General features: G+C 39.5%; 43 protein-coding genes, 1 tRNA gene and 3 pseudogenes (1 of these 47 running past the window's edge). 15 read left to right on the top strand and 32 right to left on the bottom strand.

Annotated elements, in window-relative coordinates; all coding sequences use genetic code 11:
• The 4 genes from istA to EJN84_RS10190 all read left to right on the top strand — a co-directional run.
• Window positions 1–160, top strand: partial view of an IS21 family transposase gene (gene istA, locus EJN84_RS10205; RefSeq protein ID WP_165004254.1) — the 3' end only. 1,421 nt of this gene lie to the left of the window's left edge; the window shows 160 of its 1,581 coding nt (coding positions 1,422–1,581); its start codon lies beyond the left edge, outside the window; its stop codon occupies window positions 158–160.
• Window positions 123–878, top strand: coding sequence for an IS21-like element helper ATPase IstB (gene istB, locus EJN84_RS10200; protein ID WP_129595330.1), 756 nt, complete (start codon window positions 123–125; stop codon window positions 876–878). The genes istA and istB overlap by 38 nt, the downstream gene beginning before the upstream one ends.
• A gap of 140 nt (window positions 879–1,018) precedes the next feature.
• Window positions 1,019–1,471, top strand: a complete 453-nt coding sequence (rlmH, locus tag EJN84_RS10195; RefSeq protein ID WP_129595329.1) for a 23S rRNA (pseudouridine(1915)-N(3))-methyltransferase RlmH — start codon at window positions 1,019–1,021, stop codon at window positions 1,469–1,471.
• A 677-nt stretch (window positions 1,472–2,148) separates the two neighbouring features.
• Window positions 2,149–3,450: an alpha/beta hydrolase family protein gene (locus tag EJN84_RS10190; RefSeq protein ID WP_165004251.1), complete on the top strand. Its 1,302-nt coding sequence runs from the start codon at window positions 2,149–2,151 to the stop codon at window positions 3,448–3,450.
• 231 nt (window positions 3,451–3,681) lie between these two features.
• On the opposite strand, the gene EJN84_RS10185 is transcribed toward EJN84_RS10190, so the two are convergent.
• Window positions 3,682–4,353: a DNA alkylation repair protein gene (locus tag EJN84_RS10185; RefSeq protein WP_129595327.1), complete on the bottom strand. Its 672-nt coding sequence runs from the start codon at window positions 4,351–4,353 to the stop codon at window positions 3,682–3,684.
• 104 nt (window positions 4,354–4,457) lie between these two features.
• On the opposite strand from EJN84_RS10185, the gene pepE reads away from it, so the two are divergent.
• The 3 genes from pepE to EJN84_RS12265 all read left to right on the top strand — a co-directional run bounded on the left by pepE (window position 4,458) and on the right by EJN84_RS12265 (window position 7,973).
• Window positions 4,458–5,174, top strand: coding sequence for a dipeptidase PepE (gene pepE, locus EJN84_RS10180; RefSeq protein ID WP_129595326.1), 717 nt, complete (start codon window positions 4,458–4,460; stop codon window positions 5,172–5,174).
• Window positions 5,175–5,190: 16 nt separating this feature from the next.
• Window positions 5,191–6,414 (top strand): Na+/H+ antiporter NhaA, encoded by a 1,224-nt coding sequence (gene nhaA / locus EJN84_RS10175; RefSeq protein WP_129595325.1) that lies wholly within the window; start codon window positions 5,191–5,193, stop codon window positions 6,412–6,414.
• Window positions 6,415–7,769: 1,355 nt separating this feature from the next.
• Window positions 7,770–7,973 carry a hypothetical protein gene (locus tag EJN84_RS12265; protein ID WP_129756384.1) on the top strand — a complete coding sequence of 68 codons (204 nt, stop codon included), beginning with the start codon at window positions 7,770–7,772 and terminating at the stop codon, window positions 7,971–7,973.
• A 265-nt stretch (window positions 7,974–8,238) separates the two neighbouring features.
• On the opposite strand, the gene EJN84_RS10165 is transcribed toward EJN84_RS12265, so the two are convergent.
• The 13 genes from EJN84_RS10165 to EJN84_RS10105 form a co-directional block, all read right to left on the bottom strand.
• Window positions 8,239–8,493, bottom strand: a complete 255-nt coding sequence (locus EJN84_RS10165) for a hypothetical protein (protein WP_129595323.1) — start codon at window positions 8,491–8,493, stop codon at window positions 8,239–8,241.
• 168 nt (window positions 8,494–8,661) lie between these two features.
• Window positions 8,662–9,366, bottom strand: coding sequence for a DUF4595 domain-containing protein (locus EJN84_RS10160; RefSeq protein WP_129595322.1), 705 nt, complete (start codon window positions 9,364–9,366; stop codon window positions 8,662–8,664).
• 56 nt (window positions 9,367–9,422) lie between these two features.
• A complete protein-coding gene (locus EJN84_RS10155; protein WP_129595321.1) occupies window positions 9,423–10,652 on the bottom strand; it encodes a J domain-containing protein in 1,230 nt (409 codons plus the stop codon).
• Window positions 10,653–10,661: 9 nt separating this feature from the next.
• Window positions 10,662–11,024, bottom strand: coding sequence for a DUF805 domain-containing protein (locus EJN84_RS10150; RefSeq protein ID WP_129595320.1), 363 nt, complete (start codon window positions 11,022–11,024; stop codon window positions 10,662–10,664).
• Between the two features lie 318 nt (window positions 11,025–11,342).
• Window positions 11,343–11,576 carry a hypothetical protein gene (locus EJN84_RS10145; protein WP_129595319.1) on the bottom strand — a complete coding sequence of 78 codons (234 nt, stop codon included), beginning with the start codon at window positions 11,574–11,576 and terminating at the stop codon, window positions 11,343–11,345.
• Window positions 11,577–11,993: 417 nt separating this feature from the next.
• Entirely contained in the window at window positions 11,994–12,428 is a 435-nt protein-coding gene (locus EJN84_RS10140; RefSeq protein ID WP_129595318.1) for a hypothetical protein, read from the bottom strand.
• A 15-nt stretch (window positions 12,429–12,443) separates the two neighbouring features.
• Window positions 12,444–12,923, bottom strand: a complete 480-nt coding sequence (locus EJN84_RS10135; protein WP_129595317.1) for a hypothetical protein — start codon at window positions 12,921–12,923, stop codon at window positions 12,444–12,446.
• Between the two features lie 364 nt (window positions 12,924–13,287).
• Complete coding sequence (locus EJN84_RS10130; protein ID WP_129595316.1) at window positions 13,288–15,132, bottom strand: hypothetical protein; 1,845 nt, start codon at window positions 15,130–15,132, stop codon at window positions 13,288–13,290.
• A gap of 493 nt (window positions 15,133–15,625) precedes the next feature.
• Window positions 15,626–15,805 (bottom strand): hypothetical protein, encoded by a 180-nt coding sequence (locus tag EJN84_RS10125; RefSeq protein WP_129595315.1) that lies wholly within the window; start codon window positions 15,803–15,805, stop codon window positions 15,626–15,628.
• A gap of 643 nt (window positions 15,806–16,448) precedes the next feature.
• A complete protein-coding gene (locus EJN84_RS10120; protein ID WP_129595314.1) occupies window positions 16,449–18,395 on the bottom strand; it encodes a hypothetical protein in 1,947 nt (648 codons plus the stop codon).
• Between the two features lie 126 nt (window positions 18,396–18,521).
• Window positions 18,522–19,721, bottom strand: a complete 1,200-nt coding sequence (locus tag EJN84_RS10115) for a site-specific integrase (protein ID WP_129595313.1) — start codon at window positions 19,719–19,721, stop codon at window positions 18,522–18,524.
• A gap of 135 nt (window positions 19,722–19,856) precedes the next feature.
• A tRNA-Lys gene (locus tag EJN84_RS10110) sits at window positions 19,857–19,929 on the bottom strand.
• A gap of 141 nt (window positions 19,930–20,070) precedes the next feature.
• Window positions 20,071–20,337 carry an HU family DNA-binding protein gene (locus tag EJN84_RS10105; RefSeq protein WP_101486758.1) on the bottom strand — a complete coding sequence of 89 codons (267 nt, stop codon included), beginning with the start codon at window positions 20,335–20,337 and terminating at the stop codon, window positions 20,071–20,073.
• 205 nt (window positions 20,338–20,542) lie between these two features.
• Between EJN84_RS10105 and EJN84_RS10100 the strand changes: the two genes are divergently transcribed.
• From EJN84_RS10100 to EJN84_RS10065, 8 genes are all read left to right on the top strand, one after another.
• On the top strand, window positions 20,543–21,304 hold the full coding sequence (locus EJN84_RS10100; RefSeq protein WP_101486759.1) for a rhomboid family intramembrane serine protease: 762 nt from the start codon (window positions 20,543–20,545) through the stop codon (window positions 21,302–21,304).
• On the top strand, window positions 21,288–22,175 hold the full coding sequence (locus EJN84_RS10095) for a rhomboid family intramembrane serine protease (protein WP_129595312.1): 888 nt from the start codon (window positions 21,288–21,290) through the stop codon (window positions 22,173–22,175). The genes EJN84_RS10100 and EJN84_RS10095 overlap by 17 nt, the downstream gene beginning before the upstream one ends.
• Window positions 22,159–23,283 carry an endonuclease/exonuclease/phosphatase family protein gene (locus EJN84_RS10090; protein ID WP_129595311.1) on the top strand — a complete coding sequence of 375 codons (1,125 nt, stop codon included), beginning with the start codon at window positions 22,159–22,161 and terminating at the stop codon, window positions 23,281–23,283. The genes EJN84_RS10095 and EJN84_RS10090 overlap by 17 nt, the downstream gene beginning before the upstream one ends.
• 39 nt (window positions 23,284–23,322) lie before the next feature.
• Window positions 23,323–23,679, top strand: coding sequence for a 6-carboxytetrahydropterin synthase QueD (gene queD / locus EJN84_RS10085; RefSeq protein WP_129595310.1), 357 nt, complete (start codon window positions 23,323–23,325; stop codon window positions 23,677–23,679).
• On the top strand, window positions 23,669–24,250 hold the full coding sequence (locus EJN84_RS10080; protein WP_129595309.1) for a 7-carboxy-7-deazaguanine synthase QueE: 582 nt from the start codon (window positions 23,669–23,671) through the stop codon (window positions 24,248–24,250). The genes queD and EJN84_RS10080 overlap by 11 nt, the downstream gene beginning before the upstream one ends.
• Entirely contained in the window at window positions 24,250–25,164 is a 915-nt protein-coding gene (locus EJN84_RS10075; protein ID WP_129595308.1) for a ribonuclease Z, read from the top strand. The genes EJN84_RS10080 and EJN84_RS10075 overlap by 1 nt, the downstream gene beginning before the upstream one ends.
• 95 nt (window positions 25,165–25,259) lie before the next feature.
• Window positions 25,260–25,571: a T9SS type A sorting domain-containing protein gene (locus EJN84_RS10070; protein ID WP_129595307.1), complete on the top strand. Its 312-nt coding sequence runs from the start codon at window positions 25,260–25,262 to the stop codon at window positions 25,569–25,571.
• 170 nt (window positions 25,572–25,741) lie between these two features.
• Window positions 25,742–26,746 carry an aspartate-semialdehyde dehydrogenase gene (locus EJN84_RS10065; protein WP_129595306.1) on the top strand — a complete coding sequence of 335 codons (1,005 nt, stop codon included), beginning with the start codon at window positions 25,742–25,744 and terminating at the stop codon, window positions 26,744–26,746.
• 46 nt (window positions 26,747–26,792) lie between these two features.
• On the opposite strand, the gene EJN84_RS10060 is transcribed toward EJN84_RS10065, so the two are convergent.
• From EJN84_RS10060 to EJN84_RS09985, 18 genes and pseudogenes are all read right to left on the bottom strand, one after another.
• Entirely contained in the window at window positions 26,793–28,892 is a 2,100-nt protein-coding gene (locus tag EJN84_RS10060; RefSeq protein WP_129595305.1) for a beta-galactosidase, read from the bottom strand.
• Between the two features lie 69 nt (window positions 28,893–28,961).
• Window positions 28,962–31,748 carry an alpha-L-rhamnosidase gene (locus tag EJN84_RS10055; protein ID WP_129595304.1) on the bottom strand — a complete coding sequence of 929 codons (2,787 nt, stop codon included), beginning with the start codon at window positions 31,746–31,748 and terminating at the stop codon, window positions 28,962–28,964.
• 15 nt (window positions 31,749–31,763) lie between these two features.
• Window positions 31,764–34,655, bottom strand: coding sequence for an exo-beta-1,4-galactosidase (locus tag EJN84_RS10050; RefSeq protein ID WP_129595303.1), 2,892 nt, complete (start codon window positions 34,653–34,655; stop codon window positions 31,764–31,766).
• A gap of 14 nt (window positions 34,656–34,669) precedes the next feature.
• The gene (locus EJN84_RS10045; RefSeq protein WP_129595302.1) at window positions 34,670–36,064 is read right to left on the bottom strand and encodes a sulfatase-like hydrolase/transferase; all 1,395 of its coding nucleotides are present in this window, start codon (window positions 36,062–36,064) and stop codon (window positions 34,670–34,672) included.
• A 17-nt stretch (window positions 36,065–36,081) separates the two neighbouring features.
• Window positions 36,082–36,999, bottom strand: a pseudogene (locus tag EJN84_RS10040) (glycoside hydrolase family 43 protein); the annotation flags it as partial.
• A gap of 14 nt (window positions 37,000–37,013) precedes the next feature.
• Window positions 37,014–38,504 (bottom strand): rhamnogalacturonidase, encoded by a 1,491-nt coding sequence (locus EJN84_RS10035; RefSeq protein WP_129595300.1) that lies wholly within the window; start codon window positions 38,502–38,504, stop codon window positions 37,014–37,016.
• Window positions 38,501–40,636 carry a DUF4450 domain-containing protein gene (locus EJN84_RS10030; RefSeq protein WP_129595299.1) on the bottom strand — a complete coding sequence of 712 codons (2,136 nt, stop codon included), beginning with the start codon at window positions 40,634–40,636 and terminating at the stop codon, window positions 38,501–38,503. The genes EJN84_RS10035 and EJN84_RS10030 overlap by 4 nt, the downstream gene beginning before the upstream one ends.
• Window positions 40,636–41,871 carry a glycoside hydrolase family 88/105 protein gene (locus EJN84_RS10025; protein ID WP_129595298.1) on the bottom strand — a complete coding sequence of 412 codons (1,236 nt, stop codon included), beginning with the start codon at window positions 41,869–41,871 and terminating at the stop codon, window positions 40,636–40,638. The genes EJN84_RS10030 and EJN84_RS10025 overlap by 1 nt, the downstream gene beginning before the upstream one ends.
• Window positions 41,872–41,890: 19 nt before the next feature.
• Entirely contained in the window at window positions 41,891–43,174 is a 1,284-nt protein-coding gene (locus tag EJN84_RS10020; protein WP_238943998.1) for a rhamnogalacturonan acetylesterase, read from the bottom strand.
• Between the two features lie 28 nt (window positions 43,175–43,202).
• Window positions 43,203–43,517, bottom strand: coding sequence for an L-rhamnose mutarotase (gene rhaM / locus EJN84_RS10015; RefSeq protein ID WP_129595297.1), 315 nt, complete (start codon window positions 43,515–43,517; stop codon window positions 43,203–43,205).
• Between the two features lie 34 nt (window positions 43,518–43,551).
• Window positions 43,552–44,229: a rhamnogalacturonan acetylesterase gene (locus EJN84_RS12395; protein ID WP_262707358.1), complete on the bottom strand. Its 678-nt coding sequence runs from the start codon at window positions 44,227–44,229 to the stop codon at window positions 43,552–43,554.
• A 66-nt stretch (window positions 44,230–44,295) separates the two neighbouring features.
• Window positions 44,296–45,693 (bottom strand): annotated as a pseudogene (locus EJN84_RS10010) (glycoside hydrolase family 88/105 protein); the annotation flags it as partial.
• A gap of 2 nt (window positions 45,694–45,695) precedes the next feature.
• A complete protein-coding gene (locus tag EJN84_RS10005) occupies window positions 45,696–47,723 on the bottom strand; it encodes a rhamnogalacturonan lyase (RefSeq protein WP_262707357.1) in 2,028 nt (675 codons plus the stop codon).
• Window positions 47,706–48,359 (bottom strand): annotated as a pseudogene (locus EJN84_RS12390) (GDSL-type esterase/lipase family protein); the annotation flags it as partial. The pseudogene EJN84_RS12390 and the gene EJN84_RS10005, both read right to left, overlap by 18 nt.
• 214 nt (window positions 48,360–48,573) lie before the next feature.
• Complete coding sequence (locus EJN84_RS10000) at window positions 48,574–50,595, bottom strand: RagB/SusD family nutrient uptake outer membrane protein (protein ID WP_129595294.1); 2,022 nt, start codon at window positions 50,593–50,595, stop codon at window positions 48,574–48,576.
• Between the two features lie 15 nt (window positions 50,596–50,610).
• Complete coding sequence (locus tag EJN84_RS09995) at window positions 50,611–53,727, bottom strand: SusC/RagA family TonB-linked outer membrane protein (RefSeq protein ID WP_129595293.1); 3,117 nt, start codon at window positions 53,725–53,727, stop codon at window positions 50,611–50,613.
• A 142-nt stretch (window positions 53,728–53,869) separates the two neighbouring features.
• Entirely contained in the window at window positions 53,870–55,720 is a 1,851-nt protein-coding gene (locus EJN84_RS09990; RefSeq protein WP_129595292.1) for a rhamnogalacturonan lyase family protein, read from the bottom strand.
• 39 nt (window positions 55,721–55,759) lie between these two features.
• Window positions 55,760–57,286, bottom strand: a complete 1,527-nt coding sequence (locus tag EJN84_RS09985; RefSeq protein ID WP_129595291.1) for a sulfatase — start codon at window positions 57,284–57,286, stop codon at window positions 55,760–55,762.
• Window positions 57,287–57,671 lie beyond the last annotated feature (385 nt).

The raw sequence follows: 57,671 nt of genomic DNA, 5'->3' as shown, positions 1-57,671 counted from the left end.
TCGAGCCCTCGTGGGGAACACCCCTACGGTAACCCCGAGCAGGGAATCAGAAGATAAAATCAGTATGAAAGCCAAAGAACAACTTGCCGACATCACACGGTTAATGCATCAAACCAATTACAATGGACACCATCAACCAACAAATCACCACATACAGTAAGGAGCTTCGCTTGCCTGCTTTCCGGCGAGACTACAAAGAACTGGCCATAGAAGCGGCCAGGGAGAGACTTAACTATGAAGACTATCTGGTAAAGCTTATGGAGCGGGAATATGAATTACGGCTGGAAAATCGGAAAAAGGCACAGATAAGAAATGCCCAATTCCCTTCCAAGATGTATCTTTCCGACCTGGAGCGCAGCCAGTTACCGCCGGCCGCCCAAGAGAAACTGCCGATACTGGAGAGATTGGATTTTATAGCCTCCGCCCAAAACGTAATCCTTGCCGGCAATCCCGGTACGGGTAAAACCCATATCGCAATAGGACTGGGACTGAAAGCCTGCATACAGGGATATAAAGTACTCTTCACCACCGTTCACCGATTATTGACCCAACTGCGTGAATCACACGCCGGGCGAACCTTAAGACAGGTAGAAGCACAATTTGAAAAATATGACCTGGTCATTTGCGATGAATTCGGTTATGTTTCCTTCGATAAACAGGGAGCGGAGCTGCTCTTTAATCACCTCTCTTTGAGGACGGGCAGAAAATCGACCATCATTACCACAAATCTGGGCTTCGACCGCTGGGAAGAAATCTTCGGTGATCCCGTACTGACGGCCGCCCTTGTTGACAGATTAACCCACAAGGCTTATCTGATAGATATGAACGGGGAATCGTACAGAATGAAACAAACCAGAGAAATGATGGGCGGAAAATGAAAACAGTAGTGAAAATAAGAGCGCCCGTTTCCTACTTTTTGGAGGTACCTCCAAAAAGTAGGAAACTAACTTGGAATTTATTTTAAAATGGTATACTTTTGGATTGAAATACCGGTACATTTTTAGAGTGAAATAAACAAATGGGGAAAATGGACGACAAAACTTTATCACAACTTCTTGACAAGTATGAAAAAAGGATTGTGCACTATATACCCTTCGAAAAGGAAATAATCGAAGACGTCAAAAATGTGAAAAATTTGTCGGAGAACGAGCAGAAAGTTTTGGAGGGAAACAAAATACTGAAATCGATACAACCGGGAGATTACGTGATACTTCTCGATGAGAAAGGCAAGGAATTAACCTCACGAGATTTTGCTCAATTTATCGGGAAAAAAATACAAACAATCGCTAAGCGTATAGTTTTTGTGATAGGTGGTCCTTACGGATTTTCGGACGAAGTCTATGTTCGAGCCGACGAAAAACTATCGCTCTCGAAAATGACTTTTACGCATGAAATGGTCAGACTCATCTTCACCGAACAACTTTATCGGGCAATGACGATTTTGAGTGGAGAACCTTATCATCATGAATAATTGGGGCGAATCTATCCACAAAATATGTGTGTTGAGCTGAGTGAAACGCTTTGTGCGGCAAAAAACTGTTTCACTATCCGAGAAAAACAGGCTTCATAACTAAATCGTCAAAAGGAAAATAAACAAAAAGCCATACTACGAAGTTTGTTCAGTGTTCGATACAAGTTCGATGACCATTCGATCGGTTTCGAATCGTAGTTTCGCGAATGCTCCTTCGAACGGAGTTGATTCGAACCAAGTACGACGCAAATACGACGCAAATACGACGCAAACATGCAAAAAACACTTGCAAAGGTTTTGAAAACAATTCCCGAAAATGGATGCAACTCAAAACATTTGAAAATCAAACAGATAGCCAATTCACGAATCTGAAAGCACAAGAATAGAAGTCAAAAAAAACGAACGTATCGGGAAAGGGTAAAAAATACAAAAGTCGGATGCACTTCAATACAAAGTTTTTTCGCACTTTTGCAATGTAGAATTTGTAGTAAACTAAGCGGCGTCGCAAATGATCCGGAAAGAAAACTTACAGAAAAAAAAATTAATCTATTCGCAATTCTATGAGAAAGTTTTTCACGTTGACAATCGCAATATTTTTCGCAAACATACTATTTGCCCAAAATATTATTGGCTCTTGGAGCGGCGTTTTGAACGTATCCAACACAAAACTACAAGTTGTGTTCAATATCACGCAACAAGATTCGAGTTACACATCCACAATGGATAGTCCCGATCAGGGGGCTTTCGGATTACCCACAACGAGAACTACCTTTGCAGATAATAAACTCGAAATCGTTGCCACGGGATTGGGAATTTACTATCAAGGCATTTTGGCGGGCGATTCCATTGTCGGAAGTTTCAATCAGGGCGGAATTTCATTCCCGTTGATTTTGAAAAAAGCTGAAAAAGTACAATTCAATCGTCCGCAAACACCAGTCGAACCTTATCCTTACACGAACGAGGAGGTGATAATAGCTCTGAAAAAAGACAATATAACGCTTAGTGGAACATTATCGAAACCCTATGGCGACAGACACCACCCTGCCATCATTCTCATTTCGGGAAGCGGTCCGAACGATCGCGACGAAACTATCTTCGGACACAAGCCATTCTTGGTATTATCCGATTTTCTCACCCGAAACGGTTTTGCCGTAATTAGATACGACAAACGAGGAGTTGGAAAATCCACCGGCGAGTACAACAAAGCAACGATAAGAGATTTTGCAAATGATGCCGCCGCGGTGGTCGATTTTGCAAAATCGAGAAAAGATATCGACCCCGCAAATATCCACGTTATAGGACACAGTGAAGGAGGAGTGATAGCGGCTATGCTTGCTTCTCAAAATCCGAATATTCGCTCGGTTGTGTCGATGGCAGGACCCGGCGTTAAGGGATTGGAAATCGTTCAGGACCAAAACAGGGTGAGCATGCAGGCTCAGAAGATAGAACCCGAGACCATCGACAAATTATTGGAGCTCAACCGTGAAATTTTGCAGGGAATAATGGAATGGCACGGAACGGAGAACGAACGCACGACCCTAAGAAATCAACTCGGGGTATTGTGGGAACAGCTCCCAATTCTTGTGAAGATGAAAATGAAAAAAGATGTCTTCGTCCGCAACAACTATAATGCTCTTGTAATGCCGGGTTACCGAAGTTTCCTTTCTATCGATCCTGCCGAATATTGGGAAAAAACAAAATGCCCTGTTTTTGCCATAAATGGTGAAATGGACACACAGGTACTTGCCGAAAAAAACTTAAACGCTATCCGAAACGCATTGACGAATGGCAACAACAAAAGTTTCGAAACAAAATCGTATCCGAAACTCAATCATCTGTTTCAGGAATGCACAACGGGATATGTGGATGAATATGCAAAAATTGAACAAACCATATCACCCGAAGTTTGGGAAGATATTCTTGCTTGGTTGCAAAAACAACAAGGCGAGAGCAGTAGCAGAGACCTCAGGACAAAATAAAAAAATTACTCAACCAACAATACTTTCCTATCAAAACAAGCATAAAACGATGAAAGGACGAAAAATTATTCTTTTAATTCTTTGGATACTACTTGGTATAATAGCTATAGCCACACTATTCCTCTACTTCACGTTACCTCACTGGAAAGGAATATACGTCGCAATTATGGGAGGATTTTTGATACTTAATTTGCTTGTGATTATTTTTTTTGTCAATCGAAATTTTAAAAATTAGTTGTTGTCGAACTCAAATTTCAATAAGCTATACACCTCTTGCAGTGCAGGAATTCCCGAATCGGCCATAATTTTTACTTTTTCCAGAATCTCTCTCGACAGTTCACTCGACAACCTTCCGGCATATTTAAGCGCATTTACAGCACTTTGACGCAAAAAAAAATCAGAAGAAGAGAGATCATTGACAGCATTTCGAACCAAGGTGGTGCAATCAATGTCCGGAATTTGCACCGAATGAATAATCATTAATCGGGCAAAAAGCCAATAGGCTGTTGTGCGTATGCTTTCGTTATCCGACGAAACCCAATGATTCACCAAATCATGAGCGTAAGGAAGATTTTGAAATAAATTCATGCACACCTGTTGTCTGATTTCCTGATTAGGAATTTCACGGCACCATTTCCGGGCATTTTCTTCCGAAAAATCGTCGATTGGATACAGCAATGTAGCCAATATCTTCAATTCGCGAACATCTTCCTTCCAAAGCATTTCCGATAATATTGGATCGCAATCGTAATTGTTTGCTATCTGCCTCAGAGTCGGCAAATTCACCCCAAAGTTCAACCGATATTTCAATCCCTTTTCACGCATACTGGTCGAAACGACGCCGTCCATCGACTTGCGCAATTTCGCCCGAATCTCTTTCAGCTTAATCTCTTTCTCCATCATATTGATTTTATTGAGAAGTCATAAAAGCAATTAAATCGACAAAAGTAAGTATTTTTGAGGAAATTTGATTATTTTTGCACTCATTTCAAAAGAATGAAGCGATCATGAGAATTTTACTGATAAGCAATTCAACGAATCCGGGTGAAGGATATCTGGAACATGCAAAACCACATATCAAAAATTTTCTGGGAGATAAGCCCAAGAATGCCATTTTTATCCCCTATGCAGCCGTCACCTTTTCATACGACGAATACGAGAAAAAAGTAAATGACAAATTTGAAGAAATCGGTCATCACGTAACATCCATTCACAAGTTCAACAACACCGCAGAAGCTATAGAAAATGCCGACGCCATTGTGGTGGGAGGAGGGAACACATGGCAACTTGTGAAAACACTTCAGGACAAAAAGTTGATGAAAGTAATTCGTCGAAAAGTGCGACACGGAATTCCCTACATCGGCTGGAGTGCCGGATCGAATGTAGCTTGCCCGACGCTCAGGACAACGAATGATATGCCCATAGTAGAACCCAAAAAGTTTAAAACGCTCAATCTCGTCCCGTTTCAGATCAACCCCCACTACCTGGACGAACATCCGACCAATTACGCCGGAGAAACTCGCGAAGTGCGTATCAACGAATTTATAACGGTAAACCCTGATATTTATGTCGTTGGGTTGCGCGAAGGTACGATGCTTTGGCTGGAGGATGACGATTTGTCGCTTGTCGGAAATCGGCCTGCGAGAATATTTAAATATAAAGAAGATCCGATAGAACTTTCGGGCGAAGACGATTTCAATTTCTTGCTTAAAGCTGAATCTTAATAAAAAAAGAAGGCTGATGACGACCCAAACCATTCATCATCAAACGAACAAAAAGAAGTTTTCGTTTAAAAAATTTTTTCACGAAAGCTACTCTGTCGGGATTATCTTACTTTTTTGCACGCTTTTATCTCTCATTCTCACCAACATATCGGGTGTGGGGGAATTTTACAATTCGCTATGGGAATTCGAAATTCCCTTAGCTCACGAGCTTCATCTACCACACACGCTACTCCATTTCATCAACGATGCATTGATGGCCATCTTCTTTTTTCAGGTAGGAATGGAGATAAAACGAGAAGTGGTAGCAGGCGAACTATCTTCGCCAAGGCGAATGCTTCTCCCGGTTGTTGCAGCAATGAGCGGTGTTTTGTTTCCGGCACTCATTTTTTTAATCGTGAATGCCCAATCTCCGTATCAGGCAGGGTGGGCAATCCCGACAGCCACCGACATTGCTTTTTCGTTAGGAATACTCAGTTTACTGGGTAAATCGGTGCCACATTCTCTGAAGATTTTCCTAACCGCGCTCGCCATTATCGACGATCTTTGTGCAATCTTAATCATAGCTTTTTTTTATGCGTCCAACCTCAATCTTATTTGGTTGACGGGAGTTATTGTTTCCGTGCTCGCTATTTTCTTTCTTATACGCTACTACAAATCAAAACTTGGGAAGAGGCTTATATTAATACTCTCAATCGTCACATGGTATTGTATGTACCGCTCGGGAATACATTCGACATTTGCGGGCGTTGTGATTGCCATGCTACTGCCCATCGACACCATTCGAGTTTACGAAAGGAAACTGCATCTGCCGGTTAACTTTGTGATTTTGCCTCTTTTTGCTTTAGCCAATACAAGTATCTTTATTACCACGTCCGCATTAGCCGGTTTGACCTCTACCCTATCTCTGGGGGTCTTTCTTGGTCTATTTGTAGGGAAACCACTTGGAATTTCTCTCGCTATATTCGGATTGACAAAAAGTCGGATATTACCCACCATGAGCTCATCGAGATGGCTACAATTCATGGGTGTGAGTATTTTGGCCGGGATAGGATTTACAATGTCCATTTTTGTTTCTACATTAGCCTTTGACGATAAGGCAATACAAGATACATCGAAACTTTCGGTACTGATTGCTTCATTTCTGTCGATGATAGTCGGATATTTTTGGTTGAGAATGGCATTTCGTGGTGGGGAAAAGCAGTTGGTGAACGATAGCATTTCTCGATCAGAAACGGTTTGAGAAAGCTCTCGAAGTTTGTAATGCTTTTTTGATAAAATTTAATTCGGGAATTCATCGGAACCGGAAAGTACCGGCTTTTACTAAACGACTATAAACTCTTTAATTACAGAACATTAAGTCCAATCAAGACAAAACGTATTGAGATAAAAGACAAAATATATTCTAAAAGTATGTTTTATAATATGTTTTTTTATTTGTTTTTTTGCGGTGAGCCGTTTATCTTTGCAGCGATAACCTAAAACAATCTTTTTTACCTTAATACCTGTACCCGATTAACCGAAGACAAAAGAGGCCATCTCGAGCGAGGTGGTCTTTTTTCTTTTTTTGTTTTCCAAACTTTTGATACAAAAAAAGCGCCGCCTAAGGCAACGCTTGTGACCCCGGAGGGGCTCGAACCCTCGACCCATTGATTAAGAGTCAATTGCTCTCAAGGCATCAAAAAACTGCGTTTTTTAATGCTACCAACTGAGCTACTGCACTTTATAGATATTTGTTTCGACTGTTTTTTTGAACCGTTATTTTCGGTTTGCTTATTGGTTTACCTTTGTTGGATAAATCGAGATTTTGTTAATAATTAAGTTGTTTATAATTGGAACATTAAAGGGTTGCTCTCCTCTTTGTTCTTATTCGTAAAGTTACAGAAAAAGATTGAAAATGCAAATGATTATTGAATTTATATTTTAGTAAGTTACTGTGAACTACTAATATATTTTTTCAGAAAACTTATTTCGTTATTCAGGTGATATTTCTCCTAAAAAATGATTTTTTTCTCTTTAATAGGAGAGGAACAGTGGAAATAGGTTGATTGTCTGCTATATAAAAATATTTTTTTAAACAGGTATGATCCGCGTTGAAATTAGTAGGATAAAATATGTGAGAGGAGAATTTTAAAATATTATGCCTATATATAGACCATTTTCAATTTTTTTCCCCATTCTTGAAATAAGCGGTTTACATAACGATAGACGATACATGGGTGTTTTTCAATTTTATGCTTTTAAATGGAAGGGGTGAGGAATAAATGCAAAACTTAGCGTATAGCACAATGGTGGCTTGTTGTTTTGTCAAGGTTTTTTGCGAAAATACTACCTGAAAGTGTGGAGATTTTTGCAAAAACCGTAAGGCTTGACCTTTACAAAACAGGAAAAGCCACATTATTTTTGCGGTGTTTTCATTTATAACTATTATAAGGAGAATTGGTAATGCAGCCTTGAGCCGACCGAAGGCGAGTGAAAAAGCAGCGGAACGAAGTGGAGTGCTTTTTTTAGCGAAGCCGAAGGGAGAGGCGCGAGCCGTAAGCGAGTGGAGCGAGGGCGCAGGCAGCAGGAAGCCCGCAACGAAGTGAGGGCAGCGGAATGCTGCCGCGTGCGGCAGGGCTGGCGCAGTTTTTTGCAAACGGAGCTTGTGCAGGGAAAGGCAAGTGCCTGAATGAGCGATTACGTGAAGTGGAGTGTAGAGAATTGCCGTTTGAGGAGGAATTGATGATGATATTGTGGAAATGCGATGAGATGGAATTACGTGCAACAAAGATGGCAAAGGATTGCTCAACGGCAAAATGAACGAAACGGAACGTAACGAAAGAGCGAAAGAAGGCTCTTGCTCGGGAATAAAAAATGGGTGCTGTGTGAAACGAATGAGCATAACCGAAGAATGAGGCGAAGCGAATGAGGAACACACGGCACAAACGATAGAAAGGGTGGGCACAAGCGACGAAAAAGAGGCAAAAACTGTGACAGCCCGATTAGCCCGAGCGACCAGCAGGCGAGCAGAAACAATGAGTGGCGGCTGCCCCCTGATAGAAAATGATTTGACCTATTTGGGGTTTTAGGGGGCAGGAGTAGCCACGGGTGAGGATTGAGCGAGCGTGTGTAGCAAAACAAGCATGCACGCGACCATGAGCACCAAACGTAGCGAAGCGGAGTGAGACGGAGCGCAATGGGCAAGTGTGCATGCGTTAGCCGGCAAGGGCAGCGAAAAAAATACTACCTGAAGCGAAGCGAGGTGTGGAGATTTTTTTAAGCTGCTTGTTATACCCTTGCGGCTATGTTTTTGCGAACAAAGCAAGCGATTGACGAACACCTTATTACCAATTCATTTAAATTGCTGTTTCACCTCGTTATTCGGTGAATGGGGAAAAAATTCAAATAAATCCTCGTTATATAGACCATTTTTGAAAATTTTCCCTACTCTGAAAATAGAGAGTTAAGACACTTCTAAACTTGAATTTCGTCACAATATCTTCTCCTTCTAATCATAGGCAAATCTGTAAAAGACGGTTTTGCCGTTATTTGGATAGATCATTGCTATTTCTATTACAAATCCTTCATTGTCTGTTTTATATTGATAAGAAATTTTCTGTTCTCCTTGTCCAATACTTGCAGGTAGATGTTTGGTAGCTTTGCCTAACCGTGCGTAATATGGATAAACAAGCGTGCAATTTATATCGTCGATTTTTAAGAATAATCCAAATTTATTTTTGTTTTCGAGCGTTGTGTAGGTAACATCAATCTGTTGGCCTTCATAATTCATTTGCACCATGTCGTCATTTTTCCACGTAAACAACATCTTTCCGTTCTCGTTTTCGATGGAAGATAATTGTCCTTTTTCGTTATAAAACATATTACCGAAAAATGTAACAGGAAAACCGCCATCCTCTGCAACCTTAATGTAACCTTGCTCGTTTAATGAACAAGAAACAAACTGGTCGCCTTTGCTGATACGGAACGTATTTGTATCGTACTCAAAATGGGTTGTCCCAAATATTTCGGAATTATCGGGAATGGCTGTTGTGATTCTATTTTGAGAATCGTATTTTAGTGTGTAATGATATGTGTATTCTGCACTTTGGACGGTTATTGTTGTTACTCTTTTTGAGGAAATATTACTTGCTTGCGCTAATATTGTACATAGTGATAGCAACAATATGAACGATAGAATTTTTTTGAATTTCATTATTTATCTTTTTGAGATTTCATTTAATTATGAAAGTTTAGTAAGCTGAGTTCGAGTTATAAATGCAAATTTTTTATATCATCTAAATCTTTTGATACATAAATAACAATAGAACCACAGCCTGTTGCTCCCATTGAATAACAGCAGTTTAAATATGATCCTTTGACTTTATATATACCTGAAAAATCCGAATTATTATCATTATTTTGGGAAGAGAGTTCCTGTAAATACAACTTTTGATTTAAATATTGAAGAATCTCGTTTGGATCTTTGTATATAAGGAATGTCTCGATTTGTAAAACAAAAGCTCCTACTCTTGCTCCATGTAAACTAATACCCCATTCCCCGTCATCTCCAATTTCGTTTTTAAAAATGGGTTTTCCATCAATCGTCAATATAGAAGTAAATCTAATTTTAAATGGAAGTATATCTCCGTCAATTAAATTACTGTCATAACGTCGTATTTTATCGTTACTATTATAAATACTCCAAGGAACAGCTCCATCATCATTATTCGTGATAAAAGTATTAATTATTTGTGCAATATCTGAACTTGACTGAATTGAAGAATTATCTTCGGAATCAGCATAATATTCAGCAGCCCTTATAGAATCCAGACATTCAGCAGCCCTTATAGAATCCAGAATAGCGTTCTCCCTGTATTGATTAATCTCGGCTATTGAATCTGCTATATATTTATCAATAAAATCCTGATGACTATTATTATTATTATTATTATTATATATCCATAATATAAAAATTAGTAATGGTATAAAAAACAATAGTAAATATATCGGTGTAGTGCTTTTTATAACATTAATTGTAATTTCTTTCTTTATGGTATTTTTATGATTTGAAAAAAGAAAAACGTAATTAGTACTTTCCGTTGGAGTAAATATTGCAGAACCATTTGCAGGGTAGGCTCCATGTCCAACAATAATCAATTCTGAAATATTTTCAGTTTCCCATGCAAATTCAACTGTTTCACCAAATTTTACAGCATTTTTATTTACAACAAGTTTAACTGACGGCTCATTGTAAAAATCATTTTTATTTTCCTCATTATCTCTTTCCTGAAAATATTGCTCATCATATTCTTTCCTTTTGTCATCATCAGATAAAACTTCGTAAGCTTCTTGAACCTCTAAAAAACGAGCATTGAAAAAAGAATCATTCCCATTTTTGTCAGGATGGAATTTTGATGCAAACAATTTGTATGCTTTTCTTACTTCTTCTTTAGTTGCATCTGGAGATAAGTCGAGAATTTGATAGTAATTTTTAAACATATCTAATATCTATTCTTTGGGATTTAATCCATAAATATTTGTATTTGGCTCACTGTCGGTGCAAAATAATATAATTAACCATATTGCACCAACTAATGGAATTAAGCTGACAAGAATCATCCAGCCACTTTTGCCAACATCATGTAGTCTTCTTACGCTTACTGATAATGATGGAATGAAAACAAATAGTGAATAAAGGACAGAAAAAATTCCATAATTCAGGTCTTCGAATGTTAAACCTGATACATTATCAACAAAAATAGCACAAAGGGTAAAAACAAAATTCATTAATGCAAACATCCAATACTCTCTTCTACGCGCACGTCCTTTAAAATTTGCGTAGTTCTGTAAAACTTTAATATACCAATTCATTTTAATAAAATTTTATTTTCCCTCTCCGTCCCCCAAGTTCGGTATTAGACAATAAAAAAGCGTCGGAACTGTTAGACTTTACCGGCGGTCAAAATCTAAAACGCTTTTCGTTTAATAACTAATAAATTGCACTGCTGCACAATGTTTTACTAATGTTTTTATTATTTTATTATACAGAACTTTTTGTTTTTTATAAGAAATTTTCTGCACTCCCTGTCCTCTTGATGTGCGAAAGTGATCTATAGTTTTACCTAAAAATGAATAATACGGAAAACGGGCGTGCAATTTTTTTCATCAATTTTTAAGAATAAACCGAATTTATTTTTTATTAAAAAGGCCTACAATAAATGCAATGACAAAGACAATTCCTCCAATAATCAGCAGCCATTTGAGAATAGTAAAAAGAATGGTCGTTATGCCATACCCTACATATAGCCCGCCTTCAATCAAATCAGAACAGCCGCTTAATACGAACATAAGCACCAAAGCGCCTAATATTAGCTTTGGTTTTAGCTTTTGAAAAACTACATAGTGATTGAATATTTTTTTCATAAATTCATGATTTAATATATTATACATTTGTATTCAAAATAATACCAATCATCATTTGCAGAAATAATGATTCCAAGAATTGCGATGTTATCAGATGTTTTAATCAACCTTCCGTAATGGTGTTTTGTTATGAAAGTACATCCCGAAGATATGTCTTGAACTTCGTACATTTTGTTCTCAGATGAACCTTTATTGTCTGTCCACTTGAAGACTTTTCGGTTCAAATCCAAAATAAAAGAATCTTCATTGAACGGAATCTCTTTTGGAGTATATCTGAACACAAATCCATTCTTCAGATGATAACATTCAGTCATCTTGCTATAAGTGGCTTTTAATTTATATATTTTTGGAGTTGCATTTATGGATGAAATGTTTAGCAAGAATATGAATAATAGAACGAATCGATATTTTTTTGCGTCATAAATAATTTATTTTTCGAGTATCTTTCATCGAATTTATAAAGTCTGTAAATAGCTTTTTTTCAAGTGAAGCTATCATTCCGAGTCTCTTGTTGTATATGTCATAGAATTCGATATATTTATTTTTGTCTTCAATCTGTATATGGCAAATAGCATTTCTAAGATGTACTAAAATACTTGCAATGTGGTTGTTCTTATTGTTTGTAAAATAAATGTGATTGACACTTAGGTTTTGTTTTTCTTGTTCGATTGTTGCAGAGTTCATTTTAGTAATAACAATGTTGTGAGTAGAGCAGAATTTTTTGAATTTTCTATCTTGAACATTGAATCCCCTTGGTTTTTGCTGCTTAATCTCTTTCTCAACGTAATAAACCAAATTGTAAAAAGTTAGTATTTCGTCATCTTTAAATGGTATAATGTTTTTCGTAATCATAGTCTCTATTTAAAATTATTCTAAATCCCAATATAACATATTAGCTTCATCAATTAAACGCACACTCGTAATTTCGTATTCTGAATATTTTTTAAACAAAATTTCCATAGAAAACACCTTATCTCCTAATTCTTCTGAATTTGTCATAGTATTGGATTCAGCATCATATTCAAAGTTGTTCGTTACTTTTTTTACTGGTGTATTGGTTTCTGCACCACCTTGGAAAAGTCTTATATGTGGAGACGAAATAGCTTTGTAGTTTAATTTACTTAGTTTATTTTCTATTTTACTTTTTACTTCAGCTTCGTCTTTCTCATATTGTAAATTTTCTGCGGCTATCTGTTCTTCTGTTTTAATTGGTCTCTCGGGAATTGCTTCTTCGCTATTTCTCGAATTGCTCTTGGATTCATTGCAAGACTCAAACATTACGCTTGATACAACCAACACAATGCAAACACTTTTCAAAATACTGTTATTAAATTTAGTAAATCCCATAATAAAACCTCCCTCCTCCCCGTTCCCCAAGTTCGGCATTAAAATTTAAAAATAAAAAAGCGTGGGAACTGTTAGACTTTACCGACTGTCAGGCTCTACCAAAGCCCAAAGTATCGTATAAAGCAACAGCCCCACGCCGTATTGACGTGGAGCGTTTGTTGCTATTACCCCGATACTTTTGTAAAATTTGGTAGATTTTGACAGTCTGGGCAATATCTAAAACGCTTTTATATTAATTGATAAAAGTATTTGAAATACAACGCTTTGTATATTTCTTTGCAAATGTACTTAATTTTTTTATTATAGAAATCAAAATTGGAAATATTTTTGTGCCTGATTTACTCTTTTTTTACCTTAATTTATCTTAATATGTCATTTTGCTTTTTATTATAGTGATGCAATCAGTTGATTTACCTTTTTCTTTAATTGTATGGCGTTTTATTTCAAACCATTGTGACAGATCTGTGGCTTTGGCTGCTTTTATTTTATTGTATTCCTCGTAAAGGGCAAGGTCTGAATATATTTTTTGCAGCTTTTTTTTACATTCACTTACACGCATTGTGCTGCCTTCCTTAATGCCAATATCATTCAGACATTCAATAATTTTAGCATCATTTGATTTATTTCCTTGATATTTAAGTATCGTTCTTTTTATATTTGTAACATTGTATTTTAATCCTTCGACTTTGTCGGCTCCTAACGTGTCGTAGGCAATTTTTACCAAAGGTTTTTCTTTTTCAATCAGCGAGATTCGTTCATCTATGTTTCCAAAATGAAACATGGGAATATCTTTTTTGAGTCTGACATATTCGTCGAATAAGTCTTTGAATGAAATTTTTGCTTTCTTGTTTGTCATGAGTTTGTCTGTGTAAACCATAACATCTTCGGATAAAACATTAAATCCATATTTGCCATACTCATTTTTAAGTGTTATTCTTGAAGCATAAAGGCTGTGTGTAATTTTGAAGTTTACAATGTCTAACTTAACCAAGTTTTCATCAAAAAACAGTTTATCTTCTTTTTTATAAATATATTGTTCGTTCAATCCTGCTTTGTTGCCTTTTTCAATAATTGATATGTTTTTTTTACGACTTTCTTCGCTCATGTTATTCACTTCATCGATCCACTTTTTTGTTGTTTCGATTTCTTTTTGTGAGAATGCTTTGAACTCTTCGTAAGAAGTAAAATTGTTGTATCGGGTTTCTGAAAAAATATGGGTTATTTCTGTTTTATAGTGTGAATCGCGAATGCGTCCGCATATTTGAATGATTAATGTTGAAATATCCAGTAGCGTATGTGATTTGTTTTTATCGCTGACAATGTAAGTTCTTCCGTTTTCATCGTAGATATCGCAACCCTCAAAGCATGTGGAAGTATAAAAATTGATTTGTTTTACAGGGTCTGTTGTCGTAGCAATCTGATATTCGATCCCTAACTTATTTTGATTGCTTTTGCGGCCTCTACCGGGTGAAGTGTTGTTGGAACAGATAACACGGACCTGATCGGGTTTTAAATTTGATTTTGAAATTGCTTCGGCAATAAAATCAACGCTGTTCACAAAGAAATGCAGGTTACCGAACATTTTGCCTGTAAGTGCATCGGTTATCAGTCTGCAAACCTCATTTATTGGTCTGGCAGTAATAACCGGTTTGATATTTACTTTTACCGTATTGGGCCATGACACTTCAACAATAGGCAGATCTTTGAGTTCGTTCAGAATAAATTCATCTTCGATGGGTGTAGCAGTCATATAAGTTACTTTTTCGAATTTGCGACTATGAAACAATACTTTTTTCACGGCTTCATTCCTAAAGGCATAACTGTTGAATAAAATATGCCACTCATCGACCAACAAATAAAACCGGCTGTATGGTTCGTACCCGTTTTGTTCAAGTAGATAGATCAGGTGTTCCAATTTGTCATAAGTTACTGCGATTTTTTTCTTCGGGTGGTTTTGCATGTAATCTAAAATTTCTTGATCTGTAACTCCCTGATATATGCCCAATAAATCGGGGTGCTGCTCTGTTTTGTTTTTTATCGTATTGACATAGGGCATAGCAATAATTGTGTCTATCTCGTTTAGTATGGCAATGGTGGTTCCACCACAGCCTGTTTTGCCTTTATCGAACAGGCAATTAGTCGGGAGTTCGGTCATAAAATCGCTCAGGTATTCGTCTGAGTCTTTTGGTTCAATAATTTTTTTACTCATAAAATAAATTTTATGGTTTATAAATGATTTATCTGAATCGTGTGAGGAACGGATTTTTTTTCTTTTTTCTCTCTTTATGTTTTCGGTGTTTCCGAATATAAAAATCCGTCTGATTATCTGGGGAGTTGCGACGCAAATCTATGAAATGAAGTTAGCGGGAGAACTTGATATGCAAATTATGCGTTTGAAAATCGGAAAATCCGGCAGAAAGGTCAAAATAAAAACAGGTTGATGCCTGTTCTTATGCCATATTGTCCAAGATTTAATTTCAGACAGTTCTGAATGTAATTGTCATTGATTTTACCAAAAAAAAATATGCTGCTTTTTTTCTTTAAGTCACCAAGTTATTTTACTTGCGAAAGTTGAATTTGTTATTTGTACAATAGAAAATTTGTGGCATGAATAAATTATTCTGGTTCAAACTCAGATAATAATTCAATGGCGTCAATGTATTGAAATTTTGAGTATTAAAATTATTGACATCTGCTTTTTGTCAGCAAAGGTTTTGAAGGAGATTTTTAGGTCGTGCAAGTTTCGCAATTTCAGAAACATTTGAATGCTTTTTCATTTCTACGCTTGAATCAGCGTTTTTGATTCGTGAAACAAATTTAGTCAGGATTTTTGAAACATTTTGAAGGTTATCGATAGTCGATTTCTGTATATTTTCAGCCATTTTGTCATCGTTTTTACATTTATAATGGGATCATCTAATGTGTTGGTAATCTATTTATTATTACAAAGGTACAAAATCTTATGGAGGTAAATTGCTGATCAACAAAATTATTTGGTACGCGGGATTAGAGATAATGCGAGGCTGAAATATGGGGAATGAAAAAGGCAAAGGACATAAAAGAAAGGCTCTATGGACAGTAGAGCTTTACGGATCGGAAAAAGCGGAGCTATGGGAGGTAATAAAGGCTACCGGTTATTCTAAGATTTTGTTTTAATCGTGGACGAAAAAGAAAAAACTATAAGAATCATTTTCCTTTTTCATTTACACAATCTTTTGAATAGTGTCAAATTTTCCATTTCCCCCGAGTTAGGTATTAAATTAATCAGTTATATTGCTGTCATTGTTTTACAAATATATCTGTACTTTTTGTTTTTTATTTTTCCGTGAAAATCATTGACACATTGGTGATGCAATAGCGTTTACAGAATTGTTTTTATTTTTTTACCGCTGTACATAAATTTGACGAAATTATATACTCCCTGTTACTATTTTCTCGTATCATAAAAGGAAATATAAATAATGCATAAAACCTTGTTTTTCAGTTTGTTAATACAAACTGTGTGTGGGAGTGGAGTTCTCTTAATCACTCGTGCTCTTTATCGGGTTGGAAATCAAATAATTGTATCAAACCTGTATGATTACCCCCTGATTTATGCTGCTTTAATTTGTAGTACCGTTCTATTATAGGTATTTTTATTTTATCTCCATGCATTATATTGGTAGTAATGCCATTTTTTGTAAAAATTTCTCTGAACCCTTCCGTAAGCTTATCGATATGATGCTCTTGATTTTCACCAAATCGAGCAAGAATTTCATCACAAACAGTTTTTGAGAACATTTTTTCTTCATTTAGCTTTTCTTCGTGTTCCTTTAGTAGTTTGTCTATCGCACCTTTTTGATATTCGCAATCTTCCATTGGCTTTTTCCCGAGTATATGGTAAGCACTAATATTGTACTCAACCTCTTCCAACCTCTTTCGATCTTCTTCTCTGTAAAAATAAGCTATTGCGGACTCTTTTTGACTATCAGGCAAATCACTCGTATGTATTAACTCTAATTGCTCAACTAAAAACTTTCGTCTTTCTACCGTATTTTTGATTTTTGAAAAATCCGTTATTTTTGGACTACTAATAACAAATAACGCATTTTCATGATTTATAATAAAATGACTTGTCCTTTGATAGGCTTCATGTAAATTATTGGGTGCTGCATAGTATGCCTTCACTCGGTTTTCATCATAGAAATTATCTATCTTGAAATAGTTTAATTTACCGTCTTTATCTAAGAATTTGTTATAAACTGCTTTTGATTGTGCTTCGGTTTCAGCCAAATATCGTCCCGATTTTTTTTGTTCAATTCCCTCCCTTTGTATAATGCTATCTGTATGCATTAATCTTAATTGCTGATCTTCAAATCCTAATTCGGCTTTATCTATATATTCTCGTATTTCTGATTCATCTAAAATCGGATCTTTAATTCCATAAGTTGAAATGTGAGTGAGAGAGTTGAATTTTTTACCGTCTTCATAAGAATTACGGAATCGTCCGTATATTTGAATGCTATTAGTAAAAGGATCAATTTTTGTATGTTCAGCTTCATCCAAATCGGTTAATATCAAAATATCGGGTTTTGCAGGTGACAAAATATCAACTGCGGAAAAAAAACGAGAAGTGAAAAAATTGTATCTTGCTAAAGGTAAATCTAAATCGGGATAGATATTTTTCATCGGGTCTTGCTTACCTTTAGATTTAAAAACGCTCTTTGGAGAACAGAACACTTTGTAATCTTCTATTCCGTTACTTTCTAATTGTTTGATTAATTTATGAATTCCCGATGTTGAATTAAAGAATACACAAACACATGGACTACCTTTAAACTTTTCAAAGAAATCTGCAACCGAACTATAAAAATCATTAGTTGTGATAAGTGTTATCTTTTTTTTGTAATCAAAGGATGGTTGTATTTCAAGCAGATAGAAATTTTGCTCCTCAAATTTTGGATGTCTTGCTTGTAATGGTGTTGCTGATAAAAAAGCCTTGCTATTATATAAAAAAAAGTCTTCCATCGGCGATGAAATTTGTTCCCGATAATCTATGTCTTGGATAACTTTCTCGCATTCATCAAATAAACAAAAATAGTTCTCAAATAAATTGATATTATTCTTATTGGCTACTTTACGAACCTTTGAGTAACTTTCGGGTGTACAAAGTACTTTTTTATATTTTACATCTTTATTGAGCAGATATTTTTTAATTTTATTATCCGTAACACCCTCATAAACACCTAATAATTTATCATTTTTATCTGTTTTACCCTTGATAACAGGTACATTCGGCTCAATTATTACAGAGTTTCTTTTTGCTTTAATTTCACTATAAGTAGCTCCTAAACCCGGGAGAGTTTTATGAAAAATGCAATTTGCGGGTATTGCATCTAATTCAAAACCCTCTCTTTCAAATACATCAATCAGATACTCGTTTTCATTGATTGCGATGTATTTAGCTTCACTTAAATTAAAGATGTTACTCATATTTCTATTTTCTCTTTTAGTATGAATAAGGGGAAAATTTTCAAAAATAAAAGTCTTTATATGCCCATTTTCAAAAATTCTCCCTATTCTTGCAAAAGTATAAATTATTGAGAGATACAACCAATTTTATAATAAATAATTTATAGTTTCACTTAGTTTATCATTCTCAAAACTATCCAAATAATATTGAGTAACTCTTTCGGAGCTATGACCTAAAGATTCACTAATCACAGATGTTTTAACTCCACTGCGTTTTAAAACGGTAGCAAAGGAGTGTCGGGCTACATAGGTAGTCAGCGTAATAGGAAGTTTTAACGATTCTCCTATGTTTTTTAAATCCTTATTCGTTTTCCCGATTATTTTGTGTACTCTGTTTGCTTTTTGCTGTTCGGTTTTATGAAATGGGGACAATATGGGAAAAAGATAGGGCGTTTCGGGATTATGGTATTTCTCTATCAATTTATATGCAGTAGGATGCAAGGGTAGTTTTATGAGTTTACCTGTCTTTTTACGTGTGTAAACAAGTTGATTATTAATAATATTGTCTTTTGTAAGTGAAGCAATATCGACAAAGTTTATTCCGCCTGTGAGATAGGAAAATATGAAAATGTCGAGGGATAATTGTTCTCTTTCGGTGCTTGCTTGATAGCTGATAATTCGTTTGATGTCGGATTTTGTTAAGGCTCTTTTTGCTGTATCCTTATGCAATTTGGAAACCTTAAAAGTGCGGAAAGGATATAATTGCGGATTTACACATTTCTCTTCGATGGCTATATTATAAACAGTTCGCAAAGTTCGGTAAATAATTCCAATTGAATTATCGGATAGATTTTTATTCTTTAAACTATTCTCAAACTTTTTTAGCCAAATAACATCAATATCGGAAAAGTAAAAATTGAGATGACCATTGAATGCCTTCAATGATTTGTAAGTGTATCTGTATAGATGCAATGAACCTAAGTTTTGAGTTTTTTCCAGAATGTTTATCTGCTCTTTAAAAATGGTATCAACTGTTTTTAATTCAAATGGTTTTTCGACTTTGTTAATCAGCGAATCAGAGGTGTACTCTTTTTGCGTTGCGTTTAATTCTAAAATGGTTTGGTTGAATACTTTGAGTTTTTCGATGATGAGATTTTCAATCTGTTCCCTATCAGGACAATTGCGTTTCGGCTTGTTCTCCTTAAAATCCCAGTAAATAGGATTTATTGAAATTCCGAGACTTTTGTAAGTTTTTTTTCCGTTTTTAGATACTCTAATCATTAAGGGATTTTCTCCGCTGGCTAATGTTTTAGACTTGTAACATAGTACTTTAACTGTTGCATTCATGCTGTTTTTTGGTTTAACTCTCGGTTTACCTTTTCATCGAAAACCAACTGAAAAACAGAAAAAAACGGCTGAAATTTATGTATCTTATTACAAAAAATAAACGCCTAAATATCTATATTTAAGCGCTTTATCAGGTGACCCCGGAGGGGCTCGAACCCTCGACCCATTGATTAAGAGTCAATTGCTCTACCAACTGAGCTACGGAGTCTTTTTGGTGATGCAAAGTTACAATTTTATTTTAGCAGGAGAAAAAAATCTAACTGAATTTGCACATCGAAAAACAATTCCATAAAAAAGGAATGAAATTCGATAATTTCATTCCCTTTTTCGTTGTCGTCGCAAGAGGATATTACAAACTGGCCAAGGTCGATCCCGGTTTGAATTTAGCTGTTTTTTTAGCCGGGATATTAATGGCTTTTTTCGTGCGAGGGTTAATACCTTTTCTTGCACTTCTTTCAGAAACAGAAAAAGTTCCGAATCCTACCAATACAACTTTTCCACCTTTTTTAACTTCACTTGAAATGGCATCCAAGGTGGCATCCAATGCCTTTTTCGAGTCCACTTTGCTTAGCCCCGACTGTTGGGCGATAGCATCAATTAATTCTGATTTGTTCATAAGAAAACGTAAATAAAAAAATTAAACATAGTAAAACGAAGGCATAGCCTATTTTTTCGCCAAATATATATCATAAATCTATAACTATCAAGAAATTTTACAAAAAGTATTGATTTTTCTTAAATAAAAGTCGTTTAAAGGGCAAAAAAACCACAATTCGAGGGAATATGCGTATTTTTGTGCCCGTAGAATAACAGAAAAAAGAATGAACGATTCACGATCAAGCTTTGCGGGTATGATCCCGATGGTTACGAAAAATATTATCATCATCAATGTATTGGTATGGCTGGCCCAAGTAATCCTTATTCGTAGAGGAATAGACCTCTCAGATTATTTTGGACTTTATTATTTCGAATCCGAAGGATTCAGATTCTGGCAACCTATAACATACATGTTTCTTCACGACCCCAATTCGTTTATGCATGTTTTTTCGAACATGTTCGCCGTATTTATGTTCGGACGCACATTGGAACAAATATGGGGCTCGAAACGATTTTTGGGTTTTTACTTCATTACCGGGCTTGGAGCCGCCATCACGCAAATGCTGGTAGTTTATCTTCGAGTGCAGGCGGTGAAACAGGGAATGGCGGACGAAGCTATTTCGCAGGTCTATACTCATGGGTATCAACTGCTACACGAGAACATGAACTTTACGAATATGGCTCAGGGCAGTCTTAACTTATTGATGAATACTGTTACAATTGGCGCATCAGGAGCCGTATTCGGTATTTTGCTTGCATTCGGCATGTTGTTCCCCAACGCAGAGTTGTTCATCATTCCTTTCCCATTTCCGATCAAGGCAAAATGGTTTGTAATGGGTTATGGCGCTATCGAACTCTTTTTCGGGATTTCAAACTTTTCGGGCGACAACGTAGCCCACTTTGCGCATTTGGGAGGGATGATTTTTGGTATTTTTGCAATACTCTATTGGAAGAAAAAAGATCGGGGATATGGCAGATATTATTGATCGCATCAAATACCAATACAAAACCGGAGATATCCTGATTAGGTTGATATTTATAAACGTAGGAATATTTCTGATAATTAAAATATTAGGAATATTTTTTACGCTATTCAAAATAGAAACCTTCAATCTGTTGCAGTTTATAGCGGTGCCGTCGCAGCCGGAAATACTTCTTCGGCGTTTTTGGACGCCGTTCACTTACATGTTTGTTCACGAAGGATTTTGGCACATTCTTTTCAACATGCTGTGGCTCTACTGGTTTGGTAAGATCTTTCTCGAATACTTCAGCGGCCGGCATTTAGGGAGCGTTTATTTATTAGGAGGCTTGTCGGGAGCACTCTTATACATTTTAGCTTTCAACCTCATCCCTTATTATTTGGATTTGGGAAACAGCTGGATGATAGGAGCTTCGGCAGCAGTGATGGCAATCGTGATGGCCGCTGCTTTTTACAGACCCGACGTGCAACTACATCTCTTTTTGTTGGGAAGAATCAAAATTGTATATATCGCCATTTTCGTATTTGTTCTCGACTTTATTTCGCTCGACGATTTATCCAATCCGGGTGGACATCTTGCACATATCGGCGGAGCCATTGCCGGCTATTTGTTTGCTGTAAGGTATCGGAGAGGAAAAGATATTACAAAGGGCATCGGAAAAATGATGGATCACATAGCCAATCTATTTAAAAAGAAACCCAAGAGGACCAAACTGAAAGTATCTCATCGACGAGCGGAATCGGACATGGATTATAATTATCGAAAACATCAGGAACAGGAAGAGATAGACCGTATTCTCGACAAACTGAAACATTCAGGCTACAGCAGCCTTTCGGCCGACGAAAAAAAGAAGTTGTTCGATGCCAGCAAAAAATAAGAGAATAGCTTTTCGCGATGTGGTAAAATACATCATCTTTGCGACGAACATCATAGCAATTGCTCTTCTGTTTTGTTCGCCACTTGCCTGGCATGTATCTCCGTTGAAAACAAATTTTTTTTCGTATATCGGATTGGCTTTCGGCTTCATATTCTATATCAACCTACTCTACTTTTTCTTTTGGCTCCTTTTTTCGAAATGGCGGTTGGCTTTGGTATCGCTTATTACTATAGTTATTTGTTTCAAGCCTGTTACTACTTTTTTTCCATTACATCCATTCCCTAAAAAAGCGCCCGCAACAGCCGTAAAAATACTCACCTATAACGTGGAAGGTTTTCGAAACGAAAACAGAAAGGGGCAAAGCGAGCACCCACTGCTCGAATACATCGCCAAAACCGATGCCGATATCGTGTGCCTGCAAGAATACATGGTAAGCAAAACCGGACAATCGATTATTTCCCAAAAAGAAGTAAATCGCATCTTAAAAGCATATCCCTATCGTTCCGTAACGGGACTGGAATCTTCGGGGATGTATCACATCTATGGACTTGCCTGCTTCTCGAAATTTCCGATAAAAAAGACGCAAGAAATTGCATTTGACTCGTCATACAATGGAGCTGCGATTTATTCGATTCTGATTGGTGATTCGATCTATACGGTCGCCAACGTACACCTGGAATCCAACAGAATCATGGCCGAAGACAAAAAACTCTACAGCGATTTTCTGCAAAATAAAGAATCGGCTGACCTCGATGCCGTTGCCACGAATATTCGAGCACGGATGGGCAGAGGATTTCGCAAACGCGCAGAACAAGTAAAAGAGGTGCGGAAATACATCGATCGGCAAAAAGCAGCCGGAACCATTATTTGCGGCGACTTCAACGATACGCCCATCTCATACGCCTACAGTCACATGAAAGGGAATTTAAAAGATGCATACGTCTCCAATGGCTTTGGGCCAGGCATCACCTATCACGAAGATTTATTTTTGTTTCGAATCGATTATATTTTTCACAGCCAAAACATACAATCGTACCAAACAACTGTCGGAAAAATCAAATATTCTGACCATTATCCGGTTTACACTTATTTGAATATTCCTCGATAAAAATTTCTTTGCATTTGGGTTGTTTAAAAACAAAAAATCATGTATAAAATAAGCAAACAATTCTCGTTTTCTGCTGCACATTCGTTGCATGGGCTGCCTGACGCACACCCTTGCTCGCGGTTGCACGGACATAATTATGTGGTTACGATCCACCTGAAAAGCGAAACATTATCGGAAACAGGGTTCGTTCGCGATTACAATGACCTGAAATCTGTAAAAAAATACATCGACGAAAACCTTGATCATAGAAATCTGAACGATATTTTAAATCCCCTGAATTCGTCAGCCGAAAATCTGGCAAAACTGCTTTACGATGTTTTTAAACCGCAATTCCCCGAGCTTTATGCAGTAGAGGTGAGCGAAACGCCCAAAACAAACGCCATATATGAACCTTAAAGTTAACGAAATATTCTATTCTCTGCAAGGAGAAGGTGGACGCACGGGCGAAGCATCCATCTTTGTCAGGCTGTCCGGATGCAATCTCACTTGCGATTTTTGCGACACAGATTTTGCATTCGGCGAAATCATTTCGGTAGAAGAAATACTTAATCGAATATCGGTTCATCCGTGCAAGTGGATTATATGGACCGGAGGAGAGCCAACGTTGCAGTTGACAGATGAGATTACAGCTTTTTTCAAAAGCAAGGGTTATATGCAAGCCATTGAAACCAACGGAACACACAGCGTGCCCACCGGAATCGATTATATCACGTGTAGCCCAAAGAAAAATTTCGAAAAGATAAAAAAACTGATCCCCGAAGTGGACGAACTTCGATTTCCGATAAAAAAAGGAGACGTCCTACCGGATATTCAGATTTTACCGAAAGCAAAAAAATATTTGCTCAGCCCCATTTTCGAAGGAGATCATATCATACCGGAAAATGTCAATTACTGTATCCGATTAATATTGGATAATCCTCAATGGGCATTAAGCCTCCAGACTCACAAACTTATCGGTATCCGCTAATGAATCCGTTTGAAATAACCATACTTGGATGTGGGTCGGCTCTGCCGACAACGTTGCACAACCCTTCGTCGCAACTTGTGAGACTAAATCAAAAACTCTTTATGATTGATTGTGGCGAAGGCACACAATTGCAAATGCGAAAGTTCAAAACACATATCGGTAAGTTGCACAGCATTTTCATTTCGCATTTGCATGGCGATCATGTTTTCGGACTTCCGGGATTGATTTCGACACTCGATTTACTGGGGCGAACCGGCGATCTGAACATTTATGCACCAAAAGAAATCGAAACATTTTTTAAACCCATTCTGAGTTATTTTAATCCGCATTTATCGTTCAAGATAAACATCATTGCCCTACATCCGGATAAATTCGAAACGATTTTCGAAAACAATTCCATCCGCATTTCCTCTTTTCCGCTGAAGCACCGGATTGCAACATGCGGATTTCTTTTCGAAGAAAAGGAACGGCCACTTCATATCAAACGCGAAATGATTGATTTTTATCATATTCCCATCACCCAGATCAAAGCCATTAAAGAGGGTGAAGATTTTTACCTCGCCGACGGGACATTAATTCCCAATCACACACTCACTTTTCCTGCAGCTCCGCCACGAAAATATGCCTATTGCTCCGACACGGCTTACAATCCCGAAATGATTCCTTACATCGAGGGTGTGGACGTTTTGTATCACGAAGCCACCTTTGCCGAAAACGAAACTGTCCGTGCTCATGAAACTTATCATTCCACTGCACGTGAAGCGGCAGAAATCGCAAAGGCTGCCCATGTAAAAAAACTAATCGTCGGACATTTTTCGTCGCGTTATCAGGAAAACGACATTTTGCTCAACGAAGCAATGTCCGTTTTCACGAATACCGAACTGGCCAACGAAGGATTGATCATTCAATTGTAGCAAGTATTGTGATTTTTTTATTAAATGAGTATTTTTTACACATTATCGGTAACAAATTCCGATAAATATATACCTTTACGCTGTAAAGATGAAAAATGAGGGGATTTCTTCTTTCAATATTGATTATTACCCTTATGTCGGGAATTGGATCACGAAGTTTTGCAAAAACTTCGCAGATGGTTTTGTATGAAGCTTACGAAGAATCCCTCAAGATTTATATACGCGAAAATCGTCTTATTATAGAAAATCTTCCTAAGGACACTATCATCGAAATTTACAGTATCGTAGGCACTAAAGTGTCCACCATACGCGCCAAAGCCGGTTATGGAGAATATTTCCTCTCACTCTCCAAAGGATATTACATTGTGAAAGTGGAAAAAGTGGTAAAAAAAATTGCCATAAAATAAATTTAAATCCGCCTTCACTTTCAAATCAAATACATATCTTTGCGAAACTGATTGTTTTAGATGGAACGGGCAAGGATTTCCACTTTTTGCGTCGTATATCCACTCTTTCAGGAAGTTTCTCAACAAACAATAAACGATATAAATTTTAAACAGCATAATATTCCAAAGAAATGAAAGTAGCTATTGTTGGTACGAGTGGAGCCGTAGGTCAAGAATTGCTCCGAGTACTCGAAGAACGTAATTTCCCGGTTGACGAACTCGTTTTATTCGGTTCGTCACGTAGTGCAGGAACGACATATTCCTTTCGCGGAAAATCGATAACGGTAAAAGAACTGAAACATAACGCCGATTTCAAAGGCATCGATATTGCACTTGTTTCTGTAGGTGGCGGCACATCGCTCGAATTTGCCGAAACTATTACAAAATATGGCACCATCATGATCGATAATTCGAGTGCATTCCGCATGTATGACGATGTCCCATTGGTTGTGCCCGAAGTGAATCCGGAAGATGCATTGAATCGTCCTCGCGGAATTATTGCCAATCCAAATTGCACAACGATTCAAATGGTAGTAGCGCTCAAAGCCATCGAAGACATCACTCATATCAAACGCGTGCACGTAGCAACTTATCAGGCCGCTTCTGGAGCCGGAGCGCAAGCAATGAAAGAACTCGAAACGCAATATAAACAAATCGTGAATGGCGAAAAGCCGACAGTTTCGAAATTCTTTTATCAACTTGCTTACAATCTGATTCCGCAAGTGGATGTTTTCACCGAAAACGGCTATACCAAGGAAGAGTTGAAAATGTATAACGAAACCCGCAAAATTATGCACTCCGACGTCGAAGTAAGTGCTACCTGTGTACGTGTTCCTGTTATGCGGGCTCATTCCGAAGCCACATGGATCGAAACCGAGCGTCCCGTTTCGGTAGAAGAAGCGCGCGAAGCATTCGCAAAAGCTGATGGTGTTGTTTTGATGGATAATCCCGAAAAGAAAGAATACCCGATGCCCCTCGACATTGCCGGTAAAGATCCGGTATATGTAGGTCGCATTCGCAAAGACATTTCCAATCCTAACGGACTTACGTTTTGGACGGTTTCCGATCAGATCAGGAAAGGTGCGGCTCTCAACGCCGTGCAAATTGCAGAATATCTGGTGAAACAAGGGGGATAATTGGGGAGGCAACTAAAAAGAGAGGCACATCTTAGATGCCTCTCTTTTAGTTTTCGACCCAAACCGATACGCCTGCGGTGGGTATTGTTTTATCACCGATCAAGTATTTTACATTCTCGGGAACAGGTAATGTATATGTTTTATCCGCATAATTGACAGCTATGCCGAAACCGTCTCTATACTCGATATGCAAGCCGTCGGGTAAGTCCAATACCGGAATGGAAAGGCGGGAATAGAGTTTTTTCAGTACTTCTTTTTCCATTTTCCCTTCTTGTGAATCTACGCTAACATAGGTCACCGTGCCTTTTCCCAACCGGCGAAAAGTGATAGCCGTACTTCCTTTATAAAAATCATCTTCGTATGTTCCCCATATTTCTGTTCCGTTGTCCGGCAATAAAATTTCTCCCCAGCTTGTCCACGGATAGGCAATATTGCCGAAAAGTACATGATTGGGAGTTTCCGGTAAGGGAAGGTCATAAAAATCGATTTTACTGCCGATCAATTCATAGATGGGTGCGGCAAAAGGTGCTTCCCATAACTGTCCGTTCCGGTTTTTATGGCCTGTTCTGCACGATAATATCAGGTTCCCGCCTTGTTCGACATATGCTGTCCATTTTTTTACGAGAGAAGAATCTATCAGTTGATAGGCAGGAGCTATGATTATTTTATAATTGTTGAAGTCGGTTTGTTCTTCGATAAAATCGACAGGGCAACCGAAACTTTTCAATGCATCGTAGTATTTGGACACATGGTTGATCGTGTTCCATTGGGTTGTCTGCTTGTTTCGCTGCATGTCCCATGTATTTTCATGATGGTAAAGAATGGCCGTGCGTCGTGCTTCATATGCGGCATTATTTTTGGCTTTTGGATTATAAGCTTTGCGTAACAGTTTGATTTCTTCGATGAATTTTTTGAATTCCAATCCTCCTCGTGTTGGTGTGATACCGTCGGTATCCACTATACCATAGTGGTACATTTCGATACCATAAATGGGAGCTCTAAAGCGGTAAGTGCAGGTAAATTTGCTGCCGCCGGCAAATACATGCCACAACCACAATCGAACGGCACCGGGAAGTGGCTGAGGATTAATTTGACCCCAATTTACCTGACCGGGTTGCAATTCCATCACACCGTAGAGATTTCGAACCGGTCGGAAGAAGTCGTTAGCCATGGCGATGCGTTCAACGTGACTGAGGCGGTAGCCGCGTGGTCCGATCCCCAGGTTTTCACCAAAAACCTGGTAACGGGTATAGGTCGGGAAATCCTGTTCTTTACTTGCACGCAAATGTCCGTCACCATATTCCGGAATGTAATTGCTTGTAATCCATTGATCGGGTGAGGCGTATTTTCGGATTGTGCGCGCCTGATCATCGAGAAAACTTACCGTTTCGTCGGTGATGAACCGCTGATAATCGAGTATTTGGTGAGGATTCATGAATCGGACGGATAATTGCGGAATATTGATTTGAGAAAAATCGTTATATACCTGGCTCCAGAATGCTGTACCCCAAGCTTTGTTTAGTTTGTCTATTGTTTTATAGCGGGTTTTCAGCCAATCGCGGAAGCGTTGTTGTGCAACCTCGCTATAATCTGCGGCAGGACGAGGTTCATTGTCCAATTGCCACCCCATGATGCGTTTATCCGGTCCGTAATGTTGTGCCAGCTTTTCTATCATTTTTAAAGAATACTCACGGTAGAAGGTGCTTGAAAAAGAAGGATGCTGACGTGCACCGTGATCAAGCCTCATGCCGTTTTCTTTCATGATGGCAATATCGGGATGCTTGCGCAACAGCCAGACAGGAGGGGTTGCAGTAGATGTGCACATGATGACTTTCATTCCATATGTATCGGCTAGCGAAACGGCTTTGTCGAGCCATTCGAACGTGTAAATACCTTCCTCAGGTTCGAGATGAGCCCAGGCAAATTCGGCCAGGTGAACAAAATCGAACCCCAGAGCTTTCATGTTTGCAAAATCTCTTTCCCATTGCGATTCATCCCAATGTTCGGGGTAGTAATAAACTCCCACTTCTGTCAATTTTCCCGGATCGAAAAAGCGTTGAGGATACGATGCTTTCGTTTGAGAAAACGATAAGCTTTGATTGCATATCAAATAAGAAATAAATAGAATAAATACCTTGATTCTCATTTTTTTATGTGTTTTTGTATTTTATAATCATGTGAATATGCCGTAATAATTGGCGAAGGGTGGTAGTATTTAAAAATTATTTTTTATGCGAACACCCTCTATTATCACAGGTCCAAGCAAACCCGAAGGAACGACATCCCATTTATCGTAAAGCGTTTTTTGGTAGTTAACGTCCACAATATTGATGTCGTGAAAAATACGCCATACAATGCCCCTTCTGTCGTAATCGGCAATACGGTTGGCGGGCAGATTGGTAACTTCTATTTCAAGGGTGTTTTCTCCTTCTTTCAGGTATTTTCCAACAGTAGTTTTGAACGGAACGGCTACGAGCGTATCCACTTGCATGTTGTTTACAAGCACACGAGCGCTTTCTCTTACATCACCTAGACAGAGCCAATATTCGTCAGCCGAGAGGTTGTCAATATGGAATGTTATACTGTATCGTGCTGTTCCCGTGTTTTTTCGGGCATTCTCGTTCATCAGGTTTGTCCACGACCCCAGCGTATCAATATCGAAAGACCCTTCAATGGCAGGTTCACTTTCGACAAAGGAGAGTCTCCATCCGTTTTTGAGCTCTATTTTTTCGTCCGAAGGTTGATAATAATTCCATGATGGAATAGTTATATCCTTATCTGTAAACGTTTTTAATATCATTGATTGTCCGGGTTGCAACTGCATATAAACTTCGGTTTTGCCGTTATTGTCTCTTATCCGGGCTTTTCCGGAAGTGCCGTTCAAAGGATCGAAAAATTGGGCCGATGTTGCTTTTACTCCCAGTTGTACCCATCCGTCAATGGGGTTATTGGTAAGCATAGTAAAAAAATAGTGATAACCGCTTTCGTTTTTCCGGCGAATGCACTGACCATTGAATTGGGTGATGAAATTTTCGCCTGCTATGCCGGCTGCTTCGAATAATTCGTTGTAATTTTTGCCGGTGATGATGTTACCCTTCCCCAGTTGGTCAATTCGGGTTTCGTCAAAATCGACGTGAGGAAATTCTTGCATCACTTTGTGTAGCCTATTTTTTCGTACCTCCAAATCTTTTAATCCCGGCACATCATGGGGGTATTGGTCGATAAATATAATGGTTGCACCTTTGGATGCCAATTGGTATAACTTTTCGAGCGTTTCTAAAGGTAAAAACTTTGCTGCCGGTATCACCAGTGCCTTGTAGGTTGTACCGCCCGCAGTTTTAATCAGACCGTTTTCTACCCTTGAAGACAGAATAAACTTGTCGGAAATATAATCGACATCCCTGCCGCTTTCTCTTATTTTTTCCACCGTTTCATAAAACTTTGGAAGGCGCTTTTTCATATCGTGTATCGAAAAAGCCAGGTAATAATCGTCTTGTTGTTCATACCAGATATCGTAAACTGGAAAATACAAGAGCAGATCGTTATCGGGTTTGCCGTACTGCAAAAAAGACTGTACGCGCGTAATATAGGAAAAAAATGCCGGCACATTGTTCCAAAAAGGATTTGTGGGCGACATATTAATGGTGGCATAAAAACGCCATCCAGGCCATGGTGCTTCTTGTGGAGAATACGGTGTTCCGTGAAAGAAGGTGTGATTCACGCCGGAAGTAAACATTTGGTCTATTTCGGGTTTGCATTGCGATAACGATGTGCGAAAATGCTCGGTCAGCCAGGTGAATGTTTCGGCAGAAGTGAATTTTTTCCCTGCAATATGGGCGGCAGAACTGGCGAATTTCAGCGTTACCGGATCACCGTCGTTTTTTTTAATAAGGCTGTCTTTTCGCAAGCCGGGGATATCAAAATCCGAAATACCGAAAATCTCGCATTCGGGAATATCTACGGTTGCATACAGATCAATCAGGTTTGCCGGCGAACCATGCGCTTGATTTCGTGTAATTGCACCGTGTGCATGAGCCCAATTTGTCCACTGTTGGGTGAAATTTTCTTCCAACATCTCTCCTAATGTTTCCCGATAATCAGATATGACGCGTCGCGAATGGTCGGTTTTTCCTTTATCGAGTAATTCAGGGAAATGGTCCTCCAACTTGTATCCTCTTCGTTTGTAAAATTCGTTCAACAATGTTGGGCTCCAATTTGCCCCATAAACTTCGTACGAATCATTAAAAAACGTATGAGGATAAGGAGTTTGATTGGCTGTAAATGCGTTTTCGAATTTTTGGAGATAATTTTTTACGGCATCGGCATCCAGATGGTCCATCACATATCCTTCGCCACCGAGTGCGGCACGTTTTACCTGTTGAAGCGTTCTTCCTTCAAACAAGGCGAGCAGGCGCCATTCTCCCATCGGAGCCTTCCATTTCAATATACCGTCTTGGTCTACCAACATAGTTAAATCGAGCTTTTCTCCTTTATCGGAATAAGCCATAAGGCGAGAAAGCCTTGCAATGCTTTGCTGTTTTTGATCATTTACACGTATTTTCAGGTTTATTTCTTTATTCCCCGAAACGTGGTATTCCTGAAAAATTGCTTTGCATGCCGCATTGTCGAGCGTAACGTCGGGACCTCCGAACGGCCATCCCGTGCCGTTGTTCATATCGACCTGCATTCCCCATTTTTGAGCTTGATTATGGGTGTATGAAAGCATATTCATCCATTTGGACGACAAATAGGGAATGTATTTGTCTTCATACCCTTTTACTCCGTAAATCGGCGTGATTTCTACACCGCCGATGCCGGCTTCTCCCAGCTTCCCGATGTTGTACGTGAGATTTTTTTCGTCAACTGCGCTTCCAAACCACCACCACCGTGTCCATGGCTTGCATTCTATTGTCTGTTGCGGCCATTTTGTATCATCGTCAGCCGCGAGAGCCAACAATGTTGTCATGACGAAGAAAAATAAAGCAATTCCTTTTTTGTTCATGGTTTAAAAATCTTTTTATTTCACATTCTTTTTTAATTCATCGGGAGCATCCAGAGTTTTCACCTCCAATCTTTCTCCTTGTTTTGTGTACAAATTTTCAATAAGGGAAAGGTCAATATCGTTTTCCGGGTGAAACAAGTGCGAGTTCATGTATTTCAAAATGGAATAACGAAGCTGTTGGGCTACCGGTCTTTCTTCGAGATTGTTTTCAATATCGGCACTGCATACCATAATTTTTCCGTTACCTGCTTTTGCTTCGAAAAGCATTCCCAATTTTCGGTTGATAAACCAAGTGTCTATGGGTTGTACGATGGGTTGGAACGATTTCGGGAAATCGGTTAGTTCCATCACTTGCGCTTTATGGATTAGTTCCCACCATTGAAGACCGGTATAGAAATCGGTGGGGAAATCTTTAAAGACAGGATGAAAATCATTGATTAGTGTACCCACAGTGTGAGGTGGACGCATCTTGAACCACGACGTATTCCAGAAAACAGGTGTCATGTATTGTACCACATCGCTTCCTTGTGTTACTTTCCCTGCTAATTGTAAAAGAACAGAGCCGCCTTTATCGAGTACCGATCGTGCGGTATTGTCGATTTGCGTGCAAATGTAAATTGATGAAGTGTCCACCTCGGGGAGAGTTTCGGGATATACCCAAAAATCCCAGTTGTTGGTGATGTCGGTTCCTTGAAATTTGACTTCGAAATTTAATTTCTGAGCTTTTGTCAGACCGTGTAGAGAGTACGAAACTTCGCCCAACGATTGACAGTTGCCGATAGTAATATCTTTCTCCGAAAGCGAACCTTTTGAAATGATTTTTCCGTAAGGATCTTTTATTCTCCATACGGCCTTCATGTTTTTTAAGGGATGTTCGCCGAAATGGGCGACTTCCACACGGGCTTTGAAAGTCTCGTTATTTTTGAAAACGAATTTGTCCATACGCGATAAAAGTACAGTTGGCGCACAGAAATGGCGAAATTCTTCGGCTGTGATGTACCCTTTCTCTTCCCAAAAAGCATTGAGTAAGCCTACCAGGGCTGTCCCCTGGCCGGGATAATCGTTCAAACTCAACAGTTGGAATCCTGCATATTTGGGTGTTCGCAGCATTTTTTCTATTTCATGTTTATAACATAAAGCCTGAAGTTTTCCCGATGCACGAAGAAAATCGGGTGCCAACGTGCCCATTCCCCGATCAAACAAATCTTCCTGAAACAATTCGAAGTTGCGCGCCTTCATTACACCGGTATATTTTCTGATTTCGGTAAAATCGGGGAAAACGCACCATTGCCCCATTTCGTGAGCAACATAAGGCTGTTTTACGGTGTCGATGTTTGCCAAATAATCGGAGTTGGTTTCGGGACGGCGGTCCCAAGCCAAACCTCGTGCACCGGCTTTCACGTGAAACTGGCTTTTGGGTTGCCATGCCCAACTGTTTCCTACGGATGCGCCGGTGTACACTCTTCGGGGGTCTACGGCTTTCCAGTAGTCCACAAATCGACTTACCCACGGCACCCAGCGCCCGCGTGGCTCGTTGCCGATGGCAAACATGCAAAAAGAAGGGTGATTCCCATAATCTTTTACAATTCTTTTGGCTTCTTCTTCGAGATATTTATCCACAGGCCTTCCGTCGCCAAGAGAAGTTCCGTGATTAGGCCAAGAAGGACCTTCGGGTTGTAAATAAAAACCAACAAGATCTGCTGCAATAAAAGCTGCCTTTGGCGGACAATAGGAATGAAAGCGCATATGATTTAGTCCGAAATTGCGGCAAATGCGGAAAATCCTTTCCCAGGATTCTACATCCATTGCAGGGTATCCCGTAAGGGGGAATACGCAATTTTCCACCGTGCCGCGCAATACGATTTTTCTATCGTTTACATAGAAATAGGTATCTTTGATGGTAAAATCCCGCATACCGAAATAGGTTTCTTTCACATCTGTTTCGTTTTTACCGGATTTCATCGTGATTTTCAATTGATAAAGTGTAGGATGAAATTCATCCCAGGTTTGCATTTCTTCTCCCATCGGCAATTCGACATCCAGTCGTAAACTGTCTTTATTGATCTTATAATTCCGGGTTACGGGTACAACACTGTGGGGCGTGTCTGAATTGAAGCTGTTTGCTTCCAGGGTGAGAATTCCCGAAGAGTTGCCACGCAAAAGCAGTTTGACCAGGACTTTCTTGTTTTTCACATCAGGGAAAACCTGGATATCGTCAATGTACGATTTAGGTGTGGCCTGCAGTTCTATTCTACCCACAATACCGTTCCAATTGCCTTGGGTTTGATCGGTAATGCTATGAGAATCTTTTCCCACGTCGATATCTTTTATGCGGTTGTCGACACGTACAGAAAGCGTGTTCTTCCCGGGTTTAAGATAGGAGGTGAGATCGTAAACATGTGGAACACTTAAGGAATTTTGCATCCCTATCTCTTTGTTGTTTGCCCAGACGCGGGTTTCAATATGCGGTCTTTCCAGGAAAAGAACGATGCGTTTCCCTTTCCAATTCGCGGGGATAGTCACCTCTTTTTGATACCATGCCACCCCAACGTAATATTTCACGGGTGTCAGCCAAAATGGGAGTTTTAAGTTATCGGGATCGCGATACTTTTCCAAACGGGGGTTGTAAAAAAAGGAGCTATCGTAAATGCTTGCTGTCCATTGCGTATGTAAGGTTACATCGTCGCCTTTGCGGTTTTCGTTCATCGATCCGGGTAGGGTTATTTTGTCGACGAGTTTTTTCGAGAACCATTGTTCTTTTACGCCAACGTCGTTTCTGTCGATTTGGAATTGCCAGATCCCTGACAAGTCTAACGTCGTATTTTGGGCAACGATAATGGAACAATTAACCAAATGTAGAATCGTTATCAGAATAGGGAAAAGTAGATTAATGTATTTTTTCTTCATTTTTATACTGTTTTTTAGTTACTCTCATTTTCTTCTCCTTCAATAAGCCAATAAGGAGAAGGAGTATGAGCTTTCTTGATTTCTCTTTCGAGCTCTTTTATAATTTCCGGGTATTTTTCGGCCAAATTGGTTTTTTCGTATGGATCTTTTTCTATATCGTATAGTTCCAATTTGTGGTTCTTTTTAACCGATACCGCTTTCCATTTGCCTTTTCGCACAGCCACCTGTTTTCCCGGAAATTCCCAGTAAAGAATGCGATTATCCGTGATTTGCTCTTTTCCTTCCAATAAAGGTTTTATACTGATACCGTCGGTATGTTTTGGAAGTTTGGCTTGGGTATAATCTGCCAGTGTCGGCATGATGTCAGGGAAGTAGATCAGATTGTCTTTTACTTGGTTTCCTTTGATTTCTTTCGGAAAATTCACGATGAATGGTACTTTTATTCCGCCTTCATACAATAAGGCTTTATGACCTTTCAGGCCGGCATTGCAATTGAGTTCTTCAAGAGGTGCTTGAATTGCTCCACCATTATCTGAGGTAAAAATAATGAGGGTATTGTCTCTTAAATTGTTCTTTTCCAAATAATCGATCAATTGACCGATGGCTTTATCGGTATGGGTGATCAGAGCAGCATATAATTTGGCTGTTTCCGACAACGGTAAAGAGTCGTAGGGTTTGGTACTGTTGATTATGTAAGGTTCGTGAGGAACATCGAAGGCCAGATAAAGGAAGAAAGGATGTTGCTTATTCCTTTCGATAAAATCGATGGATTCTCTTATTGATAAATCACTGTTGTGAATCCCTCTTGCATTGTTTTCGTTTTCGGGAATCACCGTTAATTCCCGGTTTTGGAATCTTAATTCGGGATAATAATAGGGTGTGTTAGAGGTTTCGTAACTTACCAGCCATCCGTAAAACTCGTCGAATCCGCGATCGAGCGGTCCTGCTCCGGGATTGAAACCATCGAGATGCCATTTGTTGATCACACAGGTTTTATATCCCGCTGCACTTAAAATAGTTCCAATGGTGCTGTCTTGCGGCAAGAGATGCATACGTCGTATAGGATTTCCGTTTTTTAATCCCGGTAAACCGCCTTGTTGACAAAAATTATCCCGTATGGTGGTATGGCCGGTATGTTTTCCTGTAAGCAACGAACATCGTGAAGGGGAACTGAGAGCTGAACCGGCATAGCATTGCGTAAAGCGGATACCTTCGTCAGCCAGTTTATCGATATTGGGGGTTTTTATCACTTTATTACCATAACATCCTAAATCACCATAGCCCATATCGTCGGCAAGGATGAAAATAATGTTCGGCCGTTTGTCTTTTTGTTGCGATTGTGCACCGGCAGAGAGGATTACTGAAGATAATCCTAAAAAACCCGGTACAAGTTTTTTAAAGGGTATCATTTTCCCAAAGCGGTTTTTATTGTTTCAAATTCTTTCGTGGTTATCTTAAAAGCTGTGCCGTGGCGGGTTCCTTGAGGAAAGCTTACCAAATCGGAAACATCTTCCCAAAGCTTTCCGTCAATAGAACGGATAGCACCATATTTTCCTTCCCTGTATTTATCGAAATAGACGTACACATATTTTCCGATTTTTATTGGGGATGGTCCTTCTGCCCACGATTTGCCCGAGATGTTTTCCGATACCTGTGTGGGGAAACCCTTTTTTAAATCATTTGTAAAGGTGATTCGGAGATTTTTTTCAGGTGGGGCTGAATTTTCATTTTTAACTATCAGCCAATACGATTTACCGTTCTTTACTATTGCCCCGTCAATGACACTAAACCCCGGATCAAAGAAGAGTTTTGTTTCGCTGAACGTCTTAAAATCTTTTGTGGTGACGAAATAGAGTCGGTGGTTCAGCCCTTTTTCGCTTTCCGATGTGGGAATTTCCGGAAATTTGCCGGGCACTGTCGATGCCCAGATAATATAAAACAGATCGTCTTTTCGGTCATAGAAAACTTCCGGAGCCCAGCAATTTTTGGTTTCGGGTTCGTGATACATCACAGGAATTAATTTTTGTTCAGACCAGTTGACCAGATCTTCCGACGAAGCATATCCGATATGTTTATCCCACCAGCCCGTAGTCCATACTAAATGGAAAATTCCGTCTTTTCCTTGTGCAATGCTCGGATCGCGCATTAATTTGTCTTTACCTACAGTAGGCTTCAAAACTGACTGATTGTTGTTCAAGGCTTCCCATTTCAGTCCATCATAACTGTAGGCCAGATGGAGTCCATCTTCGCCGTTGCCGATAAAGTAGGAAAACATATAGATGTCTTTTGCGCATAAATGGATTGAACACAATAGTGAGGTCAATAGAATAAAAAGATTCCGCATGAGAAAAGACGTTTTTATTTTGTAACAAGTTTTTCGCAATGGTGCATTTCGAAATGATCGACATTCGTCAGTTTAAATGTTTCTACACCTGCTTCCATGTCGGTATCCAAATCGTGAATTTTCAGCCCTTGCACATCCGAAGCCCAAATCAATGGACGGTAATCCGGATTTAAGAATTTGACGGCAACGTTGTTCAACTTAATGTTACGTGTGTGGCGAATGAAGAATCCCGATGCCGGAATGGAGCCAAACATGGAAGGTTCGGGGTATTGGTTTTCGTTTTCGGGAGGGATAATTTCTGCCTCCTCTTTTGTACCTCCTCCTTGATAGACGATGCGGATATTATTCAACGTTACGTCATCGATGTAATGGCCGGGAATGCCGCTGATGATAGAGGAAAAACGCGAATCGGCATTATAAATATTGAGATTGCTGATGGTGATTCGGGACATTTTTCCGGGCGGCGTCCCTTCGGGACTTCTAAGACGAGCACCCAGACGCAAAAAAATGGGAGCATTTACGATATCGCGCATGGTGATGTTTGAGATAGTGACATCTTCAAGGCTACCTCCATCTACGGTTTCCAGCGCCAAACCTCTGCATCTTTCGAAAATGCAGTTGGTGATGGTGATGTTTTTAAATCCTCCGCTCGATTCTGTACCGAATTTAATTCTTCCGGTCACGAAATCGTGATCGGGGGCTTGGGGTTCTTCCCTGAGAAATGTACCGTCGAGCATGGTACCCCTGTCGTATCCACTCACAAAACAATTGGTAATGGTTACATTTTCAGTATCCCTGAAAAAACCCAGGGCATAACTGCTTTTAAGTACAATAGCATCGTCCCATGGAGAATTTACGGAACAATCGGAAATGCGGACATTGCGGCAACAGTCGATATCGAACCCATCGCGGTTGGTATCGACTTTCACGTTGTGGATGGTCAGATTGTCAACCCCTGTAGCCAACAGTGCAAAATGGCCGCAACGCAACAGGGAGATATTGCTGATGGTTACGTTTTTACATAACTTCAGACTTATGGCCTTATTTCCCACACCGGGAAGGCGACTTTCTTCGCGGCTTAAACCTTCTCCATTGATTAATCCGGTTCCGGTTATGGTAATGTTTTCCAGTCCGATTCCCCATATGAGGCTGTTTTGCCAGTGGCTGTGTCCAAAGTCCTGATAGGCGGAAAATTCATTCGGTTCGGGCGCATCATATCCCCTATTTTTTTCGGGGTATGCTGCCAAAAGAACCGCGCCATTGTCGAAAAACAAGGTAATGTTACTTTTCAGTCGGATGGAATAGCTCAGGTAGGTTCCTGCCGGGAAGTAAACGGTTCCTCCTCCGGCAGATGCGGCTTTTTCGATGGCGTCGTTTATGGCGTGCGAATCCGGTGTTTTACCGTTGCCCCTGGCTCCAAAATCCTTTACGTTATAAAACGATGCCGATAAGCCGTGAGTAAGGAAGAATAATAATATGATTGAAGTTAAGTATCTTGTTTTCATCGTGTTCCTTTTGATTCTTTTTCAAAAAGTTCAGGCAGTATAAAATAATTGTAATCTGCCTTTGCATTTTGCCGGTAAATGCAAAAATACTCTTTTTTGTTGTTTTCCAAAGGGATTATTGCTGTAAGAACGGGAGCATCTGTTTTTTTCCCCGAATTGTGCAATGCCAATGGTGACGTTTGTCTATTGGCATCGGATATGCGGATTTCGGCTGTTAAAGGCAGTATCCCTTGAAGAACTTTCAAATTTCCGCTTTCACCGTAATAAAGCGTAAAGGAGGTCCGTTCCACATTGAATACATTGTCTTTGCAGTACCTTGGCAACAGAGCATGAGGCTCATCCTGTGTGAGCACTTTACCGTAAGCTCCGCCGAAGGTGTAAAAAAGGTGAACGTTTTCAGGTAAGCGATTTGCCGATACTTCGATCAAAATGCCGTTGGTGTTTTTCAGAGGGATGGCTTTACATGTTATTTCGCCTTTGTTCAGAAAAGGATCGGCAATGCGATACGTCAGCACAAGGTCCTTCAAATCGCTTTTTATCTGCTCCGCATCTTTTATCCATTTGCTCTCGTCATCTTTTACGATACCGAATTTGAGGTTTCCGGCCATCTCGGGCAGGTGAAAAATAAAATCGGGAAATTCTGCGGCTAGAATGGAAATATGATTCTGTTTTTTGAGTGGATAAATGTAACCCGATTCGGTTTTTCCGTTTGTGGCAAAGGAGACGTTCTCGCAGTTGGAAATGGTTATGGGAAGACGATCGGCAGTCACTATCGCTACATTCTTTGTGTTCCAGTTTCCGGCATACTCAATTTTCCCCGCAGTTTGTGCATGAATCGCGATGTTTTCCACATTAAAATTCTCAATCAACGAAACCTCACTTCCTTCAACATGAAATGCTCGTTTTGCGTTGTGGGCTTTAATATCGGAAAGGTAAATATGATTAAAGTGAGGGATGCCTAATTCCGGAGGTTCAACTTTTTGCAGCATTTTTTGCCAGTGAATCGGCAGTTCTTTCCCTTCGAATTCTTCCGGTAATGTGGAATAACTGTAGGAAGGATTCCAATTTAATGTAGCTTCGATGGCAGTGCCCACCTCTTGCATCACAATATTTTTAAGATAGATATGGTGAACAGTTCCGCCACGCGTCATCGCCGATTTGAATCGAATGCCTACTGTTGTCCCTTGTGCTTTGAGGTTGTGGGCCAATACATATCGGATACCTCCGGAGGTTTCGCTACCGCAGGTTAAGAGTCCGCCTCCAGCCCGTGAGATGCAGTTACGGATCACAACGTATTCCGTTGGGCGGTTTATACGCAGACCGTCGGCATCTCTGCCGGCTTTGAGACAAAAATTATCATCGTTGCAGTCGATATCGCAATTTTCCACCAAAATACGCGATGAAGAATCGATGTCGATACCGTCTGTGCTTGGACCGTGACCATCAATATTGTTACGGATAACAGCACCATCTATTGAACAGTATTGGGAATAAAGAAGATGAATTGTCCAGAAACCGGCTCGTTTAAATGTCAGATCCTTGATGGTCACATCTTCCGATTCAGATACGAGAACTGTTCGTGGCCGTTTACAGTCATAGTCTACAATCCATCTTAATCCTTTTGCTTCATATATTTTTCTCATTTCCCAATACGAATCCCAAAACGGTTTTCCTCTTCCATCAATTTCTCCCTTACCCGAAATCATGACATTTTTTTTACCGATAACGTTTATCAATGCCGAAGGCCATTCCATTTCTATTCCTGCTACACGTGTCGGAATATCGGGGTAGTCTTCCAGCTGTTGGCTTCCCAGTAATGTAACACCTTGAGGAATATGAAGATGAACATTATTTTTCAGGTAAATGGCTCCTGTATGGTAGTTGCCCGGTGAGAAGGTAACTATTCCGCCACCTGCTTCTTCACATGCATCTATGGCAGCTTGTATGGCTTTGGTGTTCAAGGTGATCCCATCCGGAACCGCTCCAAAGTCCGTTGTACTAAAAACGGCTACACCTTGCGGTATGGTACGTGCTCCCACATCTTTAGCCCATTCGAGATTGGATATGTTGAAGCCGAAAACAAGACGGGTAAATACCAAAAAAACGATAAACAAAGGAGTCCTTATTTTCATTATTTTTTGCTTTGGTTGAGTTTCATCATTTCAATTCCGGCATTAATGATTAGTCCGAGGCCGTGCTTTTCGTTATCGCCGACCGGACGGTTAAAATAAAATGGCAAATCATCGCTGATGCCTGTGCCCACACAAACGTTGGTAAAGCGACCGTCAGAAGTTATTTCATTATTTTTTAACGTTCTCCATGCCGCTTTGGCAATACTTGCGTAGCATGGATCGATCCAGTTGTTGTTGATGGCTTTGGCGATGCCGTACACATACATGGCGGTAATGGATGATTCGTCGTATGAATCACTTTTATCCAACAACTGATTCCACATGCCATTTGCGTTTTGCCATCGTGACGTACCGACAATTTGTTTTTCGAGAAGTTGGATGAGTCCCTTACGTTTAGGATGGTTTTCAGGCATGGCTTCGATCAGATCGGCAAGAGATACTATAATCCAACCGTTTGCTCTTCCCCAGAATGCAACGCCGTTTCTTTCAAAATCGGTATAATAGCAATGATAGTAGAGTTGTTTTTCGGGACACCACAAATAGTTGTCGATATTGAACAATTGGCGTGCGGACTCATCGAAATAGTTGATATCGTCGGTCAATTTCCCCATCCGTGTTAGAAAGGAGGTTCCCATATACGCATCATCGGCCCAAACGGTCATCTTACGTGGAAATGTGCGACAAAGCGTGCCATCAGGCAACCGATCCTGTTTGTTCATAATATGGTCGGCTGCTTTATCGATATAATTTTGGTACTCTTTCTTTTTTTCTAATTGATATACCTCGATTACGGCGGCCCCCATCGCACCGCAATCGTCCAGCTCTTTCATGTTCCAGAGTTGTCCGAAAGGCCAGTGCCAGTGCTTCCGATCGTTTTTGAAGGTGTTTTTGAAATATTCATAATTCTTAAAGCCGAATGCGACGTGGTTTTTGGCATAATCGATGTATTTTTGCTCATTGAGGTATTTGCCTAACCGTATCATGGCCATATCCAATACACCGTTGGAATAGTGCCATTCCGCAAGCGGACTTCTGAATTTGACCTCAACGCCGTCGGGAATTTCTTCCGTGCTGTTGTAGATAACGCCATTATCGACTCCCACAAACTGTGTAACGGGTTGAGCCAATATGTTTTCGGCTATTTTTCTTATGGCCTCTTCGTCAGTTATTTGCTGTGCGAAAATAGGAGATAAAAAAATAAAAAATAAACAGGCAAGCATTAAATTTTTTTTCATATTCATCTTTTGATTGTTTTTAATTTCCATCGGGTTTTACTAATGAATAAAAAGGAGAAGGAGGAATAAAAAAGTTGTTTATATCATCGGGATGAGCCGGATCAAATGTCCACACCTCTTTTACGATGTATTTTTTTAATGGTGAATTGTTGTCGATCAACCCTTTAAGTACACATTTGCAGATTTCGTACCCGCCGTATGTATTGAAATGGGTATTGTCTGCTAAGGGTTGGATTTGATTTGGAAATGTTCCTGCAGGATAATGCACGAAAGCTTTTATTGATTCTTCGGGTCCCCATGCTTCATACAATGTTTTGGTTATCCGATTTAGATCCACCAGCATGACGTTTTCCTCCTTTGCCAACTGACGCATGGCATCGGGATAATCTCCCAGGGTGTTGATTATTTTGCCGTTTTCGTCGAAACTGCGTCGATTAACCGGTGTTATTAAAACGGGAATGCCGCCTTTTTTTCGACATTCATCGATAAAGTATTTCAAACTTTTCTTGAAACTCGTGTAAGGACCTATATCTTGCCCTTTTTGTTTTTGATCGTTATGGCCGAATTCGATGAATAGATAATCGCCTTTCCCCATTTTTGTGAGCAATTTGGCCAATCGTTTTGAGGAAATAAAGGTGTTGGCAGCTTCTCCCGATTCGGCATAATTGGCTACGGCTATCTTTGGCTTTAAAAAACGCGGCAATATCTGTCCCCATCCACACCATGGCTCTTCATCCTGATCAACCACTGTCGAATTTCCGGCAAGGAAAAGTGTGGGAACATTCACATCTTCGATGACCATTTCTACCAAGCCGGGCTTTTCCCCATTGATTTCCAGCGTAAGTTTGTCATCCCAATTTAGTTTCCCGATTTCCCGCTTTTTGATTCTCACGGAATCGTCATTTCCAATTTTTGTGTTGCGGATGTTTACGATGAACGAACGGGTGACAAATTTTCCCCGTGAGGTTTTCACATTTTCAAGCATCAACCGCCGTGATTCTGCTCGAATGGTAGTATTGGTTGTTTCTTTTTTATTTCCGAGAACTACCGTTATCTTATAGTTTCCTTCGGGTAATGTGACCGAGAAAAAATAGGGGTCATTGTCTTTAGGAACAGTATTCATATCATATCCAAAAGGAGATGTAGGGCCATAAACGGTGGAATGCTTTATGTTCCAATACCCTTTTTTGTCGGCAGCACCGAAATTGAATTTATATTCGATTGCTCCCGCTTTCATGGTTGTTAGCAAAAAGACAATGAAAAGCAGTTGAAAATAAATTTTTGGATGATGCGAATCTTTCATGTTTCTCCTTTTTTCTTTGTTATTAGTGTCAATCCATATGAAATACTTCTTTCAAGGGGATAGAAACGGGCGAATTATCAGGGTTGGTTTCCATGATGTCGGCCATATATGCCCACCATTTCTGAATGATGGGGTTATCTCCCAAATCCTGAGAGGAAGCCTCTCCCGAGACTTTTTGAACCGCGAACAAGATGTTGGTATCTTTATCCCAGTAAATGGAATAATCCGATACCCCGGATTCTTTTAATAACTGTTTTACTTCCGGCCAGATTTCACGGTGTCTTCTTTCGTATTCGGCTTCGTAGCCGGGTTTCAGATACATTTTAAAAGCTTCTCGTTTCATAATTCGTTTTATTTTAATGATTCGTTTTAGGTTTTTATTTGATGTATTGGTTTAAAGAAAGTTCGGGAATATTGCGAATGCCTTCAATGAGTGCTTCGCAATTCAAGATGGCTCCTTCACGCGAAGTGTGCACGCTGTCTTTAAATAGATCTTTCGCTTTTTCGGGACCCAGTGCTTCATATTTTTTTGCGATCAGGTCGTTCATATCGATAAAATAAGCTCCTTCTTGCTCTGCAACTTCTTTTGCCCATTGACGATAAGTCTCGTTTCGTGCCATTTTTCCACCATCCCATTTGTTGTTGGGGGTAGGAGAAAGTACGATGGGGATTCCTCCACGAGCTTTTGTTTGACGGATGTAAATTCGGAGATAATGTCCAAACGTATATACTTCTTCCGGTCCGCCTGTCTTTTCCATGATAACGGTTTGCGATTCTTCTCCGATACCTTTTAATGATGCTCTTGCTCTTCCTGTGTTGAGAGAACCTCCATCGTTGTGTCCAAACTGGATAAATACAAAATCGCCAGATTGTATGCCGAGCAATACTTTATCCCATAATCCCTCTGTGTAAAAAGTACGGCTGCTTCTGCCTCCCAGTGCATGATTTTCAACGGAAATGCGAGTTGTATCAAAAAACTGTTCAAAGAAACTGCCCCAACCCCATTGGCCGTTGTCGCCTTTTCCTCTACCGTTTTTCATGGTCGAATCGCCAATAAGAAAAACAACCGGATTTTCATTTTTTCGGGAATTCCCGGCTATTATTTCATTAGGACGTGATGGATCTCCTACACTAAAAATCGGGGAATCAGTGAATTGTTTTGCAGTATAAAACTGTACCGCACTATCGTTCATTTTAGGAAATTGCGTATTGATTAATTTGATTATTTCCGATCCGGCCCATATTACCGGCCCATAACCATGCGCAGCATATTCACTCACAGGCCGATAATAATAGAAAGCGGGATCAAATCCCATGCCGGTTCCTACGCAAGTTCCTTCAACTTGGCCTTTATCGTTTATTTTAGTCGAAACTGCATTCCATCCCAAAATAGCAACCGGACCATAAGAAATCGCGTCTATCCATCCTTTGTTGATTGCATGGGCGATGCAATAGGTATAAATAGCTGTTGATGAAGTTTCAAGATAAGAATTGGATCGATCGAGCAACTGATGCCAAAATCCGTCGCCTGATTGACAAGCTGCCAATCCTTGAATATGCTTTTTCATCAGATTGAGAATAAAATTTCGTTGAGGATGGTTCTCCGGCAAAATATCGAGTGTTTCTACCAAGGTAAGTAATGCCCATCCATTGGCTCTTCCCCAAAAAAATGAAGGATGTTCCGGAGCAGATTCAACCCATCCATGTCGAAATAGATTTTTGTCCTTGACAAACATTTTGGTAGCAAAAAGCTGTATCTGTTTTGCAGCTTCATTGAAATATGTATTGTCTCCTGTTAAAGCGCCCATTTGTGCAAGCGCAGGTATCGACATAAACATATCATCGAGCCATACCGTATTCATTTGTGGCCGCTTACGCGCAAAAGTGCCATCGAACAAACGATATTCGCTATACATGATGTAATTCATGTAATTATCGATAATCGGGCGAAGATTTAAATTTTGATCCATTCGCTGCGCCTTTATCATTGCAGCACACATAGCTCCGGCATCGTCCAAGGCTTTGGGCTTTACCATCTGACGCATTTGTGGATCGATGAGTCCGTAATCGTTAAATAGCTTTTTAAAGACAGGGAAAACGTCAGCAAAAAAATTGAAACGATCGTAAACATACTTTTCATAGCGCTTATCGTTGGTTATTTCAGCGGCTGAAAGCATAGCGGCATAGGTTACACCCCATTCGTAGCTTGTGATTCGGAAATCTCCTTTTTTTAGCGCTGTATTTTGATCGAATTCCGAAGTATCCATTATCGCTTTTCCAGTTTTTGCATCGACGATTTGTGCAGGAGTAGTCGTTTCCAAATAACCTAAAATTTTGTCCAAATCGTTTTTTATCTCTTTTTGATCGGGTATACCGTACGGGATTGGGTATTTGGGTTGCATGAGATGCAGTGGTACATCCGCATCGGTTTGTTTTGTCTGCTTTTTTTGAGCATAAACAGGTACAACAGCAAGGGTGCATACTAAAATATAGAACACGATAGGAGCTCTTTTCTTCATGTTTATTTATTTAAAAAAGTAACGTTGATTTGGTCATTAAATTTACCACCTTTGTAGGTAACTTCCAATTCTATTTCGATTGGTTTCCCGCATGTCTCGGATTTTTTATCGAGGATGGTCATTCTTGAAGTTTCTCCATTCGACCATTTGTAGGAATCGTAATCCATTCCGGCATCGAGCAAAATTTTATCCTCTGTTGTCCGGATTTCTTTTTGTGGAAAAATCTTACCGAGATCGCTCCCGAAATAATAACCGGCTTGTGTCGGTTGGTTATAAGCTACATTCTGTGTTGCGGCACTTATTCGATAAATGGGATCTTCCATCAACGAATAAAACTTATAGGGAGTTTCGTAAGGGGTAATATAGATGCGAAGATTTTTATTGTCCTTTGTTCTCCAGATGACTTCCTCTCTCCAATCGCCCAATATATCGGCACAGAAACACGGATTAGATTTTGTACCATTGTTTTTCAGACACGCTTCACAGTCGAAAAGAAGATCGGAGTCTCCGTTTAAGTAATCATATTTCGTTATGCGGGTTCCATCGAGCAACTCTCTCGTCAAATCACCGTCCCACCAACAAGCCATATTTATGGAAACACCTTTCAGAGAGGGATTGATTACTTCACCTTTTATGTTCCTTATGCCGTGCGAATCAAGTGACCACATTTCTACGCCTTTGTGGATATGATCGATATCGGCAGCCATACAGCGCCCTACGTCGGTATTGCTTGGTACCTGAAAGATTATATTACCGGTTTCTGCATCACGAAATGTTGATCCGTCTTTTCTGTTTTCATGACAATCCCACACCTGGAGCTTTTTGCTCGAAGGATCGAAAGCCGTCAGATGCAGAGCGTCTCCATGTCCTAATCCTGTAGAATACAAACCTTGTCCGTTATGGTCAATGGCACATGCACCATGCACAATCTCATCGTATCCGTCGCCATCGATATCTCCGACGCGTAAATTGTGATTCCCCTGACCGGCATAAGCTTCGTTGCCCTTGGTGTTCGAATCGAAAACCCATCGGTTGGTCAATTTTTTGTTTTTCCAGTCAAAAGCAGCCAGTACGGTACGCGTGTAATAGCCTCGGCACATTACCACACTCGGGTATTCGCCATCGAGGTAAGCCACACAAGCCAGAAAGCGGTCGGATCGGTTGCCTTCGGAGTCGCCCCAATCTTCCAATCGGCCTCTTTGTGGTATATAGTCTATGGTTTGTAAAGCTTTGCCTGTACTCCCTTCAAAGACGGTCAGGAATTCCGGACCTTCCAGTATTCTTCCATTTTTGTTGCGGTAGTCTGCTTTTTCGTTCCCGATAACGTTACCTTCTCCGTCAATGGTTCCGTCAGCCGTTTTCATCACCACCTCAGCTTTAAGATCTCCATCCAGATCAAAAACCATGAATTGCGTATAATGTGCTCCTGCACGGATATTTTTCCCGAGATCGATTCGCCAAAGTTGCCGGCCGTTCAGTTTGTAACAATCGATATATACGTTTCCCGTGTATCCATCGTGGGCATTGTCGTGAGCATTGGTAGGTTCCCATTTGAGGATGATTTCGTATTCGCCATCTCCATCTACATCCCCAACGCTTGCATCATTGGCTTGATAGGAATAGCTTTGACCATTCGGAGTTATCCCTTCCGGAGGAATATTGAGGGGGATATTTAAATAGCCGATTGAGTTTGTATCTTTTAATGTGTAAGAAAATTTTTCTTTTGCTGATTCTATACCGTATTCAACCGGTCGGACTTCATATGTCAACACTCCTTTTGGAGCATTGGTATCCTTAAAGTAAGTAGATTGAGCAATGGGGGTTACATTTATTTTTTTGCCGTTTCTGTAAATATTAAAGGTAGTTGTCGATAAATCGGAAGATAAGTATCTCCAGCTGATGTTCACTGTTTTGTCGTCTTCTCTAATTGCCACCAAACCTCGGTTTAATTTTTCTCTTTTTAATTTTGAAAAATCGTATCCGGGTTTCAATGTTCGATAGATTTGTTCGGCGATTACGCGATGTCCCACATCGTTTGGATGCAACATATCCTCATAATATTGGGGGTTATCGATCAAAGGGGAATACAGATCAATGGTTTTTAAGCCTTTTTCTTCAGCAACTTTTTTTATCAACGGAATAATTTCATTGACAAGCACATCTGGCTGATGTGGCCATCGATTGTTCGGCATGATGGGTATTGGCAGGCACAAATAAACGGTTGGCTTTGAAGGCAATTGAATAAATTCATCACAAATCGAGGCAAGATCTTTTTCGAAATTTTTAGAAAAATCTCCTGTATTCCAAACTTTAGGTTGAGAATCATTCGTTCCTAATGCAATCGTAACAATGTCGGGCAGAAAATCTTTGGCTTTCTGAAATGCCGGAGTATCAACATAAGGCTTATGCGTATTTTTACATGCTGTTGCTCCACTTACGCCAAAATTTTCGACATCGTAACCCGCACCCATCATTGCGGATAAAACACCGACATATCCTTTCTTGATTGGATCACTTGCCCCCGCACCTGCAGTGATACTATTCCCTATGCAGGCAATTTTTATAGTTTTGAAAGGAGAAGACGTATTTGCAACTAATTGTTTTGAAAGTAGCAATAGCAGAGAAAACGAGAGCACAAAAACAAATAAATCAGCATATTTTTTCATCATTTATCTAATAATGAATATATCTTATCACAAATATCTACACATAAAGTATTTCAAGTATAATAATCTTCAGAAAATATCCGATGAGTTATTCTCGATCCTTTTCACATTGTTACATTGCAGAAAATATCCACATCAAGAAAACCCTAAAAAGTTCGATTAACTCATCGGATACATAATTTGACAAAATCAAGATATAAATAAAATTCAAATTTTACCAACCAGGATTTTGCATCGCTTGCTTTTCATCTGAAGTTAAGGCGACACCATTTTTAGTAATTGCATCCAAAAATGATTGAGGAAGTGGCCTTAGATAATGCTTTTCAGCATTAAAACTTGAGCCTGTAATAAGTGAACCATCATTAAATGCCTTAAAACGTTTCTCCAATTGTTTCGTTCTTGCCAAATCAGGCCAACGTATCAATTCACCCATCAATTCTCTTGATCTTTCATTCATAATGAAAATCAACAGTTTCTCTTTATCCGTTGTTGCGCCAAGCACATCATAGAATTCTTTCTTTGAATTTAATATATCGCTTACAGTTGCAAATTGCATTGCATCTTTTGTGCTTGTAGAGATTACATTTGCTAAATTATTTGACTCATAATAAGTATTTTTATCAGAATAGACCGCGAATCCATTATTTAATCCACTTCCGCCATCTCCTTTCACGGTAATGTTCGGATTATTCAAATAAGCTTGACCACCATCAACATTTTTACTCCTATCCTCTCCTGCATCAAAACCGGCTCTTTTTCTTAATTCATTAATAAATGGCAATGCCAAATCGCTTTTATCAAGCCTAATATAGGCCTCTGCAATCATCAGATAATCCTCTGCAGAACGAGCCAAAATCCCATCACGCTGTCCAAATTGAGAGGCAACACTTGTTCGTGACCCATCCCTAAATTTGCTAAGCGCCACATATCTACTTTTCGTAGAATAAGAACCATAATTGCCATGAGCATTCAAATAGGATTGTGGCTCGTTGGCAAAATATCTTACAAACATTGTGGGTGCCATATAGTTGATATTCGTTGCTGTGTATCTTGCATCTCCCGCATCATTCACAATGTATTTAACAGCTATATCTCCTCCAACAAATTTTTTGTCTGTCGGGAGTTTTCCCGTAGGAGCGTAATTCCCCCAGGTAGGCGCCCCAGAAGGGTTATTGCAACGATAAGTAGTTATGAAACTTTTCCAAAAACGCGAATCATTAACCCTATCAAATACATCCAAAGAGTAATTTGTTGTTCTCATTCTCGAAAATTCGCGGTCACCTGAAATATCTCGTTTCAAGCCAGGTAGATTTTGATAAATGGAAGGATAATAAAGATGTACCTGATTGCCATATCGACCTTGTGAATTGGTATCATCCGAAAATTGAGAAGCCAAAATAACCTCTGACACCGATTCGTTAGGGCCATTTGGTTTTGTAAAGTTCCAAAGCTGAACGAAATCAGAACAAAGTGGATGTGCATCAATAACTTCTTTACTATATTTGATTACATTATTTAAATCCGATTCTTTATACTGCCCATTCCACGAATCGTTGATTTCACTCGCCCTAAATAAATATGCTTTAGCCAAGAAATGAGCTGCAGCCCATTTTGAGAGGCGGCCAATTTGAGTAACCTGACTCGGTAATAAATTATAAGCATTCGTCAAATCATTAATTATTTGTTCATATACTTCCTCTGAAGAATTTCTTTCAAAATCGGTTTTTGCACCTTCTACAGGTTCCAGGATTAAAGGAACTCCTCCGAATTGCTGAACAAGACGAAAGTAATTAAATCCACGCATAAAATAACCTTCTCCCAAACGGGTATTATACGTGCTGCTTGTTTTGTCATAATAAAGAGGAACATTCTTTATTAATGTATTAGCAGAGGAAATTCCGGAATACATATTATCCCATAAGTTAGTCATTCCATTTGAACTTGCCGAATTAAAGGCAGAGGTATAGCTGTTGTAATATTCAAATGTACCGTCATTTCCTACCGCCATTTCATCTGTACCGTATTCCCAAATGGTATATGCCCATTCATAATTAAAATGGAATTCCAAATTTTGGTATATGCCGATAGATAATTGATCGAGGCCCTCTTTTGTCTCAAAAGACTGTGTGCTTTGAGTAGTTATCAAATCCTCATTTAAAAAATCTTTACAGGATTGGATCGAAAAAATTATAAGGGCTAAAAATGTAATATTACGTATTTGATATTTATTTTTCATAATTATTTTACAGTTTTAAAATCCGATATTAACTCCAAAAACAAAACTACTATTATAAGTTGATCCTCCTAAATCCGGATCTATATAATCGATTTTAGAATACAACAACCCTGGATTCATACACTGAACATAGAGTTTTAAACTGTTAAGTCCGATAGATTTAACTTGTTTAGAATTCAAGTTATATCCTAATGAAACATTTCTTAATTTAATAAACGATCCATCATGATAATTCATAGAACTTTTATAGGTATCACCACTTTCACCTCCAACACCAGGTGCATAATATTCCGCATCTTCATTGACACCTTCGATCCAATAATCAAGATTTCGCATTGCAAAACGTCCAGATAAAGTTTCTGCTCCGGTTTCAACCGTAAATCCAAACCGGCCATATAAGAAGAAAGATAATTCCCAATTCTTATAATTAAGTGTATTCATAAATCCTCCAGACCAATCAGGACGTCGTTTGCCGACTATTTGTCTATCATAATTTGCATCAATCACGCCATCTGGAACACCATCAGGGCCACTTATATCTTTCACTTTTATCATTCCGGGTTCACGCCCATATTTAGCAGCCTGATCTTTTTCACTCGTTTTCCAAATACCATCATATACATAATCATAATAAACACCAATAGGTTGTCCTATAAACCATAAATTACTTAAATCTTCAGTTTTACCATCCGCAAGCTCTACGATCTCACTTCTATCTGCAGAATAAGTTAATGTGCTTGTCCATGAGAAATTTCTGGATTGAATATTAACTGTATTTAAAGTAACATCAATACCTCTATTTTTTGTTTTTCCGATATTTGCCCATGTTCGTGTATATCCGGTTAATGAAGGAATGCTCTTTGCCATCAAAAGATCTGAAGTATTAGATTTATACAAATCAACAGTTCCATTAATCCTCCCCTTTATAAATGAAAAATCGAGTCCCAAATTATATTGAGTTGTCTTTTCCCAACCTAAATCCGGGTTAGCCATTACTACAGGGTCTTTTGCTGAAGGATCAGAAGCAATTATTCCAGTCGATATTTCACTTCCAAAATGATAAAACACAGGAGTTACGGCTCCCTTAGTTGCATAAGCAGAAATTGCAGAGTTTCCTGTTGTACCAACACCCAATCTTAACTTCATCTGGCTTATCCAATCCATATCTTTTAAAAAATCTTCTTGTTCCATTCGCCAACCTAACGCCACCGAAGGGAAAAAATCCCATTTATGCCCTTCTGCTAATTGCGATGCTCCATCCCATCTTCCTGACGCAGTTAATAAATACTTATCCGAAAAACTATAGTTCATACGGATCATATATGACAACATCTGATTGTCGGTAAGATAAGTATCATAACTTTGGATATCACCCTTAGAAGAAATATTATACCAAAGCTCTTTGGCAGTACTCACAAATGCTTTCATATTTGAACCTTCGTTATGGAAATCGGAAGCACTTTGCAACAATGTTAATCCCAAAGAATGTTTCCCAAAAGTTTTATCATAATAAAGCAAATTATCAAGCGTCCATGATCTTTTAATATCAGTTGAATATTGAGCTACATTATTCCCATCCCCATTGATAGATTCAGCTGGATCGGCGATACCTGTTCGTCCAAAGCGAAAATCAGGCCCAAATTGAATTCTATATCTCAGTCCATCCAAAGGCTTAAATATATTTCCAAAATAAAATTCTGAATAAAAACTTCCTATAGCTCTCAAATTTTGGCGTTGATTAACGGTTAATGTCGCTTCGCGAATTGGGTTGATAATATTAACATCAGCTCCCGGATTCCTAATATATTCTCCATCGGGTGTATATGGAACTGTCCACGGCAACATTCCTTTCAATGCCGAGTAAATATCACTCGCGCCGGTAGCGCTTTTTCGAAAATTATAGCCATAATCCTGATCGCCCCAACTGACATTCATATTTCCACCTAACTTAATCCAATCAGTAGGTTTCACATCAATACTGGCATTTGCATTATAACGTTGATAAGCTTCACCCGGCTGTGTACCTTCTTGATTGAGATAACCAAAAGAGAGGTAGGCTTGAATTTTATCTGTTCCTCCACTAGCGCTCAAGGTATGTTGATTCGTTAATGCTGTTTGTTTACCGTGAGATGTCCAATCGTAAGTTGGGACCAAACTGCCATCCCATATTCCATTCACCCATCCTTTTTCAAATTGCGCCCATGCATATGGATCTGTACCATAAACGACTTTATCATTTTCATATGAAATGGTTGAAGATCCATTATAAGTACCCGATTTTATTTTTGCTCTTCTACTATAATCAATCCATTGCTCCGAATTCATCATATCCATTCTATCATGTAAATTTTCAATAGAAAGGGTACCATCGTAATTTAATGAAAACTTACCGGTTTTACCTCTTTTAGTAGTAACAAGAACAACACCATTGGCTGCCCTGGAACCATATATCGCTGTTGCCGAAGCATCTTTTAATACATCAATCGCTTCAATATCATTCGGATTCAAACTTTCAATGCCGGTACCTTGCAATGGCACTCCATCAACAACGTACAACGGACTATTTGATGCATTTAATGATCTTTCGCCTCGTATTCTTATCGAACCTATTTCCCCTGGTCGTTCATTAGAAGTAATATCCACGCCGGCTGTTTTGCCCTGCATCGCCTGAAGGGCATTTTGAACAGGCATAGCCTTAATTTCTTTTTCTCCGACACGAACCATTGCTCCCGTAACGTCACTTTTTTTCTGAACCCCATAACCTACAACCACCAATTCTTCTAATGCTTGTGCTTCTTCCTGTAAAACAACTCCAAATGACGTTTTTCCTGCCACCGGAATTTCCTGGGTAGCATAACCGATATAAGAGATTTGCAAAACGGCATCTTCTGGCACATCGCTTAATGTAAAGTTCCCGTCCATATCGGAAACAGTCCCCGAAGATGTCCCTTTCACCATCACTGTTGCCCCGATAATTGGCTGCCCATTTGAATCGACAATATTTCCCATAATTGTTTTCGTTTGAGAAAAAACAAATAGCGGAATCATTGCCAAAAAACAAATGATCATTTTTTTCGACATAAAAGCCTTTATCGAGCTTGGATGTCTTCCTGTTTTTCTACTGTTTTTCATTTTTTCGACATTTTAAAAAATTAATTTTAATTTTAGCTATCTTTTTTTAGTTCAACATAAAGTAAAAATATTCAATTTGATTTTTTCAAGAATTTAGATGCAAAATAAGTTACAGAGCTAATTTTCTTTGGCTTTAATTTTTTTACTCCCCAAGATAATAGGAAGGCACGGCCGGTTGTTGGTATCCCATTGTATGGGTAGTTATAGTTTGACGATAGGTATTGTCTTGTAATAAAGTAACTCTCCGGTCTTTTGCCGGAATAGTCGTACTGTAAATTCGTAATTCTCCCGGAAGAGCGGTAACAATCTCTTCTCTCCAGTCACCATAGAGATCAGCAACCAAGACCACATTGCCTTCAAAACCCTTTTGAACAATTTCGTCTTCACCTTTATAGTGATAGGTGGTCACAGAAAAACCCTTACCTTGTCCCTCTGGACGAATATATTCGCGTAATTTGTCGGCATCCCACCATACCCAATCGCCGGTTGGAGGAACATCTTCTCCGGTGCCATACAAATTTCCTTTGGCATCAAACAGATAGCGGTTGTTGTTGCCTGTAATGCCCATCGCCCGATGTCCTTTTGGATCTTCTGCAGCAAAAAATTCCAATCCATGTAGCGCAGGATCGACATCTGCCACCATTCCTGACCCCACATGAACGGTAGGACGACCGATTTTCCAAATGAGTGTACCTGTTTTGGCATCGCGCAGGCAAATACCTAATCCGTCTTTGTCGTGCAAAGCTTCAACGGCAAGAAAAATTTCCATGCCCGGAAGCGACGGGTCAATATCCGTAACAAAAACCTTGTCGGGATGGCCAAGTCCTGCCGACCATAGAAGGGTACCGTTATCATCCAAGACAGCCGAGCCAAGAATGATTTCGTCTCTACCGTCTTCATCGACATCGGCAACCAGCATGGTATGAGCACCCTGACTCCTTACCACCGGATTTTCTTCATCACCATCCCAATGCCATAATTTGGTTAATTTACCCTCTTTGAATTGATATGCATCCACAAACATGGCTTTGTAGGTACCCCTTGCCACAATCAGACAAGGTGTTTTGCCGTCGAGATAGGCCACTCCGAGCTGATTGCGGTTTTGACGATTATAATCACCCAATCTTGGAGATCTTTCGGGCCAATCAGCTTTGGTGATTTCTTTGCCGGTCATGCCATCCCATATCGATATCCACTCTTCTCCTTTGTAAACAGCACCATCTGCGTCTCTTATGCCGCGTGGTGCTGTCTTTACGGCTACTTCGGCTTTGCCGTCGCCGTCGAGGTCGTAAACGATAAATGGCGAATACCACACGCCGGGTTCGATGCCATCCCCAAGATCATTACGCCAAAGGAAGGTGCCATCATGCAAATAGGCTTCTATTTTGTAGGTAACCTGCGATGAATCCGGCTTAAAACCGGGATCCTTACTTACATTAGGTTGAATCAGAACAAAGTCGAATTGACCATCACCATTCAAGTCACCTATACCCAACCTCCTCCGACCGGGTACAACGCCTTCTTGCAGAGGAATAGAAACATAAGGAGGTTTCCCGGGTGAGGGTCGACTGATGGCGGTTACACATTCGGAAGCTTCACCTTTCTTCCCTTTCAGGATGGGAACAACCCAATAGGACTCGTCTCCTTTTACAGTAGCATTTCGGTAGAGAAAATCTGTGGTTGTCGAGATGGGTTTGCTATTCAGTTTTACAGAGCGATTCCCTGAGCTACGGTACACATCAAAAGCAATATCTGCAGGATCCGTTTGTAACAAACGCCAACTCATATATACGTTTTTGTTGCTTTCGTCGGCAATAGCTATCACACCCCTGTTAAGTTTTTCTTGGATGCGTTCTTTTGCAAAACCTTGAATTTTCGGTTTATCAGCATGATCGGGTTTCGATATTTCAAAATTGTATAACAATTCGCGTGCATCCTGGGCATATATAGAGATAAATGCCGGAAGTAAAAAAAGAATAAAAATTTTTTTCATTTGGAGGAGATTTATAAAGGTTCTTCATTATTGCGTTTTCTATTGTTGTATGGGTGGCAATTCGGTTTTTCCCGCTACATACGCAGAAGCGAGTTGATGCAATTGCTTTACCACTTCACTGAATTCGGGATCATAAACAAGATTGACGAATTCATCAGGATCATGAATAGGATCGGTGAGAAAGGCACCTGCACCTGCTCCGAAAAATTCAGCATATCGCCATTGTTCTGTGCGAACAACAACTCCTGTGATGCCTTTCCCGTGTTCATTCCATACAGTGTACGCCGGTTTATCCCATGCAGATAGAGGATTGTCCAACAGAGGTCTTAAGCTTGTCCCCTCAAGTCCTTCTGGCTGAGGTAGCCCAGACAAATCGACAAGCGTCGGATAAATATCCAAAAGTTCCACAATGCGAGGCGAAGCTTGCCCATTACCTTTTGCCCTCGGATCGAAAATAATGAAAGGAACATTTGTACCTTGTTCCCACAACGAACCGGCTTTTGACCATTTCCCCTTTTCCCCAAGCTGATAACCGTGATCGCTCCAAAACACGATAATCGTGTTTTCTTTTAATCCCTGTTTTTCCAATTCTGAAATCACACGCCCGACATTCCAGTCTACATAACTGATACAAGCCAAATAAGCACGAATCATTTGCCGAGCTTCTTCAGGTGATGCAATGCGATTGATAAACAAATCGGCATTAGTGGGCCGAATAGAGCCGGCAGGAAATCCTATGGGAACCATAGGCAACGAAGCAAAATCGGGAGGAAGCGGTATGTTGTTTACATCGTACAAATCAAAAAATTCTTTTGGCGCAATCAAAGGTGAGTGTGGTTTTGAAAAACCGCAGGTGATGAAAAAGGGTTTCCCTGATTTTTTGCTCTGTCGAATATATGCAATCGCTTTGTCGGCTACACGAGTATCGCCAAGTTGCCGTGCTGCTTCACCTTCTACAGCTTCCCACCGATCTGAACGAGGATTAGAAATGACATCTGATGGATTAGGCTTCCTTCTCTGAAAATGGGCGCGCCATTCATCAGGCGTTAAAGCGGAGGGAGGATTGGCATTGACGGGGTTGTTGTAGATCCGCTGTTCTCCACCTTCCGTCCATGCTTTCGTATCGTCTATTCCCTCGTGAAATATTTTTCCACTACGCAGGGTTTCATATCCGTGAAGGCGAAAATAGTTGGGAAGACTTATCCAATCGGGATAACTCGCGCCAAACCATTCCCTATTCGTGTATAATCCACTCGTCGTTGGCCGACGTCCGGTAAGAATGGAAGATCGTGACGGACAGGAAAGAGGGTATTGACAATAGGCCCGTTCAAAGCAAACGCCATCTTTGGCAAGTTTGTCGAGATTTGGTGTTTGTGCCATTGGGCTTCCCAATACATTCATCTCAGCCCGCATGTCATCCGAAATAAGAAACAGTACATTCATGGATTGCTCTTTCCCTTGTTTGGGATTGGCAGCAAAAATCGATTGTTCTCCGGCCGCAGAAAAAGTTATGGTAACAATTGTTGCTACAGTAAAAGGTTTTATATTTTTTACCGGTAAATTCATTTATAAATGAGCAAGTTTTTTTATTTACTATAAATCATAAATACACTTTTGAACGTATGGATTAAAATCAGGAGACTCGATATTGATCTTTTATCTTTCTTTCCTAAAGATGAGCAGAACCACATAAATTGTAATTTTATTATCTCTCTTTGTTTGAGTTTAATATCAGATTTACTTTGTAACAGAAATAATAAGAATTGGCATAAGCCCTTCATTCAAATTCACATTATATTGATTGTTGATATTAATATTTTGTCTATCAATAGTTCGTTAATTATTTAATATACGAATCATGCAGCAATTGCTGCAAACTCGACGAGTTCTTTAACAAGTTTATCATTTAATCTTCTGTTCGGCTTTATGCCGGACACGCAAATAAATCGTT

This window comes from Seramator thermalis (assembly GCF_004138125.1).
GTDB classification, from domain to species: domain Bacteria; phylum Bacteroidota; class Bacteroidia; order Bacteroidales; family Dysgonomonadaceae; genus Seramator; species Seramator thermalis.
Note: the sequence above shows the minus strand (reverse complement) of the source record. Positions and strands in the feature narration are given on the sequence as shown.

Excerpts from the sequence above, each read along its gene's own strand:
- istB (WP_129595330.1), top strand. The coding sequence starts at position 123 with ATGGACACCATCAACCAACAAATCACCACATACAGTAAGGAGCTTCGC.
- rlmH (WP_129595329.1), top strand. The coding sequence starts at position 1,019 with ATGGGGAAAATGGACGACAAAACTTTATCACAACTTCTTGACAAGTAT.
- EJN84_RS10185 (WP_129595327.1), bottom strand. The coding sequence starts at position 4,353 with ATGATGGAGAAAGAGATTAAGCTGAAAGAGATTCGGGCGAAATTGCGC.
- pepE (WP_129595326.1), top strand. The coding sequence starts at position 4,458 with ATGAGAATTTTACTGATAAGCAATTCAACGAATCCGGGTGAAGGATAT.
- nhaA (WP_129595325.1), top strand. The coding sequence starts at position 5,191 with ATGACGACCCAAACCATTCATCATCAAACGAACAAAAAGAAGTTTTCG.
- EJN84_RS12265 (WP_129756384.1), top strand. The coding sequence starts at position 7,770 with ATGCTGCCGCGTGCGGCAGGGCTGGCGCAGTTTTTTGCAAACGGAGCT.
- EJN84_RS10160 (WP_129595322.1), bottom strand. The coding sequence starts at position 9,366 with ATGAAATTCAAAAAAATTCTATCGTTCATATTGTTGCTATCACTATGT.
- EJN84_RS10155 (WP_129595321.1), bottom strand. The coding sequence starts at position 10,652 with ATGTTTAAAAATTACTATCAAATTCTCGACTTATCTCCAGATGCAACT.
- EJN84_RS10150 (WP_129595320.1), bottom strand. The coding sequence starts at position 11,024 with ATGAATTGGTATATTAAAGTTTTACAGAACTACGCAAATTTTAAAGGA.
- EJN84_RS10145 (WP_129595319.1), bottom strand. The coding sequence starts at position 11,576 with ATGAAAAAAATATTCAATCACTATGTAGTTTTTCAAAAGCTAAAACCA.
- EJN84_RS10140 (WP_129595318.1), bottom strand. The coding sequence starts at position 12,428 with ATGATTACGAAAAACATTATACCATTTAAAGATGACGAAATACTAACT.
- EJN84_RS10135 (WP_129595317.1), bottom strand. The coding sequence starts at position 12,923 with ATGGGATTTACTAAATTTAATAACAGTATTTTGAAAAGTGTTTGCATT.
- EJN84_RS10130 (WP_129595316.1), bottom strand. The coding sequence starts at position 15,132 with ATGAGTAAAAAAATTATTGAACCAAAAGACTCAGACGAATACCTGAGC.
- EJN84_RS10125 (WP_129595315.1), bottom strand. The coding sequence starts at position 15,805 with ATGGCTGAAAATATACAGAAATCGACTATCGATAACCTTCAAAATGTT.
- EJN84_RS10120 (WP_129595314.1), bottom strand. The coding sequence starts at position 18,395 with ATGAGTAACATCTTTAATTTAAGTGAAGCTAAATACATCGCAATCAAT.
- EJN84_RS10115 (WP_129595313.1), bottom strand. The coding sequence starts at position 19,721 with ATGAATGCAACAGTTAAAGTACTATGTTACAAGTCTAAAACATTAGCC.
- EJN84_RS10105 (WP_101486758.1), bottom strand. The coding sequence starts at position 20,337 with ATGAACAAATCAGAATTAATTGATGCTATCGCCCAACAGTCGGGGCTA.
- EJN84_RS10100 (WP_101486759.1), top strand. The coding sequence starts at position 20,543 with ATGAACGATTCACGATCAAGCTTTGCGGGTATGATCCCGATGGTTACG.
- EJN84_RS10095 (WP_129595312.1), top strand. The coding sequence starts at position 21,288 with ATGGCAGATATTATTGATCGCATCAAATACCAATACAAAACCGGAGAT.
- EJN84_RS10090 (WP_129595311.1), top strand. The coding sequence starts at position 22,159 with ATGCCAGCAAAAAATAAGAGAATAGCTTTTCGCGATGTGGTAAAATAC.
- queD (WP_129595310.1), top strand. The coding sequence starts at position 23,323 with ATGTATAAAATAAGCAAACAATTCTCGTTTTCTGCTGCACATTCGTTG.
- EJN84_RS10080 (WP_129595309.1), top strand. The coding sequence starts at position 23,669 with ATGAACCTTAAAGTTAACGAAATATTCTATTCTCTGCAAGGAGAAGGT.
- EJN84_RS10075 (WP_129595308.1), top strand. The coding sequence starts at position 24,250 with ATGAATCCGTTTGAAATAACCATACTTGGATGTGGGTCGGCTCTGCCG.
- EJN84_RS10070 (WP_129595307.1), top strand. The coding sequence starts at position 25,260 with ATGAGGGGATTTCTTCTTTCAATATTGATTATTACCCTTATGTCGGGA.
- EJN84_RS10065 (WP_129595306.1), top strand. The coding sequence starts at position 25,742 with ATGAAAGTAGCTATTGTTGGTACGAGTGGAGCCGTAGGTCAAGAATTG.
- EJN84_RS10060 (WP_129595305.1), bottom strand. The coding sequence starts at position 28,892 with ATGAGAATCAAGGTATTTATTCTATTTATTTCTTATTTGATATGCAAT.
- EJN84_RS10055 (WP_129595304.1), bottom strand. The coding sequence starts at position 31,748 with ATGAACAAAAAAGGAATTGCTTTATTTTTCTTCGTCATGACAACATTG.
- EJN84_RS10050 (WP_129595303.1), bottom strand. The coding sequence starts at position 34,655 with ATGAAGAAAAAATACATTAATCTACTTTTCCCTATTCTGATAACGATT.
- EJN84_RS10045 (WP_129595302.1), bottom strand. The coding sequence starts at position 36,064 with ATGATACCCTTTAAAAAACTTGTACCGGGTTTTTTAGGATTATCTTCA.
- EJN84_RS10035 (WP_129595300.1), bottom strand. The coding sequence starts at position 38,504 with ATGAAAACAAGATACTTAACTTCAATCATATTATTATTCTTCCTTACT.
- EJN84_RS10030 (WP_129595299.1), bottom strand. The coding sequence starts at position 40,636 with ATGAAAATAAGGACTCCTTTGTTTATCGTTTTTTTGGTATTTACCCGT.
- EJN84_RS10025 (WP_129595298.1), bottom strand. The coding sequence starts at position 41,871 with ATGAAAAAAAATTTAATGCTTGCCTGTTTATTTTTTATTTTTTTATCT.
- EJN84_RS10020 (WP_238943998.1), bottom strand. The coding sequence starts at position 43,174 with ATGAAAGATTCGCATCATCCAAAAATTTATTTTCAACTGCTTTTCATT.
- rhaM (WP_129595297.1), bottom strand. The coding sequence starts at position 43,517 with ATGAAACGAGAAGCTTTTAAAATGTATCTGAAACCCGGCTACGAAGCC.
- EJN84_RS10000 (WP_129595294.1), bottom strand. The coding sequence starts at position 50,595 with ATGAAAAATAAATATCAAATACGTAATATTACATTTTTAGCCCTTATA.
- EJN84_RS09995 (WP_129595293.1), bottom strand. The coding sequence starts at position 53,727 with ATGAAAAACAGTAGAAAAACAGGAAGACATCCAAGCTCGATAAAGGCT.
- EJN84_RS09990 (WP_129595292.1), bottom strand. The coding sequence starts at position 55,720 with ATGAAAAAAATTTTTATTCTTTTTTTACTTCCGGCATTTATCTCTATA.
- EJN84_RS09985 (WP_129595291.1), bottom strand. The coding sequence starts at position 57,286 with ATGAATTTACCGGTAAAAAATATAAAACCTTTTACTGTAGCAACAATT.